Raw genomic sequence first — 56,003 nt, 5'->3', positions numbered from 1 at the left:
CCCGCAGTTCTGGGTGATCCTGGCCGCCTATTTCGCCCACCTGCTGGGCGGGGTCACCGCCGTCAGCCTGGCGCCCAGCCATCTGAGCGAGCTGGGCGTGGTCTCGGCCGTGGCGATCGCCGCCATCAGCTTCGAGTCGCTGATGCAGGTGGCGGCCCGGATGGGCGGCGGCCTGCTGGGCGACCGCGTCGACCCGCGCTGGCTGCTGGCCGGGGCGCAGGGGATGATGGCTATCGGCCTGCTGGCCCTGGCCTACGCCACCTCCTGGCCGCTGCTGGTGCTGTTCGCCGTGGGCGTCGGCGTCGGATTCGGCCTGACGGTGCTGGCGGTCAGCATCCTTCTGCTCAACTATTATGGCCGGAAGAACAACCTGGAGATTTTCTCCCTGGTCTGCCTGGTGGGCGCGGTCTCGGCCCTGGGCCCGGTGGTTGGCGGCGAGATGCGCGACCGCCTGGGCAGTTTCGTGCCCACCTTCCAGGTGTGCGCGGTCATCATCGGCCTGATCTTCGTCGCCGCCTGCTTCATGCGGCCGCCGCGCAAGGCCACCCAAATAGAGCCGGTCGCCGAGCCGGTCCCTGATATGCTTCAAGACGCCGCGTAAGGAGGAGCCGCCATGTTCCACAGCCCATCCAAGCACAAGGACTTCGGGGTCTTCCTCCCGGTCGCCAACGGCGGCTGGATCATCTCCAAGACGACCCCGGTCCTCGACGGCCTCTACCAGCAGAACAAGGCCGCGGCGGTGAAGGCCGACGAGGTCGGCATGGACTTCGTGATGTCCATGGGCAAGTTCCGCGGCTTCGGCGGCGAGACCGACCACTGGGGCACGGCCCTGGAGTCGGTGACGATGATGGCCGGCATCGCCGAGGCCACCAAGAACGTCCGCATCTGGGCCACCATCCACCCGCTGCTGCAGAACCCGGCCGTGGCGGCCAAGATGATCGCCACCCTGGATCACATCAGCGGCGGCCGGGCGGGCCTGAACATCGTGGCCGGCGCCTACAAGGGCGAGTTCGACCAGATGGGGGCCTGGKACGACAGCCTGTCGCACGACGACCGCTACGCCCTGACCGAGGAATGGACGACGATCGTCAAGCGCCTGTGGTCCGAGGACAGCGTCGACTTCGCCGGCAAGTTCTTCACGATGAAGGACTGCCAGTCCAAGCCCAAGCCGCTGGCCAAGCCGCGTCCCGAGATCGTCTGCGCCGGCATGTCGGACCGCGGCTTCCAGTTCTCGGTGCGCGAGGCCGACGTCTGCTTCATCGGCGGCCGCACGCCCGACGAGCGCCGCGACGCCTCGCTGCGCGCCAAGGCGGTGGCCGAGACCATGGGCAAGACCATCAAGACCTACGCCATGTGCACGGTCGTCCACGGCGACACCGACGCCGAGGCCGCCGCGATGGTCGAACACTACAAGGACGGCGCCGACATCGGCGCGATCCTGGCCATGCTGGCCAGCTGGGGCGTGCCGGCCGACAAGCTGGACTCCGTCGCCAAGCAGCAGGGCGCGTTCATGACCCACACCGTGGTCGGCTCGCCCAAGACCTGCGGCGAGCAGATCCAGGAGTATATCGACTACTGCCAGCTGGACGGGCTGATGCTGATCTTCCCGGACTATGTCGAAGGCCTGACCATGTTCGGCGCCGACATCCTGCCGGGCCTGCGGGCGGTCTATTCGTGAGCGAGACCTCGGACGGCCTGGCGACCTGGATCGCGCCGAAGCGCACGGCGGTGCTGGTGATCGACATGCAGGTCGACTTCGCCTCGCCCGACGGCGTGCTGGGCGCCTTCATCGACATGGGCGTGGTGAAGCCCGCCCTGGCGGCCGCCGAGGCGCTGGTGGCCGACGCCCGCGCCGCCGGCGTGCCGGTGGTGTTCGTGGGCCTGTGGACCACGCCCGAAACCGACTCCCCCGCCTGGAACGAGCGCATGCGCCGGCGCGGGGGCGATCCCGACGTCGACGCGGCCCTGTGCCGGGCCGGACAGGTCGGGTCCGAGTTCTACGGGCCGCTGCCGGCGCCCGGCGAGCTGGTCGTGCACAAGACCCGCTACAGCGGCTTCGTCGGCACGGATCTCGACATGCGGCTGACCCAGATGGGCGTCGACACCCTGGTGGTGGCCGGCGTGACCACCGAGTGCTGCGTCGACAGCACCGTCCGCGACGCCTTCGACCTGGACTACCACGTGTTCGTCGCCGCCGACGCCTGCGCCGCCTACGAGGCGGACATCCACGAGGCGTCGCTGAGGGTGATGGAGCTGAACAGCGCGATCCTGACCGACACGGCGGCGATCGCGAGCGCTTGGAAAGGGGCTGCCTGAGTATGGCCGACGGATTTCCGCAACTGGGCGCCGCCGCGCCGTACCAGGTCACCGACGAGGACCGCGCCGCGATCGCCGCCGCGATCGACGAGGCCGAGATCGTCGAGCTGGCCCTGACCCTGGGCAACATCCCGGCGCCGTCGGGCAAGGAGCTGGAGGTCGCCAACTACGTCTACGACTGGATGGCGCGCGAGGGCTTCTCGCCGCGCAAGGTCGGGGCGACGCCGGAACGTCCGAACATCATCGGCACGCACGGCGGCAGGGGCCCAAATACCATTGGGGGCAAGAACCTGCTGTTCACCGCCCACCTCGACACCGAGGCGCCGACCTGGAACCCGGACCTGGACGCGTACAAGTACAGCCCTGACACGCTGGCCAATCCCGAATGGGAGAAGTGCTGGCTGGAGGACGGCAAGCTGTACGGCTATCCGATCGCCAACGATCGCGGCCCGATGAGCTGCTTCCTGATCGCGGCCAAGGCGCTGAAGAAGGCCGGCTACGAGCTGGCGGGCAAGATGTACCTGACCGCCTGTCCCGGCGAGATCGGCCCCGAGCCGATCGAGGAGCATCGGGGCGTGGCCTACATGGGCAAGGACATCGGCGCCCACTACCTGTTCCACCACGGCGGCGTCGCGCCCGACTACGCCATCGCCGCCGAGGGCTGCGACTTCGGCCTGACCTGGGTGGGCTGCGGCTATGCGGTGTTCCGCTTCCAGGTGTGGGGCGAGGGGGTGTTCACCCCGCTGCTCGAGCATCCGGAGACAGCGTCCAAGCACCCCAATCCGATCTACAAGATCGGCAAGCTGACCGAGGCGATCCACGCCTGGAGCGGTGAGTACGAGAAGAAGAGCCGCTACGACAGTCCGGGCGGCGTGGCCCAGCCCAAGTCGCAGATCGCCTCGATCCGCGGCGGCATCCCCTACGCCTTCGGGGCGGGGACCGAGCTGGTGAACCTCTATCTGGAGGTGGGCCTGACGCCCAAGCAGCGCGTGGCCGAGGTCCAGCACTCGCTGGAGGCCATGGTGCGCGAGGCGGGCCTGGGCCGGATCGACATCGAGCCGGTGGTGGTGCGCCACGGCTTCGAGGCCGACGCCCGCGAGGTGGCCCCGCTGGTCGCCGCCGTCGACGAGGCCACCAAGCTCAGCCTCGGCCATCCCGTGGCCCTGGCCAATCCGGTCTATTCCAGCATGTGGCGCGACCACAACGTGTTCAACATGCAGCGCATTCCGGCCATCACCACCGGCTTCCGCCGCTGGCGGCCGACGCCGAAGGACCTTGTCGACAGCGCCCTGGTCTACGCCCTGACCGCCCTGGCGGTCTGCGGCCGGGCCAGCCCGGACGAGAGCGCCAAGCGCCCGGCCTCGGCGGTCTATCCCGACAACCCGTTCGGGAACGAGTGAGATGGGGGCCGCCGTCCAAGCGCTGGCCCCCGAGCCGCACGACTTCCGCAAGGCCATGGGCAGCTTCGCGGCGGGGGTGACCGTCGTCACCGTCTGTCACGAGGGTCGCCTGGTCGGCACCACCGTCAGCGCCTTCAGCTCGGTGTCGATGGACCCGCCGCTGGTCATGGTCTGCCTCAAGCGCGACAGCCGCACCCTGGCGGCGCTGGGCCAGGCCAAGTCGTTCTGCGTCAACATCCTGGCCAGCGACCAGGGCGACCTGGCCTATCGCTTCGCCAAGAGCGGGGCCGACGACCGCTTCGCCCTGACGGCCGTCGAGGCGGGCGTGTCGGGCCATCCGCTGCTCGCCGGCGCCGTCGCGGCGGTCGAATGCGACCTGCACGCCGCCCACGACGGCGGCGATCACGAAATCCTGGTCGGCCGCGTCCTGCGCGTGGCGGTCGACGACGCCAAGGCCCCGCTCGTCTATGTGCGCGGCGGCTTCCTGAACGCTTAGGGGAGCGGTTCCATGACCTACGACGTCCTCGACGTGAAGCCGATGACCCGCCGGATCGGCGCCGAGATCTTCGGTGTCGACCTGGGCAAGCCGCTGACGAACCGCCAGTTCGAAGAGGTCCACCAGGCCCTGACCCAGTACCAGGTGATCTTCTTCCGCGACCAGGAGATGGACCACGACGCCCACAAGGCGTTCGGCCGCAAGTTCGGCGACCTGGCCATCCATTCGGGCGTGCCGGGCCTGGCCGAGCACCCGGAGATCGTGGCCATCCACGCCGACGCCAATTCCAAGTTCGTGGCCGGCGAGAACTGGCACTCGGACCTGACCTGCGATCCCGAACCGCCCCTGGGCAGCATCCTCTACATGAAGGTCCTGCCCGACGACGGCGGCGACACCTGCTTCGCCAGCATGTACGCGGCCTACGAGACGCTGTCGGACCGGATGAAGGCCTATCTGGAAGGACTGTCGGCCGAGCACGACGCCAACCCGGTCTACAAGGCGATCTTCCCGGACATCGACCGCAAGTACAATTGCTCGGTCCACCCGATCGTCCGCACCCATCCGGTCAGCGGCAAGAAGAGCCTGTTCGTCAATCCGTCCTACACGACCCGGATCATGGGCGTGTCCAAGGCCGAGAGCACGGCGATCCTGAACTTCCTCTACCAGCATGCCAGCAACCCGGACTTCCAGGTGCGCTTCCGCTGGAAGAAGAACTCGGTGGCCTTCTGGGACAACCGCTGCACCTGGCACCAGGCGATCTGGGATTATTTCCCCGACACGCGCACGGGCTACCGCGTGACGGTGGCGGGCGACCGGCCGGTTTGATCCCAACCACCACCATTGTCATCCCGGAAAGCGCGTAGCGCTTGTCCGGGACCCAGGGGCGGCTGCACGGCCTTGGCCCAATCACCTGGGTCCCGGACAGCCTCTGCGAGGCCTCCGGGATGACAACCTTTGTTGAGCTGCGAGATGAACCCCGCTGACCGCCGTATCCTCCTCCTAGGCGCGGCCGGCGGTATCGGCTCGGCCATCCGCGAAGGTCTGGCCGGCCGCTACGGTCTGATGCGCCTGGCGGACATCGCGCCGATGACCCCGGCGGGGCAGGGCGAGGAGATCGCTCACGCCGATCTGCTCGACATCCCGTCCCTGGTCTCGGCGATGACCGGGATCGACTGCGTCGTCCACATGGCCGGCGTGCCGGTCGAGCCCGAGGACAACGCCTGGGACCAGGTGCTGCCGGCCAACATCGTCGGGGTCCACAACCTGTTCGAGGCGGCGCGGCTCGCGGGCGTGAAGCGCGTGCTGTTCGCCTCGTCGCACCACGCGGCCGGCTTCCATCGCCGCGAGACGCTGACGCCCGAGACCCTGGTCCCGCGGCCCGACAGCTACTACGGCGTCAGCAAGGTGTTCGGCGAGGCCATGGGCCGGATGTACGCCGACAAGTTCGGCCTGCAGGTGCTGTCCCTGCGGATCGGCGCCTATCGCGACCGGCCGTCCGACCCGCGCCAGCTGGCGGTCTGGATCAGCCCGCGCGACATGGTCGAGCTGGTGCGCTGCGGGATCGAGGCGCCGGATTTCGCCTACGCCACGGTCTACGGAGTCTCGGCCAACACGCGGAGTTTCTGGGACAATTCGGCCGCCGCCTTCCTCGGCTACGCGCCGCGCGACAACGCCGAGGACTGGGCGGCCGAGGTGCTGGCGGGACCGCCCGAGAGCCCGGTCGCCGCGCCGTTCCAGGGCGGCTGGTACTGCGCCAAGGACTTCGTCGGCGACCCGGCCCGCGTCGACTAGGCGCCCAGGCGGTCGACCAGATAGAGCCGCGCCATCGACCGGAACTCGGCGATCGCCTGGGCCGGGGCGGGCTCGGCCTCGAGCATGGCGACCATCTTCATGCTGCCCAGGAAGGCGATGGCGACGTCGCGCACGGCCTGGGCGGGCTTGTCCGGCGCGCGCCTGGCCAGGAGGGCGGCGATCCGGTCGCGCATCATGTCGCGCAGGGCGGCCGAGCGGGTGTTGCGGTCAGGCCGGCTGTCGACCAGGGCCAGGGCCGCGTCGCGCTCGTGGCGACGGCTGGGGAACAGGTCCAGCAGGGCGTCGGCCAGGGCGGCGGTCGACAGGCCGGGCAGGGCGGCCTCCAGCCCGTCCAGCGCCTCGCCCAGCTGGCCCGCGTAGCGGTCGATCAGGGCGTCGGCCAATACGTCCTTGTTCGGGAAGAACTGGTACAGCGACCCGATCGGCGCGCCGGCCCGGGCGGCGATCTGGGTCATGGTCGCCGCCTCGAAGCCCTTCTCCGCGAACACCGCCAGCGCCGCGTCCTGCAGGGCCGCCACGCGCAGCTCGCCCCGTTTACGCTGGGGCGCACGGGCGGCGGTTGACTTAGATGAGGGCATCCTCATATATCCATAGGTGAGCTCATCCTCATATAACGAGCCGACGCGTCGCGGGCTAGCGGCGTGCGCGCCGGCGCTTGCCCGAAAGGCGACTCTCATGATCAAGCTCGATCCCAAGACCACGGCCCTGGTGCTGATCGACCTGCAGAACGGCATACTGGCCATGCCCGTCGCGCCTCGCACGGGCCCGGAGGCCCTGGCGGCCGGCAAGTCCCTGGCCGAGCGCTTCCGCGCCGCGGGCGCGCCGGTGGTGCTGGTCAATGTGGCCTTCGCCGCCGACGACGGCGACCGGGTCAAGACGCCCGTCGACCAGCCCATGGCCCTGCCGCCCGGCGGCTTCCCGGCCGGCTGGGGCGACCTGGCCGACGGCCTGGCCCAGCCCGGCGACATCCGCGTGACCAAGCGCCAGTGGAACGCCTTCCACCAGACGGGTCTGGACCTGGAGCTGCGCCGGCGCGGGATCACCACGGTGGTCCTGGCCGGGGTGGCGACCAATCTGGGCGTCGAGTCGACGGCGCGGGCCGGCTACGAGCACGGCTACGCCATGGTGCTGGTCGAGGACGCGATGACCACCTTCTCACCCGAGATGCACGCCTTCGCGGTCGAGCGCATCTTCCCGCGCATCGGCCGGGTGACCACGGCGTCGGACCTGGCCCTGGAGGCCTGATGGGCTGCGCGCCGCGCTTGCGGGCGCGGCGCGTTCCCCGGCTATTCTCGAGTGAAGCTCGCCGGAATCTCCGGGTTCGCGCCCGCCTTGCCCCACAGGACGATCTCGTTGCCCCACGGGTCGCGGAAGGCGTGGTTGTAGCCGTTGAACTCGGCCCAGTAGTGGTCGCGCCACAGCAGGGTCGCGCCCAGTTCGGCGGCCTTGCCCAGGATGCGGTCGGCGCTGTCTTCGTCGCCGATCAGCACCCAGATCCGCGGCTTGCGGCCGTCGGTCGACAGGTGGCGCGGCTCGACGCMGGCCGGTTCCGGGTGGGGGCGGGCGTTGGCGGCCTTGAAGATGCCCAGGTGCAGGTTGCCGATCTCGCTGTCGGTCCCGTCGCTCTTCTTGAAGAAGCCGCCGGGCACCATCCGGTGGTACTCGCCCTCGGGCCGGGCGTCGTTCTGCCAGCCGAACACCTCGGCGTAGAACTTGCCGGCGGCGCTGGGGTCTTCGGAGGCCAGGTCGACGAAGATCAGGGTGTTGGTCACGGGCGGTCCTCAAAACCGATGGAAAGGGTCAGGTCCTTCCAGGCGTCGATGTCGGCCTGGAGGCCGGCGGCGGCGTAGCCGGCGTATTTCAGGGCGTCCTCGCCCAGCAGCAGGTGCAGGGGCGGGGCCTCCTCGTCGGCGATGCGCAGGACCGCCTGGGCGGCCTTGGCCGGATCGCCCGGCTCGTGGCCGGCGTGGTCGGCCATGATCCGTTCGGCGTCGCGGGCCAGGCCGTCATAGTCGGCGATCTTGTCGACCACGATGGTCTTGGAGCCGCCGGAGAAGTTGGTGCGCAGGCCGCCGGGGGCGACGTTGGTCACCTTGATCCCCAGCTCGGCCACCTCGGCGGCCAGGGTCTGGGTCAGGCCTTCCAGCGCCCACTTGCTGGCGCAGTAGACGCCGGTGCCGGCCCAGACGGCCAGGCCCGAGACCGAGGTGACGTTGATGATCCGCCCGGTCCGGCGGGCGCGCATGGCCGGCAGAACGGCCTTCAGCATCGCCAGCGGGCCGACGACGTTGGTCTCGAACTGGGCGCGGAGCTCGTCCAGCGAGGCCTCCTCGACCGCGCCCACCAGGCCGTAGCCGGCGTTGTTGACCAGCACGTCGATCTTGCCGGCGGCTTCCACCTCGGCGACGCCCTTGCGAACCGCCGCCTCGTCGGTGACGTCCAGCACCAGGGCGTGGCCGCCCAGCAGCTCGAAGGCGTCGGCGTCCTTGGCCTTGCGCACCGTGCCGAAGACGGTGTCGCCGCGGGCGATGGCCGCCAGGGCGATCTCGCGGCCCAGTCCGCCGGACACGCCGGTGATCAGCCAGGTCTTGGTCATGCTCTCTTCAACTCATCAAGGTTGTCATCCCGGAAGCGTTCAGCGCTGTCCGGGATGGCGACGGAAGGCGTGGGGAATTAGTACGGCTTGTCGCCCTTGACCCACAGCCGGTGCATGGTCCGGAAGTACTTGGTGTCGTCGTACAGGGTGCCGGTGTGCAGGGTGCAGCGATTGTCCCACATCAAGAGGTCGCCCTTGGACCACTTGTGGCGATAGACGAAGTCGTCGCCGGTCATGAAGTCCACCAGCTCGCCGATCAGGGCCAGGCCTTCCGGGCCCGGCTTGCCGATCACCTCGGTCACCGTGCCGGTCGAGGGCCACAGCGCCTTGCGGCCGTCGGCCGGGTGGGTGCGGATCAGCGGGTGCTCGACGTCGGGATTGGCCGCCTCCAGTTCGGGCGACAGGTTCTGCTGCTGGCCGAACTGGCGGGTGGCCATGAAGTGCTTGTAGCTGTGATGCAGGCTCAGCGGCAGCAGCTCGGCCTGCTTCTCGGGCGAGAGGGCGTTCCAGGCGGCGCAGCCGTCGGCCAGCAGGGTGTCGGAGCCCTCGTCGGGCACTTCCACCGCATAGAGCATGGTCAGCATCACCGGCTCGGGCTTGTAGCTGTAGTCGGTGTGCCAGCCGACGCCGTCGTTGTGGGCGCCGATCGGCTTGCCGTCCACGACCCGGTTGCTGAGGATGAAGATCTTCGGATAGCCGGGCAGGGTGAAGCGGGTCTGGGTGTGGTCCTCGGCCTCGCCGAAGCGGCCGATGAAACGCATCAGGTCGTCCGGCGTCATCGACTGGCCGGGCACCACCACCGCGCCGTGGCGATGGAAGGCGGCCACCACCTTGTCGATCTCGGCGTCGGGCGCGGTCGACAGGTCCAGGTCGTGGATGCGGGCGCCGAAGCCGGGCTTCAGTTCCGAGATCGTCAGGTCGTCGGCGAGCGTCATGTCCACGGGCGCGGTCCTCATCGAAGCGTTCTGGGAAGCGTTCTGGAACTCAACCTAGGCCCCGTCCAAGGCCACGTCTTGCCGGTACGCGCACGACGGCTTTGCGTGCGCGTCCGGCAAAGTCTTCCGGCGCCGCAAGCTTGCGCGCCTTTTGCTCATTTCCGCCCGAGAACCCGGCGACGACGCCCGTCGACCGGGCGACGGCCAACTTATCGTGCGCGCTGGTGCAAGACCGGTGGGCGCGCCCCGCCTAGCCTTCGTATCGATCTTGCGAAGGAGCGCAGCCGCCATGGGCCTCTCGCCCGCACCCCATCTCGATGACGCCTTCTTCGACGGCCTGTCGCGCTCGATGCGCGACGTCGACGCGGCCGAGACCCTGCCGCCCGCCTGCTACACCGACGCGGCCTTCTACGACTTCGAGAAGGAGGCGCTGTTCAACCACGAATGGCTGTGCGTGGGCCGCGTGGACTGGGTGAAGGAGCAGGGCGACTACTTCACCACCACGATCATCGGCGAGCCGATCATCGTCACCCGCAACCGCTCCAACGAGATCAAGGCGATGTCGGCGGTGTGCCAGCACCGGGCCATGCTGGTGGCCGAGGGCCGGGGCAACACCCGCGGCTTCGTCTGCCCCTACCACCACTGGGTCTATTCGCTGAACGGCGACCTGGTGAACGCCCCGGCCATGGAGCGGGCCTGCGACTTCGACAAGAAGGCGGTCAAGCTGCCGACCTTCAAGGTCGAGATCTGGCTGGGCTTCATCTTCATCAATTTCGACGCCGACGCGCCGCCCCTGGCCCCGCGCCTGAAGGCGGTCGAGGACGCCGTCGCCAACTATGACCTCGCCAACGCCGAGGGCCTGACGCCGCCGATGACCGGCCAGTTCGCCTGGAACTGGAAGGTGATGTTCGAGAACAACAACGACGGCTACCACGCCAACAAGCTGCATCGCGGCCCGCTGCACGACTTCATCCCCAGCGAGCTGTGCAGCTTCCCCGAGGCGGGCGCGGACGACGCCGGTTTCCTGCGGTTCAACGGCACCACCCATCCGGACGTCAGCTTCAACCCCACCCAGAAGGCCGTGCTGCCGGTCTTCCCGAAGCTGAGCGAGCAGGACCGCAACCGCGCCACCTTCGCCAACATCCCGCCGACCCTGTCGCTGGTGATGACCAGCGACATGGTCATCTACCTGATCCTGCGGCCCACGGGTCCCGAGACCATGGAGCAGGACACCGGTCTTCTGGTCGCGCCCGGGGCCACCGAGGTGAACGGCTTCGAGGAGCGGCTGGAGATGATCATGACCTCGGCGGGCAAGATCATCGCCCAGGACATGCACGTCGACGAACTGGTCCAGGTGGGGCTGCGCTCGCGGTTCGCGGTGCGCGGCCGCTATTCCTGGCAGGAGGGGGCGCAGGTGCAGTTCAACCGCTGGCTCACGCCCCGCTACCAGAAGGCCTGGGCGAAGATGAAAGAGGGGGCGGCGCTGAAGGGTTCGAAAGCGGAGGTCGCCGCATGAGCCGCCGGCCTGTCGCCTTCTTCGGTCACGGCAGCCCAATGATCGCCCTGGAGACCAACGACACCACCCAGACCTGGAAGGCGATGGGCGAGGCGTTCGGCAAGCCCAAGGCCATCCTGTGCGTCTCGGCCCACTGGCTGACCAAGGGCGTCGGCGTCACCGCCATGACCGCCCCGCGCACCATCCACGACTTCGGGGCCTCGTTCCCGCAGGCGCTGTTCGACGTCCAGTACCCCGCGCCCGGCTCGCCCGAACTGGCGGCGCGGGTGCGCGACCTGCTGGCGCCGCAGCCGGTGGTGCTGGACCAGCAGGCCTGGGGCCTGGACCACGGGACCTGGTCGGTGCTGTGCAAGGCCTATCCGGACGCCGACGTGCCGGTGGTCCAGCTCAGCATGGACGCGACCAAGCCGCCGGAATGGCACTTTGAGCTGGCCCAGCGCCTGGCCCCCCTGCGCGACGAGGGCGTGCTGATCGTCGGCACCGGCAACATCGTCCACAACCTGCCGGCCATGAACTGGGGCGAGCGCCATTGCGCGCCCTACGACTGGTCGCTGCGGTTCAACGACTACATCAAGCAGGCCATCGTCGACGACGCGCCCCAGCGGGTGGTCGACTTCGCCTCGCGCGGCGACGACGCCAGCCAGTCGGTCCCGACGCCCGACCATTTCTGGCCGCTGCTGTACGTGCTGGGCGCGCGCCTGCCCGGCGACGTCGTCCGCTTCGCCCCCGACCACATCGAGCACGGCTCGCTGAGCATGACGTCCGTCACGCTCGCGCCGGCGGCCTGAACCCGAGAGACCCTGAGATGCCCTTCATCTGCGAACCCGGCCAGACCCGCCCGGACGTCCTGCCCGGCGCCCTGCACACCCTGAAGGCCACGCCGGCCACCGTGCACTGGGGCTATTTCGATCCCTCGATCAAGCCGGCCCTCCGCATCAAGTCCGGCGACCTGGTCAGCGCCGAGGCGATCACCCACCACGCCGGCGACGCCCCCGACCTGATGATGGACGAGGCGGTCACCCGCATCTTCACCGAGATCCCCGAGGACGACCGCAATCCCGGCGTCCACATCATGACCGGACCGATCTTCGTCGAGGACGCCAAGCCGGGCGACGTGCTGGAGGTGCGCTATCTGCGCATKGTCCCGCGCAACAACTACGGCTCCAACCTCGCCGCCAACTGGGGCTATCTCTACAAGGAGTTCGGCGAGAAGGAGCGGGTGACGATCTACGAGCTGGATCAGAACACCAACACCGCCAGCGCCCTCTACGCCTACGACTTCGAAGGCAAGTACCTGATCCCCGGCACGATCACCAATTGCCCCGAGTGCGACCGCCAGCCGGCCCTGGGCGGGGTGCGGGTGGCGGCCCGTCCGCACCTGGGCACGGCGGGCGTGGCGCCGGCCGTCGACGGCCGGGTCAGCACCATTCCGCCCGGCGCCCACGGCGGCAATATCGACAACTGGCGGATCGGGGCGKGGGCGACGATGTACTACCCCGTCCAGGTCGAGGGCGGGCTGTTCTCGATCGGCGACCCGCACGTCAGCCAGGGCGACGGCGAGATCTCGGGCACGGCCATCGAGAGCTCGCTGAACGTCCTGATGCAGATCGTCCTGCGCAAGGACTTCGTCTCGCCGGGGCCGCTGCTGGAGACACCGAAATGGTGGATCGTCCACGGCTTCGACGAGAGCCTGGACGTGGCCATGAAGGACGCGTCGCTGAACATGCTGACCCTGCTCAGCGACCACGTCGGCCTGTCGAAGAACGACGCCTATTCGCTGATGAGCGTGGCTTCGGACTTCGGGGTCACCCAGGTGGTCGACGGCAAGCAGGGCTGCCACGTGCGCATCCCGCGCGACATCTTCCCCAGGATGAAAGGTTAGGAGCCCCCCGATGAAGGCCTGGTCGTTCAGCACCGACAGCCACCCCCGCGCCGAACGCGCGCAGGCCTGGCGCGAGGCGATGAGCCGGCTGGGCCTGCCGATCGAGGGACTGCCCGACGCCGAACCGGCCAGCGCCTCGGTGGTGTGCCTGACCTCGCCCCTGGGCATCGAGTTCGCCCTGGTCGAGGCCGGGGCCCAGGCGATCTCCGGGCGCCTCTCGGGCCAGCCCGCGGCCGTCTGGCTGGCGGTGCTGCTGAACGGCGAGGGGACCCTGGTCACCGACGACCTGGCCGAGGCGCTGGAGCCCGGCGACATCGCCTACGGCCCCACCGGCCAGGCCGCCGCCCTGCGGCTGGAGACCCGCTGCCGGCTGATGTTCGTCCGGGCGCCCCGCGTGGCCCTGGACCATCGGCTGATCACCCCCGTCAGCCTGCGGGTCGGGCGGCTGCAGGCGGCCACCGGCGTGGCCCACATCCTGTCCGGCCTGCTGCGGGCCACGGCCGACGGGCTGGAGGACCTGACGGTCGACCAACTTCGCCCTGTTGAATTGGCCCTTACCGAGTTCCTGGCCATCTGCCTGGCCGAGGGCGGGGCGGCGGCCGACGTGCTGGGCGTGGGGGCGGCCGCGCCCACCGCCCACCTCCAGCGCCTGTGCCAGACCATCGAGACCCTGCTGCCCGATCCGGACCTGTCGCTGCGCCGGGTGGCGGACGAGGAGGGGGTCTCGCCGCGCTACGTCCAGAAACTGTTCGCCAGCGCCGACGAGACCTTCAGCCACTATCTGCGCACGCGCCGGCTGGAGCGCTGCCGCACCGACCTGGCCAGTCCGCAGCACGCGCGGCTGTCGATTTCGGAGATCTGCTTCCGCTGGGGGTTCAACGGCTCGGCCCACTTCAGCCGGGCGTTCCGCGACCAGTACGGCGTCTCGCCGCGCGAGTTCCGCCAGCGCGCCGCGGCCTAGTCGAGCGGGCTCGCGGACGAGCCTGAGGCCGTCCCTTCAGCGATCCGAACAACAGAGTTTCCTTCCCCCGGGAGGGGAAATACTCTTCGCGTTCTTTAACTTGTAGGAGAAAGAATGGTGGGCGCAGTAGGATTCGAACCTACGACCCGCTGATTAAGAGTCAGTTCAGGGCGGCTGAAAAGCGCTTTGAATTCAACGCCGTTCAGCCGCCTTTACTGTTCGTGTGCCCTTGGTGTGCCAACGGGCTCGATTAGGTCTCTTCCTCCTCCTCGTCATCCTCCCTATCTTCATCGAAGGAGAGGCTGCGGGCGATCTGATCCATCGCTTCCCGGTGCGTTTCGGACGGGAACATGTGGCCGTAGCGATCCATCGTCACCGCCAGAGACGAATGGCCAGCAAACGTCTGAATCACCTTCGGCGCCAAGCCCGCGTCAATCCAGCTGGAGATTGCGTAGTGTCGAAGTGCGTGCCAGGTGAAGCTTGGCGGTGGGGTTCGGTTTCGGGGCTCTTTTACGCATCGGTCCTCGATGCTTTTGAAGCACCGTTTTAGGTGAATGGATAGGAACTGATAGTTTATGTATTTTCCTCGGAGCGTAAATATGAGGTCGTCTTCTCGATAGAACTTGGTGCGCTTGTGAAAGCTAACCAATTCGGAAATCATTTTCTTTCCGATCGGAATTGTTCGGTTTCCAGCCAACGATTTGGTGCCTTGGCCATCTTCGTTTCCCCATGCATCGACTCTAGTTTCGATCCGCACCTGACCTGCGACGAGATCGACATGCTTCCACCGCAGCGCCCGCATCTCGCCGACGCGGCAGCCCGTGACGATGGAGAACCGCAGCATGAGGCGAAGCATCCCCTCAGAGACGTCGATCGCCGCGTTCACGGATGCGGTCGATGGAGCGACCACTTTTCGTGAGCCTTCGTCTCTTCGGCCGATCACTCTGATACCGGTCACCGGATTGGTGCCGATTAGGTCTTGGCTTCGACCATACTCAAACATGGCGTGCAGCGTTCGGAAAATAGCGCGTGTCGTCGGCACGGACACGCCAAACTGACGCAGGCGATCACGTAGATCACCCATTTGGCGCGGAGAGAGGGCGGCTAGCTTGAGTTCGCTGATGCCTCCCGTGAAGCCCACATTTCCCGGGCCGACGATGTAGTTTCGCAGGTGGCTGATGTACCCGAGGAGTGTGGAATGGGTCATTCGTTCGCCAGCCGCATTTCKATCACGGCAGTTTTGCTCATAGGCTTCACAAAGTTGGCCCACGGTCTTTTTCGCCGCCTCACCGCGATAGGTGCCAGCCCGTAAACGAGCCTCGACTTCCACCCGATGGGCGTCAGCCGCCCTGCGCGTCGGAAACTTGTCGCGGTGTCTCGTTCCGGTTTGATCGGTCCAATCMACGCGCCATGCCGGCAGATCGTCGCCTGTCTGCCGATCTCTGCGGGTGCATTTTGTGATTTTCATTGAAATGCTCCCTCATGCGACGCTTGAGAGTTGTCGCCGTCAGACGCGAAGAGACGTTCGGTCTCTGATGCCGTCCGGCAGTTTTCGATCGCGCTGAAGACAGCTTCGGCCTCTCGGTAAGAGGCGAAGATCGCGCGCTCTTGGTCCTTGGTCGGAAGCCGCCAGGTCACCACCCAGGCAACCCAAGATTCCCCGCCGGGCAACGTCCACTCGCGTTGTTGGATTAGGCAATTCATTGTCCGCCTCCCTTGGCGGGGCGCGCGAGGGTTTGCCGATCAGTAGGTTTGTTACCCGCGAGCCAGGCCAAAAGCGTCGAACGGCGAGCGCTCAGCGAGGTGCCGACACGTGTTACTGGGATATAGCCTCGGTCCACCCAGTAGTAGATGCGCCGCCGTTGACCCTCGTCACCGAGTACGAAGCGAGCGATTGCCGATGCTCCAATCAACAAGTCTCCGCTGCCGGAATAATTCTGAAAATCTGGCGGCGTTGTTTGTGCCTTGTATGGTCTGTAATAGAAGTAAAAGGTCGGTGTCTGTCGCATAAATCTATCTCCTAACGCCGGAAACATTCCGACATGGGAGGGCGTTTGCGAGGTTTGGGCCAACTATACATGGAGAAATGATTGCCAGTATTCCTGGCGATCGTTCTGCTTCGTAGTTGGGCGACCAGGGAGTGCCAGTAATACTGGCGAAGGGAATTCCGAACCCGTGAGCGAAAATGGGACCTGCTCTAATTGTGGATCGCGTTTTCCCAAAATGGGACGTGATTTGGCGCCGATCTATCGGGGATGCTCACGATCTGAAGGCCAGGTATCGAGTCCACCTGGCCTTCGCGGCCGTCCACCATTGTCGTCTGTGCGACCCGGATGATCGCCTTTTGTTATCAGCCGTCCGTCGGCAGACCGTGGCGAAATGCCTGATCTAGGAAGTTTGCGATTTTGGTCCATTCTTCGCCCACGCGGCCTGGCAGGGACGCTTTGATCCAGACCTCCGCTAAAAGTGCCTCTCGATCAACGTAGGCAGCGGTTTTCGTATAGTCATCTCTGAGGCGGGCAGGCCCTGACCGGGAGAGCTCAGTCAGCTTTGCCAGGGAGTGCGCGCCCTTGATCCTATTAGCTCTATCGCTGACGACCCTGATATTCCCCGCAATGTATCCGCAGGCAGGTCGAATGCGATCGAGCGATGGGGAGTTTTGCGATCGGCGCCCTCCACTTATCAGCGGGATTCCAAGCACTGGGCAGCGCTTCGGAATCACGATTGCCTCACGCTTGAGCGCAAAGGGTACATCAAGGCGACGCGCTCGACGGCGTGCGCGCTCCCAAAGTTCCAAGCCTGGCGCGAATAGCCGGCGCTGGCGCAAGTATCCCCGCATATACGCCGCGTTACAGGTAGCGCAGCGCCGGCGGTTTTTCGGCTTTCCATGGATCGGACAGATTGGGGGACAGGAGGTACGGTAGGTCATCGCGAAGCTCCGTGCTCGTTAGCAGGAGCTTCATATGTTAATCATGGTGTTAAAGTTCAACTATGATAAATAAGACTATCAACGATGGGGCCGGCCTTGTTGTGACGGGCGCGCAGTTGCGAGCAGCCCGGGGCCTGTTGAATATGTCGGTTCTGGAGCTTTCCGAGCGAACCGGGCTCGCGCTCAACACCGTTCGCAAGGCGGAAGCAACCAACGGAATAGCACCTATCACGCTGGCCAATGCGAAGCTTTTGGTCTCGACGCTCGACGAGCTAGGAGTTGTATTTATCCCAGCCGATAGTTTGGGTGCTGGCGTGCGGCTACGCTCGGTGGATCAGGAACCGTTGCAGCGTAGACGGTCCAAACCCGCATCTTGATGATTTGGTTTTCTCGGATTGGAACGAGGAGATTACTAGGCGATCCAAAGCCCGACCGGTTGCTGTTCGAGCCCTGGGGAAGTTTGACTCGTTGCTGACCTTGGGAAGGTCGGCCTGCAGGCCTGACTAGCGACCGCGCCGACGGCCTGCGGAACTCCCCAGCGTGCTCAAAACTTTCGTTTCGGATCGGCGGTTCAGCGGCTGCAAGTAGGTTGCACTATTAACGCGAGCGATTCTGATCGATTAGGCGCTCGAGTATGTCGAACTCGTCGGCATCTGGCCTGAGTCCCACGTCCGCCAGCAGAATAGCGTCAACCTCGCGCATCACCAAAGGGTCACGCAGGCGCTTTTCGACATCCTTAAGATCGTCCAGTGTGGGCTTTGAGCTGGTTGAGCTAAGGCCGAGCAGTGTCATCAGTTCGGGGAAGGCGTCTGACTGTCGGGAGAACCGCAGTTGCGGTGGGCTTTTGTCGTGAGCGGGCGTTACTACGAAACTCAGGGTCAGGGGGAAGGCCTCGAAGGTCTGTCCGACTTGGAAGCGCGAGGACCAACTGGTCGAGCTTGGGAGAAGAGCGCGCGCCCAAACCGCAAACAGGCGTGAGAGCAACAGGGTCGGTACAGCTGCATCGCCATCGATCAGGAACAGGCGCTGGGCCGGCACTTCGTCGATCGACAGAGATGCGATCTCCACAGGCACCTGGCCATCCTCAAGGACCCAGCGCCGACCATCTCCGGACGGCCTCGACCAGGCGGCCGCCAGATCGCTGATCCGTTTTCCACCGCCGGCGCTGCGACTGTCGTGCCGACGCATATCTTCGGCAAGGTGCTGCGCTACGCGGTCACCGGCGTTCGCCGCGTCGATTACAGCCGGCGCGGGAAGCGCAACCACCGCGTTTGCGGCGACACGCAAGGTGGGCCGATAGCGCCGCACTTGGTTCTCCAAGACGGATCCGCCGGAGGTCGCCAGCAGGTCTTCCCAATGGGACGGCGACAGGCGGACAATGTCACGGGCGTCAACACCACGTGTCACAAGCCCGCGGTTCCGTGCTTGTCGACGCAGCGACGGCAGTCGGATTTCAGAGGGCAGACTAAAAGGAGCCTCGCCGTTGAAGAGGGCACGAAGTGCGTCTCGATCAGTATAGCGAACAACCTGAGTGCCGCTTTGTTGGCCAACGCGCAACGCCGTCAGATCGGGCGTCTCGGCGGTGACTACTAGACGATGGTCGCCTCTGGCAAAAAACGCCTCGGTGGGTCCCGCAATAACCTCTCGAACTGCATCGGGCACGCTGGTGTGCTGCACCGCTGCCAGCCCCGATCCGGACGCCGCCATCACCGCAGCCGCGGCCAGACGCTGGAAATCTGGTCTGGCGTCGCGCAGAACGACGATCGCCGTGTGGGCCTTATCGTCCATAAGATCGCGAACGCGGATGACGAAGCGAGCGTCCTCCTCACTCGATGACGCTCCGGCAAGTTCCGAGATCGTGGCGAGATCGCGATCGGTCGCGCGGTCAAAAAAAGTCGATAAAATCCTAGGTCCCGTCTCCGGCATGACCAGAAGCTGCCTGTGTAGGCCTGTTTCTCCTGCGGCCGCCGCGCTGGTGGTGGCGATGATATCGGCCATGCGCCGATCGACGGAGCGTCGCGAGGATCCCGACCAGTAGGGGGAGCGAGCCAGCGTCGTGTCGATAATCCCATGGCAGCGCGCAAGAAGCTTGTCCGCCGTCCCGTCGAATAGGTTTGAGGGCCCGTCCGCGGGTGGGATCGGCGCGAACAGAAAAGGCCGACCGCGGCCGATCTCTTCGGCAATCGACATCAATTGGTCGACAAAGCCGGCGTCGTTCAGCATCTCGTTGGTGACCAGGCAAACGACCACCTGGCTCGCCGCGAACATCTCTGTCGGCGACAGACGATCGGCCACATGGATACGCGGTTCGACGAGGGGCCTCAGATCAGCCTTACGGCCGAGCGCTGACCCGACCCCAGTAGACGCACTGTTGAGATAGCGGGCGATCTGTCCGGCCCGCCGGTCGGGCGCAATAACAGTGATGCTCGGGACATCGGCCTCGTCAGGACTTGGTCCGACGGCCAGGAAGGGCTCTGGTCCGGCGACTGTCGGGGTAAAGCTGATCGGCTCGGCCCGCCGCGTCTCGCCAGTTTCATAGCGGACGCGAACCGACACGCCGAGCCGTTCGGCAAAAATGGCGACAGCTGCATCGAGCCTGTCGGCGACGGCCTGACCACCCAGGGCTTGAGCGATCCCGGGCGGCATCGACACTTCGAAAAGCCCGGCTCCGACCTCACGCGCGGTGATGTTGGCGCAGAGTGCTGTGGCCTCGCCTGCGCCGCGGTTGCGGTTCTGAAGGCGCCGCACAACCACCAAGACGCCCGGTCGAAGCACAAGATTGCAGAAGGCTCGCGCATCCCGTCCGCTGGCCAAACGCTGCGTGAGGAATGCCCGCGCCCGTTCCGCGAGAGCGGCTGTATCCGGCGCGTCGGCGGCCAGCGACAGATCGAGCCATGAAAGCGGCGCCACGCGCTGAATATCGGCCGCATACGCTGCTAGCGCGGCCAGGATCTCACGCGGCGTCCCAGCGAAGGCTTCGCTGTTCCACAGAAATACGTCCTGCCAGGCCGATCCCAGCCCCGCAGACAGGGCAGGGCCGGCGAGTCGTGTGACCGGCTCGTCCTCAAGCACCGCAAAGCCGGCGATTGCGCCGCTGTGATCGCCTTCGACAGTCGGCACGGCACAGTACCAAGCGTTGGCACCCGGGCCTGCGCCCCAGGCCGGCAACGCAAAGCCGCTTTCGGCAAGCTTCACATAACCAGCGAGGTAGAGCGGGCCATCGATCATCTCAGTCATTGAGGAGACCCTTGCCGCGATACCACTCACGACAGATTGCGCGGATGTCTTTCTGGAATTCATCCGGGGCGCGATTGGGCTGCCAGTCATAGAGTTCGATCTCCGCGCCGATCTTCTCGATCGCCGCGACCAGTGGATCGTTGCCTTCCAAATATTGTTTGGGAAGGATGACCAGCTCCACATTGCCGACTAGGTCGACATTGTGTGCCGCCGCCAGTTCGATCGTCGAGGCGCGCGTGTCATGGTCGTTGCTGAGTTCGACACCCATGCGGGCGACGTCGACAAATCCGCTGGTCACGCTCTCGAAGGGCGGAATGTCGGTGTTGATGTCTTCCCGCAAACGCCCCTCAAAGTAGGCCTCCAGGGCGCCGAAGGCCCAGCCGATGTGACCGACCGCGGCCAGATGGTTCGGCTCTAACCCGTAGTCTTCCAGAGGCACATACTTGTCGGCTTTCGAGGTGAACGCGCCCTTGGCACCGCCACCGGTGTCGAAGGGATAGACATGGCGCGGCGCTGGAACCGCCTCGGGCCTGACGATGAAGGCGACGGGGAACCGCGATATCTGATGAGATTCCTCGCCTCCGAACCGGCTTCGGTAGGCCGGCCGAAGGACGAAAAAATAGAGCAGCTCGACGTCGAAAACGTCACACCGGCGCGTGACGAACTTCCCGGTCCGAACGACCTCGTTGGCCGACCAGGCCGCGGTCATATGCACCAGCGGCAGGCTCTCAGGCAGGCCATCGGGCCTGGTATGGCCGATCAGCTGGCGGTCGTAGTTGACCCCGTCACGCCGCGGCATGCCACCGGCCCAGGTGCGCGGTTTCTTCGGCCCGGCCATCAGACGGGCCTCGCTTCGCGATTGGCCGCGTCTAGAACGCCGCTCGCCCGCGCCGTTTGTAGAGCCTCAAGCCCGTATCTGGCCTGCTTGACCGATGGACGCTTTTCCCAGCCGCCGATGGCGTAACCAGCCAGGGTGCGCAGGATGCCGGCCATCCGCCAGTTCAGGACTCCGGCCTGCTGACCAAGCTCGGCGGCGCGCAGCCAGGTTTCGCTGTCGATCTCCATGACCTGGCGGATGCGGTCGAAATCCTCTCCCGCCAGCGCGCCGGCCTTGTCGCTTTTGCCCGGCGCGGTGGAGGCGCTGGCGTTGGCCAGTTCCGGGGGCAGGGGATCAAGCAGCGGCGGGAACTGCTCCCTGACCGCCACCCAGCACTCTTCGCGCTTGAACCATTCGCCGGGATTGCGCTGACCGGCGGTCGAGCGCAGCGCGGCGTCGACCGCACCGGCCCAGGCGCGCAGCAGATCCTCCAGCTCGGTGGACAAGGCCTGGCGGCGCCAGACGCCTTCGAAGTCGAACGCCCCGCCGGTGCGCTGCGACAGACCCGCCACAAGGTAGGCGACGATCTGCGAGCGGAAGGCCGGAAAGCCCGTCTGACGCACGATGCGTTCGGCTGTGCGATAGAGCAGGGCGGTGGCGACCAGGCGTCGGAACCAGGCCTCGTCGGGCGCCGCCTGCGGATGCTCCTTCAGGCGCTGCATGAAATGCTGGAAGTTCTTCTGGCCGCCCATGCAGACCCTGTAGGGCTGACCGTTCCAGGCGTTGAGGTAGCGCGCCAGATCGAGCTTGCTCAGGCGCCGCGACTTGGGGGTCTGGACCTTGAAGGCCTGGTCGTCCTTCGACCGGTAGGACGCCTTCTGCTCGGCGGCCAGATAGGAGCCGCGGGCGCGTTCGTAGAACCACCGTCCGCGGCCGTTCTCCAGCCAGCAGTTGTTGGCCAGGGTCTCGACCGCCTGATGGAAGGGATCGTTGGCCGAAAAATCGGCCTGCTGGACGGTGTTCTGGCGATTGGCCGCGCGCGAGACCGCGCCGACCATCTCGCTGAGGTCGCCACTGGTCACGCGAATGATCTTGACCGGAACCTCGACCCCGTCGAGCGGCAGCCGATCCTTGAAGCGAGCCCTGTGCAGCGACGCCGTCGTCTGCCCGCCGTTGACGATCTGCAGACCGCGCAGCCCGCTGATCAGCTGGCGGCCGGCCGCGTCGGTTTCAAAGTCGATCGCATCGACCGTGGCGACGATGCCGTTGTTATAGGCCAGGAAGCGCGAGGGCTCCTCGGCGATGGTGCGGCGAAGCTCGGCGTTGACGCTCTTGCGACCCTGGATGCCCAGGAAGGCGCGAACATTGAGCTCGAGCAGGCGAACGCCGTATGTCTGGTAAATCCGCGACAGCAGCTCGCCGGGCAGGACGGTCAGATAGGCCTCATAGCCGCCGGCGTCGGGTCGGACGGGCAGGCAGGCCAGCGACGCGCCCGACATCTGCTTCAGATCGACGGCGATGTCCGATCGCGTTTCGCCCTCGCCTAGGACACGGTGCAGGCGGGTCATGTCGAAGGCGTCGTGCTGGATCGCTCGGCCGTTCCATTCGCTGTCCGCAGGCAGCGAGGACCCCGTCAGCTGATCGGTTAGCAGCGTCAGCCGGATAATGCTGATCTGGTCGGCTTCCTTTTCGATCCGCCTGGCCAGGTCGCTGGCGTCGGTATTGGACGGCTCGAGCTTGTCAGCCAAGCCCTCCATGGAGGCGCGGGCGAAGCGCAGCGCGCGGTCGAAGGCGGTGCGGATGTCGGCCGTCGGCAGCCGGGTCGGCGGCGTCTGACCGGTATGGATGGTGGTGAAGAGCTCCAGCGCGCCACGCTCCTCATCGATGGCGTAGCCGTCGATGCGATAGGCGGCCCGGCCGGTATGGCCTTCCTGATAGAGATCGAAAGCCTGCTCCAGGCGTTCGGAGTCCTCCAGCCGCTCCAGCACCAGCTTGGTGAACATTTCTCCGGAAAACAGCGTCGGGGCGTCAGGGCTGGCGACGGCCTCCTCGACATCGGCGGCGAAAGCTTCCGCGTAGGCGTGCAAGGGATCGTCCACTCAAGTCCTCCGCGGGCGGAAGGCGGCCCGGATTTCCGGCCATAGCCGGCCGAGCGCTCGAAGATGAGCAAGGCCTGTCGCGTTGGTCATCGACGTTTGTGCTCCTTCTGGAGCACGGTGTTTTCGACATAGACACGGCGGCTGGCCGTGTTGCTGTCGGGGAAGCTGACGACGACGCCGATCACCGCTTCCTTGGTGCTGACGTTGGTCCTGACTGTGTCGGGCTTGCCGGGTTTATCGGGCTTGTTGGGATCGAGCGGGTAGATGATCAGCAACCCGTTCCGGCCGGGCCGGATGCGCCGAATGTCCGGCCCGGCCGGACGCACCGCGGGCTCCTGGCCCGTGGCAGCCCGAACGGCATTAGTCTCGGCCAGGGCCTGCAGATATTGCGCGTCGGTCAGGTCAACGGCTTCGTCCGGCGGGTTGAGGATCGAGCGGACGATATAGCGGTCGGCGGCTTGTCGTTCGGCCACAGGCTGGCGCACGGTGCTGCGAAGATCATGCCCGGCTAGCGTCACGTCGCGCCCTTCGCCGGTCGGTACGAACACCGTCCAAGTCGTCAGCTCCGCCGGGTTCTGGCGCAGCTGGTCCTCAATGTAACCGGCCAGGCGCGCGGCCTCGATCTCCCTGTTACCGGGCGGAAAATTCAGCGTCCGCAGATAAGCCGCCACGCGCTCGCCTGACACGTCGCGCCAGATCAGGCCCGTGGCCGTGCCCGTGCCCGCCGGCCGCGGACCGTCGCGCTGCGGCGGCGCCAGCGTCTCCAAGAAGACTTCCGTCGCCGCGGCGTTCTCTTCCAGCGGCTCGCGGTCGGTGTACATGACCGTCTGAATCTTGCCCTCGCCGCCAAACCCCGCCTGACGCTCGACGGCGTGGCGCTGCTTGTTGGCGGCGGTGACGTTCATAACGCTGTGGGCCTCGACACGCAGGCCATAGTCCTTGGGCGTGTCGCGCATCAGCCGCATGTGGACCAGCTCGGCGCGCAGCTCCTTGCTGGCCGTGGCCACGTGCCGGAACCAGTCTTCCATGTCCGGGGTGGTGTAGAGGCGACAGACGTCGGCGAAGCCGCGGCGATAGCCGAACCAGCGGCCCATCTGCAGCAGGCTGTCGTACTGCTTGGAAATGCGCAGGAAGTAGCTGACGGTCAGGCCTTCCAGGGTCAGGCCGCGGGAGAGTTTGTCGCCGCCGATGGCGATCACCGACAGACCGGTCTCGACGTAACGATCGTAGTCGAGCGTCGACTTGGAACGGCCGTTGGCGACGATGACTTGGATCTTGTCTCCGGCGGTCGACAGCGCCGCCCGGATGGCTGGCCAGTCGACATGGACGATCCCGCGATCGAAGACCGTGCCTGCGATGGCGTCCGTCGTCGGCACGAAATCATTGCGCCAGAGCGTTTCCAGCTCGGCCAGAACCTCACTGTCGCCGCCTGAGATGCGGGCCCGGACGTCATCCAGGTATCGCTCGACCTGGGCGTGGACCTGGTCGTGGACATCGATGAAGCGCGAGACGTGGATCAGCATCGAGCAGTGGGCCGAAGGTTTGCCGCGGGCGGCGCGGATCGCGCAGGACAGCAGGAAGGCCAGGACCGCTTCCTTCAGCGACGGCGGCGGCTCGCTGGCGCCGTGATAACGCGGGCGCAGGAAACGATCGTGGGTCTCTGGGATCCAGCCGTCCCCGGTCTGGTCGACATGGCGGATCAGCGGCAGCGCCGAGCTGTCGACGTCGTCGTTGGTCCCGAACACTGCCGTTGGTCCGAAATAGTCGTCCGGCGGGGTCAGGGCGAAGATGAAGGTGGAGGGGAAGAGGTCCGAGCCATACTTCTCCGCGGCGCGATCGTCGTGGATGAGGATGTTGGCGAACGGGGTGGCGGTGTAGGCGACATAGGCCGAGCGCTTGAAGGCGCGCAGCAGTTTGCGGATCTCCCCATTGATCTTGGTGGGATCGTAGTCCTCGTCGAAGCTGCCGTCCGGCAGGGTCGGCTGGTCCTTGGTGTCGATCGAAGCCTGATCAGCTTCGTCGTCGATCACCAGCAGCGGCGCCTTGCGAAAGTCCTCGGGCAGCTTGCCGATCCAGCCGTTGAGATTACGCAGCACCGTGGCGTTCTTCTTGACCACGAACAGGCATGGCTGATCGAGTGGCGCGAAGTTAGCCTGGCGCGCGAAGGCGATGTTGAAGTCACCCGTCGGTGAGGCCAGGGTCAGCGCCCCGGCGGGAAGCGCTGGCGGGATCAGGCCCACGCCGACGGGCTTCATGCGGCCTGCATCCTGCTGTTCGGGCCGGGTGTCGTAGCCGAGGAAATCCAGCTCCAGCCGGATCTGGGTCTGCAGGCGCAGCACATTATGCATGCCCGCCAGAACGATCACGACGCGATAACCGGCATCGACGGCACGATTGATCACCCCGGCATAGTGGGCTGTCTTGCCCGACTGCACGTCGCCGACGACCAGGCCTTTCCAGTTCCAGGGCCCTGGGCGCTGGGGATCATCGAGCAGCTCGACGACGCGGGCGGTGCTGTCGCGCAGTTCGTCGACCGAGCGGACAGGCCAGTCATTCTCCTGCAGCTTCTGGAGATAGCGGGCCATGAACGGCCCGGGCCGGCGTCGATCGCCGACATACCACTCGCCCGGCAGCGAGCGATCGACCACGGCGATCGCCTGACCCTGCTGGACGACATATGCCGTCTCCAGCACCCTGACGGCCTCAGCCAGTTGAGCCTCACTGAAAGCCTGACCCGTCCGCCGGGCGACGATAGGGCTCACCGAGTCGATGGCCTCGCTGATGGCCGTGCGATCGACGGGCTGATCGTCGGTCGACGTCAGCAGCTGCCTGGCCATATTGACCAGGGTGTGAACCGCGTCGGCGCTCATTCAGGCGCGCCGAGCTTTTCGAGCACGGCTTTTCGCAAGTCAGGCGCATCGAGCCGCATGGCGCGCAACAGTCCGTCGAGGACTTCGGCCGGGGGCAGCCCGGGCGCAGCCGACCGGACGGCGATAACCAAATCCTCGACTAGGTGATCATCGACCGCTTCGCGGCCGCCAGCGGCCTCGACGTTGTCGGACAGGTCCAGCCAGATGCGCTCGACGGGTACGGAGCGCTCGATCAGGCTGATGGCCGAGCGGGCCAGCTTGCGCACGGCGGTGTCGGCGGCGAGCAGCTCGGCGATAATCGGATGCTCGCGGTTGATGCGGTAGCGACGCTTGCCCGAGCGATGTTCCTCGTTCCAGACAAGCAGCACCGGCTGGGCAGGCCCCTTCTGGCGGATGGCCCCGCCGCGCCAGGCGAAAACCTCGCGCGCCCTGTCACGACATTGGCCGCCGATCGCCGACAGCCGATTCTTCAACGCCGCCGGCGGCCGGGCTCTGGCCTTGCGCACGTCGATGCGCCAGGCTGCATCCACGGTCTGGGGAAGGTCGATGGCGATGCGGGCCAGACGGCTGCTTTCGTCCTTGGTCCACTCGCGATGTCCGCCCAGGCCCAGCCAGCTGCCGGCGACCACCAGCCGCTTGGCGCGATAGATGTAGAAGCCCTGGCGTTCAGCCCAACCACCAGGCCCGCCTGCAGCAGTGAATTCGGCCTCATTGGCGAAGCGGTCACGATGCGGCAGGACGTAAGGCGCTGCGTCGACGGCTTGAGCGCCGGCCCCGACCTTGCCGCTGGCGAGCCGGCTGGTGGCCGGGTGGGTGCGCAGCATCGGATCCCAGCCGTCGACCGGGCGATCGTTGATGATAATCGCCACCCGCCGGGCGTCGCCATTGAGAAAACGGTGGAAGACCATGCCAAAATGAGCGCGAACATCTTGGATCTTGGCGAAGAACCCTTCTTTATCCAGACCGTAGAGACCGCCCACCTCATCCATGCGCTCCAGGGCCACCAGGGTGCCGTCGGCGTCGTCCGGCGCGGCGACGTGGTCGAACGCGGCCGGGGTGACGCCGATCTCGGCGCACCAACTGCGGGTCTGGCGCACCTTCGCGACGTCCCAGCACATGCTGCTGGTCACCCCCGCCTGGCGGGTCACCACGGTCAGCCGCTGACACTGAGACAGGGATGCGGTCTTCAGGCCAAGGCCAAACCGGCCCAGATCGTCAGGGTCGCGTTCGCGATCCTCGTCGCCGCCAAAGCGCATGCCATCGCGCAGCGCCTCGAACGACATCCCTCGGCCATCGTCGCGCACGGCGATGCGCGGATCGCCGTCGTTCCAGTCGATGCTCAGCCGGATCTCGTCGGCTCCGGCCGACAGGCTGTTGTCGATCAGGTCGGCCAGGGCGGTTTCCGGCGAATAGCCAAAGCCCCGTAGGGACTTGAGCAGAGCGCCGGCATGGGGCGCAATTTCCAGACTGTCCACGTCGCCGCCCCCGCCATTTCCCCAAGGCGGCGCGGGGCTCAGCCGCTCTTCTCAAAGCAAGATCTAAGCTCTGCCCAACCCGCTTTGCGTCGTGGTGCAGAGCCAGCGACGCGAGGGTATGATGCCTGCAATGCTACAGCACGTTTTCGCCTGAACTCAAGCTTAGAGAGAGGGCGCGCTGCTCATGACACGTATCAAGGGTGACGGCGCTCTTCTTACGACGCAGCGGGCCAGTCGCCCGACAATTGGCCTTCGACCGCGCCGGCGTCGAGCCACGCGATTACCGTCTGTGTGACCTCCGGCATGGCCCGACGGGTCCGACCGCGCAGAGCGCATTCCCACACCGTCAGAACTCGCCAGCCTGCAGCGATGAGCATGCGGTCAGCCGCCGCGTCGCGCTGACGGTTTCGGGTGATCTTTTCGACCCAGAAGGCGGTGTTGGTGGCAGGTGTCACGCTCTTGGGACAGCCGTGGCCATGCCAGAAGCAGCCGTGCACGAAGATTACCGCTTTGCGGCCGGCGAACACCAAGTCCGGGGTTCCAGCCAGCCGGCGGTCGTGGATCCGATAGCGAAGACCGGCCGCGTGCAGATGGCGGCGCAGCAACATCTCAGGCTGGGTGTCGCGCGCCCGGATCTGCGACATGTTGTGACGTCGCTGCTCGGGCGTCAGGGGATCCAGGCGTTGCGCCAGACGCGAGACTTCCTCCAGCTCAGTCATGGCTTCCTCCGTGCGCTCGCGGCGCAACGTCATCGCGCCGGATCAGGCTTTGAGCCGTCCTGCATTGCGCGCCGCTTCCCGACGGGCCAGCACATGGGCGACCCTGCCGGCGATCGCGTGGCTCAGCATAGGCGGAACGGCGTTGCCCACCATCCTGAAGGCGTCGGTCAGCGCTACGCCGCCAAAAGAGAACCAGTCGGGAAAGCTCTGGATCCGGGCGGCTTCACGCACCGAAATCGTCCGGGGCGCGTAAGGGTGGACGTAGGCGTAGGTGTCCTTGCCCATATGGCTGACCATGGTCTTGGCCGGACGCGAAGAGTCCATGCGCGTCAGCCAGTCACCGTGGTTGCCCTCGCGCTTTTCCATATATTTCCCGCCCAGCAGATGATGGGGGTCGCCGAGCTTTTCCCCGGTATGCTCCAGCAGCAGCCGCAACGGCAGCGCGCCGTCCACGCGGTCCCGCAACGCCTTCAGCGCCTGACGATCGGGGAGCACCAGACCCTTTCGACGCGTCGAAGCCAGAACGTTGTAGTCCGATGGGGACACCGCCAGCAGCGCATCGATCAGGTGATTCAGGGCCCGGATGGTGGGGGCTTCATCGGCGCGGTAGTCCATCCAGCGCTTGCCAGGACCCATCAGCGAGAAGAACGCCGCATCGTCAGCCCGTGCGGCGCGGCTGGCGTGGGCGTCGACCACAGTCGGTATCGTCGGTGATCCAGGACGGGGCCGGCGGATCCACTGGACGAACGGATGCTCGCCGAGAACCGAATCGTCGACCTCCGCCAGGGTCGACATCGCATCGCCGCCCTTGATTTCGCCACCGACCACGGCGGGCGCAGGCAAGCCCGCCAGGGCCAGAGACATCGGGGCTTCGCGGTCGCGGCGCAGCGTCAGGCAGCTAGTCGCCTCCTTGGCCGCAGAAGCTGCACCCGGGCGGGCCAGCACGCCGACCATGAAGTAGCGCAGGCGCGTCTGCGGAATGCCGAACCGCGAGGCGTCGAGGACATCCGAAGCGACCTCATAGTTGGCTTCGCCGTCTGAAACGTTGGCGATCGCTTCGGAGAGAATGTCAGTGGCCTGGAATTCCCCGTCATCGACCTTCACCACCGATTCAAAGTGCTGAACGTTCTCGAAAACAAAGGTGTCCGGCCGCAGCGCGCTTAGCACCATGACATACTGTTGGAAAAGCAGATTGCGCGAGTCGCCGGCCTCGGCATTGCCGTGGACGTGAACGCGCGCGTCGCGCAGACTGCGGATCTTGCCCCGGCCGATGCGACTGAAACCCTGGCACGGCGGCCCGCCGACCAGAACCGAGACCTGGGCGGTTTCAGTGTAGAGCGCACGCACCGCCTCGCCGAAGGCTTCATCGGCGAACAGCTCGCTGCGCAGCTGCAGCCGCTGCGCCCGCCAGGTCATCCAGGCCTTGCGCACATCGTTCATGCTGTGGGTGTTCAGGAAGCGGACAAAACCGCCGACCCGACGCGGCGCAGACTCAAGCTGGCCAGGGCCTTCGGCCTTCTGTTTGTCCGCCAGGACCCGAACCTCATCGACCCATTCAAGGCGCGCCTCGTCCAGCCACTCGCTCTCAGGTTTCCATTTCTTCTGCCGCGTTTCGCCCAGATCGCTCGACGAGGCGCTCCAGAGCATCCGCGGCAGACCGGCAAGCTTTCGGGACGGGCGGGGGAGCCCCAGTTTCTCGTGAAACCCGATCACCGAGGTCTGATCGAGCGCACGATTGTCGAGCGTGTCGAGGTCGTCACGCCAGGCCTGTGTCGACCGGATAGTCCTCAGCTCTTCGAGGAATAGGCGATCAACGCCGGCCACCGCATTGAGAAAGTCCGGAAAGCCGCCGTTCCTGATTCCATTGAGCGTMGTGTGGATCGCGCTGTTTTCCAGTGGTCCGCCGACATGCTGCAGATAGAAGGCCAGGAACTCGGTTTCATTCATGAACTGGGTGAGGTCCATGACCCGGCCAACCGAATGGTCGCCATGGCCGAGGATCTCAGCGTTGCGATTGAGCACCGAGATCGGCTTGGGCTGGATGTCCAACGCCAGGATCGTCCGAAAATGGGCGCCGTCGCCCAGCACGTCAAAACCTAGGCTCAGGCCGCCACAGCCGGAAAACACATCGACCACGAGTCGCGGCCGGGCCGGCGGCGGCGGCGGGGCTTCGGCCGCATCCTCAGGCAGGTCTTCGGGCGCAGGTTGAGCCAGCACGAAGATATTGGAGGTCTCGCGTTCGGCCAGCCAGTTCTCGTACTTGCGCACGGAATCGCTGCGCACGTGCTCGCCGGCGAGATGGAGCTGAAGGGTCGTCGAGCCGACGCCGATGGCCGCCGCCGCAGACTTGATGTCAAGATTGCGCGCGATCATCGCTTTGTTGACCCGGTCCATCAAGGAGCCGGGAGCAGGAGGGCGCGGATCATGATTCGTCAGCTTCGACATTTCGCTACGATAGCGAACGCATGCGTCTCCAGCCTTAATCTTGAACGTGTCCTTGCATAATAATTCATGCCCTGCGTGTCGATCAAACCTCGAACGGAGTCAGGTCGAGACCGTCGCCGGCAACTAGGACGCATGCATCTGCAACCAGCTTGGTGTTGATATGCCAATAGCTCTGCCCGTTGGAGCGGTGAGTCATTTTCATATTTTCGAGAAGGGGCTCAAGGGTTCCAACCGGTATTGCCCAGGAGCGGCCGGTGTCGAGGCCAACTAATACCAAGTAGGCGTCGGGTGCGCCCGCAAGGTAGTCCCGCTGACTTTCGTACAAGCCATACCAATAAGTCTGGTAAGCGCGAGGATAGCGACGAGAGGTCATCACGATCGCCCTGACCGCGCCGTCGATGGTTTCGAACAACGAGCCCTTCTTGGAGGTCAGATCCACGCCCAGTCTGTCGGCAAGTGCGGCGGCAGCGTATTTTTTGACCTGTGGAGACGACAAAGCTCCTCCGGACGGTGTTCGGTTCGGGCGCACCCGATCAGACCGTATGACCCCTTCGACGGCTTTGCGCGGCTCAGCACGGCCCACCGCCGCTTCAATCATTTTGTCCGGATCAGGACTCAGCGGACGGCTGCCGTGCCAGGCCCGCGCGAAGGCCTCATGTATTGTCGGAGTGAGAACCCTGGCCTGCTCCCAAAGCTCCAGAAACAGGGCGCGGACCTCTTCTACAGCCTGGAAGTCCTCGGGCCGATCAAGACAGATAACGGCTTCGCGGTTGGAGGCAAACCCGCCGTCAGTGAGGTTGGCTGAGCCCAAGATAGCACAGTCGTCAAAAAGATAGATTTTTGCATGGAAGCGATGAGTTAGAAAACGCACCTCCACGTTTGGTGTCTGAAGAGCGATGGCGATAGCATCTGGGTGGGTGGCGCTGTTAAGGCCAACAAGAATTTGTATCTTCTTACCGGCAGCAGCAGCGTTGACGATTGGACTAGAGGCTGTGAAGTAGGGGGCGGCCAGATGCAGCCGCGAAGCTCGGGCAGTCAGCCGCTCAAAGAGGCTATGGACGCGATCGAACTTTCCGCCATTGGAATACACTCGTTTCATGTGTCCACCCAATGCTTTATGTGGATTTTGCCGGCAATGACCTGACTATGACTAGCAGCGCTATGCACCTGAATAGTCCCGCGGCCAACGGAGGCCTCTTGCGAAGACGAGTTTTTGGAGGTGCGCTAATGTCCGCTCATGGCGCGTGCTTGCTCAATTAGATCTGGCCCCTACTGGCCGTAGATTCTGGCGAGCGCCCGTACGCGCTCTGCCAATTTGCCGACGCCGTCCAGACCCAAACGCACGATGCCCTGGCCCCGATCGAAGGTGTCGGCCTCAAGCTCGTTTAGCCGGAAGAAGTTGTAGGTGTACCAACCCTTCGCGCTTCCTGCCTTGATCCTGAATTTGATCATCACCGCTTGATTGGATTGTTTCATTTTCCGGTCGAGATGCTTGGTCCAGCGGTCGTAGTTCGGGTGAATGATCCTGTAGTTTGCGCTGGTCTGAAACGGCGCTGATGACGTGGTGTTGACGACAAACGTGTCGCCCTCTCGCTTGAGCTCAAGGTTACAACGCTTGCACGACACCGAGAGGTTCCAGATCTCATATGTGAAGGCCGTGTACTTGGCCTTTGGCAGCACATGCTCGCGATCAATCTTGAAGGGGCTGTGGCCGTGCAAGCTTTCCTTGCAGTAGCAGCAGGTATCGCTCTGCCGAGCGAGATGGAAGACGCGAATCTGCGCTTTGACAGCGGCTATGTCGGGGTTGTCCACTTCCCAAGGCTTTGCCGTCGCCAGCGCGGCCTTAACCGCCGCTTGCTGCGCCACTGTGAGCGTCCAAGTCGAGAGCCCGGGCTTATATGCGTCAGTCATCGTTGCCCTCAGCGCCCAGAGCAGCGGGCTCGGTGCCGGCCTCGCCGATCAGCGCGCGAACGGCGGTGAAAAAGGCCTTTTGCTTCTCGTCGAAACTGTGCTCGGAGAGCGAATTGACGAACGCAAGAACATCTTCGCGGGAGCGCTCGCCACGTTCGTACTGATTGATCGCCTCGACTATTTCCTCACTCACAAAGTGGTTGGCCGGGGTTACGATATCGAAGGCCCGCCAGAGCACCTCTTCGATGCCGAAGCCCGACGATCGATCGGATAGGTCAAGCCGTCTGGGAGCGCCATCCTCTAACGCGTACACCGATACTAGGTCACGATAGCGGGTGATGGCGCCGGTGACGATCAGCGGCGCATGGGTGGCGATGATCACCGAGAAGTTGCGATAGGTCAGCGCCGCGAAAACCTTGGCGACGTACTCGCGCTGCCAGCTCGGATGCAGGCTATTTTCCGGTTCATCTATGAGAACGATGGCGTTCTGTCCAACGATCGTGATCAGGAAGATGAACGAGGAGATCAGCGACAGCTCGCCTGAACTGGCCTGCTTGACCTCGAAAGCGGCACCGCCTTCCTTCTGCAAATAGACCCCGACCTCTTTGAGCAGACCGGCTTTGCGCAGAGCGCCTTCGGCGCGAAGCACCGCAGCAAAGTCCTGGCCTCGTGAAAATTCGAAAGCTGAGGCTGATGCGTCGATCCAAATGATCTCGCCAATGCGAGAGCCCTGTAAAAAATTCACGGCCTCCTCAAAGTCGCGCAGCTGCTCCTCAGTTCGAATGCCGAGTTCCTCTAGTTCTGGAGGCGGCCGGTCTTGTGGGGGCCAGTTGTTCAGGTTGAGAACCGGGTCGAACCCAAAGCGCGGCTCGAAGCCACATCCCTCCATGAGAGCGCTGATCTGGTAGAAGTCCGAACGCGCCATATCGAGCGCTTTTGACATCGCGTGCTTTATCAGTGCCTTGGCGGACTGATCGCTGCGCCCGGCTGAGATACGCTTGGCGCGCCGAAGACCCACGAACCGATCGTGGGCAGCGTTACAGACGATGTAGACGTCACGACCGTTCGCATATTTCAGCGCGATCTTTCGCAGGTAATTGCTTTTGCCTGATCCATTGGGGCCCACTAGGATGGCGACCGCATCATCATCAGCTGTGCCTTCGTTGAAACCGAGGCTTCTCAACAGCATATTCGTTTCTCAGGTTCGATCTTGGCCACACGTGAGCTGCGCGTCCTTGCAATCACGTAAACCAGCCGCCGACGCTAGAGCTTGAGCATAACTGTTCCCATTAATCGCGCATCGCCTCCATCGTAGCCCGCGGGATGCTCACAGGAATCTGAACGTCCAGTTCTTGGACGTGTGCCAGATGTCGACTTCTGGCGCATCAGCCGATCCCGAAGCCCAAACGTTGGCGATGTGCTGCAAACCGAGTGCAATCAATGCATTTCCATCAGCTTCTCACCATCGAGACAGACGGAACGATAGGCCTCCGCGAACCCAGGCTTGTCTGGCGTCCATACTATGCTGGTGGCCATGAAGGGCTGTTCGCCGACATAGGCGCCGTAGGCGTTCTTGGCGTTTACAACACCGCATGCAGCGGTCACCGGTGAGCCATCAAGCGTCCCATTGACGGCCCAGACGTCGCGGAAGATCGCGCTGTCTGGATCGCGGAGCGAGGCCTTCATCGTGCTGTAAGAAGCCGACGCGATTCCGTAATAGATATTCGCCTGCCACTCCTTTGCATCGGCCTTTGCCTTCTCATCGGCGACCATCTTTTCCGTCGCGGCCGCGCGAGCGCTCTCTGCCTCCCGCTCGGCATGCTGTGTGGCCTGTGTTGCGGCATATTGTTTGGGCGTGAACATCGCCTGGAAGCGATCCACCACGAATACTCCCGCCATGGCGACCAGGGCGAGAAAGATGATGCCGCCGGCGGCAGTGCTGACCCAATCTGATTCACCCGAACTCGACATTGCCGTCCTCCATTAGTGCCAATTGATCACTATAGTGACTGGCTCAAGGTTGAGGATTCGTTGCGCTTGCGCCTCATGGGCTTGGCGCAAATTTTCGGGGCGAACGTTCGTCGGCTACGCCAGGCGCGTGGGCAAAGCTTAGAGGCGCTGGCCGACGAGGTTGGGCTTGCCTATACCTATGTCGGACAGATCGAGCGTGGGACGCGCAATCCAACGTTGGCCGTGGTCGAGAAGTTTGCGAAGGTGTTGGGTGTCGATGCGCTCGCGCTTTTAGGGAGCGGGCTTCAGGTCTCCTAATCGCCTGAGCACCTGTCCGTCAAAGGCGAGCTTTCTTTCTTGGCAAACTACGTTTTGAGGGAGCTTTGGAGGCAGCTAGGCGGAATGCTCGCGTGCCATTCATGCGCCATGGAGCGAGCGCCACGGATTAGCACCAAACGGAGACCGCGAAGCGAACATGCTGAAATCATTGGGAATGCCTAGTTATGGATGGCAAATCCATACCGAGCATTCCCAGAAGCTACAAAAAATGTAAGCTACTGAAAATGCTTGGAAAATGGTGGGCGCAGTAGGATTCGAACCTACGACCCGCTGATTAAGAGTCAGCTGCTCTACCAACTGAGCTATGCGCCCGCTCGGCCCGAAGCAGTGGAGTGCCTCGGCGGCGAGGCGCGGAACATACTCAAAGAATCTTGGAACGCAAGGGACTATTTTTTGGCCAGACGAGATATCAGCGGAGCCGTCGATTTCGCTTACCTGGAAGGGTTCGCGATGGACGATTCCGCGGTCATTGACGAGGTGCTGGCGCTGTTCCGCGAACAGGCCGCGCTGTGGACGCCGATGCTCGATCCGGGCCATCCCGGCTGGCGCGACGCGGTCCATACGGTGAAGGGCGCGGCGCGCGGCGTGGGGGCGTTCCAGCTGGGCGACGTCTGCGCCGAGGCCGAGGCGGGGACCGCCAGCCTGGACCAGGTGCGCGACGCCCTGGACGTGGCCCTGATGGACATCGCCGCCTACGCCCACGAACGGGCGCTGCGGTCGCTGAAGGGGTAGGCGCTACGGCTTCCGCGTGAACTCGCCCTTGAACCCGTCCAGCGCCAGGGTCCCGTGGTCGGGATCGGTGAAGGTCAGGGTCAGGTTCGACGACACCAGGAAGAAGTTCCCCGCCGACTCGGCGACCAGCGGTTCGGTCGAGCCCTTCCAGATTTCGGCGATCAGGCCGTCGGGCCCGGGGTGGATCGTGAAGTCGCCGACGCTGGGGATCAGGAACGTGCCGGCGTAGGGCGCGCGCTGGTCGGCGGTCAGGGCCGTGGCCGTGCGGACCACCTGCCGCTGGTCGGGCCAGCCGTAGGCGGCGGCCACGGCGCGAACGATCCGATTGCCCAGCTCATAGCCCTGGTCGCCGTTGGTCAGCACCACCACGCCGTCGCCGGAGGCCAGGTAGCCCACCATTGTGGCCTTGTAGCCGGCGTTGGAGCCGTCATGGCTGAAATAGGCCTTGTCGCCCTCGCCATGCACGCCCACGCCCAGGCCGTACTCGGACTTGACCGGGGTCAGCATCAGCCGGGCCGTGGCCGGCGAAAGCGCGTGACCGGTCTCGCCGCGCGCCGCGCCGCGCAGGTCGATCACGAAGCGGGCCAGGTCGTCGGCGGTGGTCCACAGCCCCGCGGCGGCCATCTCGGGATAGACGTGCGGACCACCGGCTATGGGCGCGCCCACGGCGTTGTGCGGCCAGGCGACATKGGCCAGGCGCTGGGCGTCCAGCGGCTGGTCCTCGCTGCTGTCGGCCATGCCGACCGGCTTGAACACCGTGCGGCGCACGAGGGCCGGAAAGGTCTCGCCCGTGGCGTCGACCATCATCTGCTGGGCGATCGTGTAGCCGCCGCCGGAATAGCGATAGGCCTGGCCCACGGGCGCGTCGACGACGACGGGCTTGGAGTTGGCCGGCGTCGCGCCGTCCAGCACCTGAGGCGCGGTGGGAACGGGCTGGCCGGCCGCATAACCGGCGAAGCCGTGCACCGTGGTGCCCGCCGTGTGCGAGAGCAGGGCGCGCAGGGTGACCGGCGTCTGGGCCGTATAGGGGCTGGCGGGCAGCTTCCAGCTCTTCAGCACCGTGTTGACGTCGGCGTCGAGCGGCAGGCGGCCGTCCTGGACCAGTTTCAGGGCGGCCATGGCGGCGATCGGCTTGCTGACCGAGCCGGCCTGGAAGGGCGTGCGGTCCGTCACGGCCTCGCCGCCCTCGTGGGTGACGCCGAAGCCCCGCGCCCAGTCGATCTTCCCGCCCTTGATCACGGCGATGGCCACGCCGGGCACGTGCAGTTCGGCCATGTCGTGGACCAGGGTCGAGCGCTGGACCGGTCGGCCGGTCACCGCCACCGCCGGGCGCAGGCCTTCGGTCACCGCCTTGATCCGGGTCTCGACATCGTCCGCCTGGGCAGCGGTCGCGGTCAGCAGGAGGGCGACGAACGGGAGGGCGACGTGACGCATGCGGGAACTCCTTGTGTCGGGATTGCACCCAAGCTTCGCGGCGCGGTCAATTTAAGGATGCGTAATTGGCGTCACGCCGTTCGCCTGCCTAAGCTGCCGCCGAATCCAACGGAGCCTCAAACACCATGACGAACGGTCCCTGGTCGCATCATCGCAGCGCCGCCGTCGCCGACGACATCGATTTCGAGATCAAGGGCCAGGAGCTGCAGTTCCTGGAGATCGAGCTGGATCCGGGCGAGAGCGCCGTGGCCGAGGCCGGGGCCTTCGTCTGGAAGGACGCCAGCGTCCAGATGACCACGGTGTTCGGCGACGGCTCGGGCGACAACGGCGGGGGCTTCATGGGCAAGCTGCTGGGGGCGGGCAAGCGCCTGGTCACCGGCGAGAGCCTGTTCACCACCGTCTTCACCCACACCGGCTCGGGCAAGGCGCGGGTGGCCTTCGCCGCGCCGACGCCGGGCAACATCCTGCCGCTGAACCTGGGCCAGCTGGGCGGCTCGCTGATCTGCCAGAAGGACAGCTTCCTGGCCGCGGCGCGCGGCGTGTCGATCGGCATCCACTTCCAGAAGCGGGTGATGACCGGCCTGTTCGGCGGCGAGGGCTTCATCATGCAGCGCCTGGACGGCGACGGCTGGGTGTTCGTCCAGATGGGCGGCGCCCTGGTCGAGCGCGAGCTGAAGGCCGGCGAGGAGCTGCACGTCGATACGGGGTGCCTGGCCGCCTACACGCCGGGCGTCGACTTCGACCTGATCATGGCCGGCGGCGTGCGCAGCGTGCTGTTCGGCGGCGAGGGCCTGTTCTTCGCCCGCCTGCGCGGTCCGGGGAAGGTGTGGATCCAGTCCCTGCCGTTCTCGCGCCTGGCCGGCCGGATGCTGCAGGCGGCCCAGGGCGGCGGCGGCAACCGCGGCGAGGGCTCGATCCTGGGCCAGATCGGCAACCTGATCGACGGGAATTAAGCCACGACTTCTGACGGGGACATGCCCTTGTGGCGTGTCCCCAAGTCCTGGCTCCGTGGATGCTGCTGGGGACACGCCGCAAGGGCATGTCCCCGGCCGGCGCTCAGTCAGCCCTTCGTCTTATCCCAGCTGTCGTACTCATACGCGATGCAGCGGTCGATCAGCGTGCGCCAGACGGGCTCGGCGATGGCTTCCGACAGGCCCGACTCGCGGGCGGCGGCCTTCACCTTCTCCACCACGTCCTCGATCCGCGCGCGGTCGAACACCTTGGAGCGGTCGGCCTTGATGCGGGCGGCGGCGTCCATGTAGCCCTGACGCTCGGTCAGGAGCTGGACCAGAGCCCGGTCCAGGGCGTCCACGCCCTTGCGAACGTCGAGCATGGTCGAACAGTCGGCGGGGGCGAGGCGCTCGTCGACCGTGAGAGTCGTCTTGATCATGCGCCCCTTTAAGCCGGTTCCGGCGGCCGGGGCCACCCGAAACCTTGAGCTAGATGCCCGCGCCGTTGTCCATGGTCAGAAGGGCGGCTTCGTGGGCCGCCGCCTCGGCCTGCAGCCACGAGACGAAGGCCTTCACCTGCGGCAGGCGGCCCTTGGCCTTGGGGTGGACGACGTAATAGGCGAAGTCGACGGCGGTGGCGGCCTCGAACGGGATGACCAGGCGGCCGGCGTCGAGATCAGCTTGGGCCAGGGTCTGCTTGGCCAGGGCGATGCCCCGGCCGTTGGCGGCCGCCTCGATCACCAGGCTGGACTGGTTGAAGCGCGGGCCCCGCGCCCCGTCCACCGACTTGATGCCCCGCGCGGCCAGCCACATGGCCCARTCCGGGCAGCTGTCGTCGGCGTCGGGCGAGCCGTCGTGCAGCAGGATGTGGTGGGCCAGATCCTCGGGCGATTCCAAAGGGTTGGTGGCCAGGAGTTCAGGTGACGCGACAGGCACGACCGTCTCGTTCAGCAGGCGGATGACCTCCAGGCCCGGATAGCGGCCCGAGCCGTAGCGGATGGCCAGGTCGACCTCGCCGGCGGCGAAGTCGACGACCTCCATGCCGGCCGACAGCCAGACGTCGACCTGGGGCTGGGCCTGCTCGAACTTGCCGAGGCGCGGCACCAGCCACTTGGCGGCGAACGAGGGGGCGGCGGTCAGGGTCAGGCGGCGGCCGTCGACGGCGGCGGTCAGCAGGCTGGCGGCCTCGGCTAGGCGGTCGAAGGCCTCGCGCAGGGCGGGCAGGGCGGTCTGGGCGGCGTCGGTCAGCAGCAGGCCCTTGGGCGTGCGCTTGAACAGGGCCGCGCCGACATAGTCCTCGAGGTTCTGGATCTGCTGGCTCACGGCGCCGGGCGTCACCGACAGCTCGTCGGCGGCGCGGCTGAAGTTCAGGTGACGCGCAGCCGCCTCGAACGCACGCAGGGCGTTCAAGGGCGGGAGGCGGCGCCGTTCTGACTGTCTTTCCATGAGTTTTACTGAACGCCCCGGCAGAAGACCTTGTTTGCGAATTGGCCCGTCGCCGCCCAATTTGCAAGCGTTCGCTGACGGAGATGGCCCTTTTCGTCGGTGAACGCGGGCGGGGCGGACCCTAGGGTTCGCCCCGCAATGCTTTCGGCGTAACCGGTTTGGCGAAGTCGCCGGTCCGGGGCGTCGGCAGTGGCGTCTGGCTTATAGAGGACCTGAATCGCATGGCTCGGCCCACGGTCCGATCCGTCTCGCGGCCGAAAGCCGGTCTCGTCGCCCTCGGCGGCGGGACGAGCGTGCGCGTCCCCGGCCGAGTGACCCTGGTCGGCGCGGGGCCCGGCGATCCCGACCTGCTGACGATCAAGGCCTTGAAGGCCCTGCAGGCCGCCCAGGTGGTCGTCCACGACGGCCTGGTCTCCGACGAGATTCTCGACCTGGCGCCCGCGGCGGCGCGGCGGATCAACGTCGCCAAGCGCAAGTCGCGCCACACCCTGCCGCAGGACGACATCAACCAGCTGCTGGTGGCCTTGGCCCTGGAAGGGCTGGAGGTCGTGCGGCTGAAGGGCGGCGACCCGTTCCTGTTCGGCCGCGGCGGCGAGGAACTGGCCGCCTGCCGCGAAGCCGGCGTCGATTGCACCGTGGTTCCCGGCGTCACCGCCGCCCTGGCGGCCTCGGCCGGGGCCGGCGCGCCCCTGACCCATCGCGGCGCGGCCCAGGCCGTGACCTTCGTCACCGGCCACGCGGCCCACGGTGAACCGGACCTCGACTGGACCGCCCTGGCGCGCCCGAACCAGACCGTCGTCGTCTACATGGGCGTCTCGACCGCCGGCCTGATCGCCGAGCGCCTGACGGCCGCCGGCCGCGCGGGTTCGACCCCGGCCCTGATCGTCGAGAACGCCAGCCGCCCCGACGAGCGCCGCATCCTGACCACCCTGGCCGGCCTGGCCGTCGCCGCCGAGGGCCTGAACGGCCCGGCGTTGCTGATGGTGGGCGAGGCCATGGCCATGGCTGACGTCGGTTCGCCCGACCTGGCCGATCTCCAAGTTCTCCAGTCCGCGAGCCTGCGTTCATGAAAGCCATCACCGCCAATCGCCTGATCGACGGCGAAGTCGTGTTCTGGAAAGGCGGCGCCTGGATCGAGGGCTTCGGCGACGCCCAGCTGTTCGACGAGGCCCAGGACGCCGAGGTCGAGGCCGCCGTGGCGACGGGCAAGGCCCAGCCGACCGTGGTGATCGACGTCTATTCGATCGACCTGACCCCCTCGGCCGGCCATTGGGCGCCGGTCAGCTACCGCGAACGCATCCGGGCCCTGGGCCCCACCAACGAACCCACCCACGGCAAGCAGGCCGTCGGCGGCGAGGTGGTCGAGGCGCTGCGCCACGCCGACGGCGCGGCCCGCTCGACCGGCCGCGTCGACCTGATCCGCAGGAAGTAAGCCGCATGTACCTGTACGACGCCATCGACCGCGAGTTCCTGACGGACCGCTCCAACGAGTTCCGCCACCAGGTGGCCCGCCGCCTGGCCGGCGAGCTGACCGAGGACCAGTTCAAGCCGCTGCGGCTGATGAACGGTCTGTACCTGCAGCTGCACGCCTACATGCTGCGGATCGCCATCCCGTACGGCTCGCTGAACAGCAGGCAGGTCCGCCGCCTGGCCTGGATCGGCCGCACCTACGACAAGGGCTACGGCCACTTCACCACCCGCCAGAACCTGCAGTTCCACTGGATCAAGCTGAAGGACGTGCCCGACATCCTCGACGCCATGGCCGAGGTCGACCTGCACGCCATCCAGACCAGCGGCAACTGCATCCGCAACGTCACCGCCGACCCCTACGCCGGCGCCACGGCCGAGGAGATCGACGACCCGCGCGTGTGGTCCGAGGTCCTGCGCCAGTGGTCGACCCTGCACCCCGAGTTCAGCTTCCTGCCGCGCAAGTTCAAGATCGCCGTCACCGGCGCCCTGACCGACCGCGCGGCGGTCAAGACCCACGACATCGGCCTGTTCCTGCGCAAGGGGCGTGACGGCCAGGTCGGCTTCGAGGTGCTGGCCGGCGGCGGCCAGGGGCGCACGCCCTACATCGCCCAGACGGTCCGCTCGTACCTGCCGGCCGAGCACCTGCTCAGCTACATCGAGGCGATCCTGCGCGTCTACAACCGCCACGGCCGCCGCGACAACATCTACAAGGCCCGGATCAAGATCCTGGTCGCCGCCCTGGGCATCGAGGAATTCACCCGCCAGGTCGAAGAGGAGTGGGGCAAGATCAGCGCCGAGCGCGCCGACCTGCCGGTCGCCGAGCTGGACCGCATCCGCGCCGCCTTCGCCCAGCCCCGGTTCGAGACCCTGCCGGCCGTGTCGGAGGCCTTCGAGGCCGCGCGCGCCGCCAGCCCGGCCCTCCAGCGCTTCGTCCGCAACAACGTCAAGCCGCACAAGGTGCCGGGCTACGCCATCGTCGAGGTGTCGCTGAAGGCCATCGGCCAGACCCCGGGCGACGCCACCGCCGACCAGCTGGACGTCGTGGCCGACCTGGGCGAGCGCTACAGCCTGGACGACATCCGCGTCACCCACGCCCAGAACCTGGTCCTGCCGCACGTCAAGCTGGACGACCTGCCGGCCGTGTACGCGGCGCTGGAGGCCGCGGGCCTGGCCACCGCCAACATCGACCTGGCCAGCGACATCATCGCCTGCCCGGGCCTGGACTACTGCGCCCTGGCCAACGCCCGCGCCATCCCGATCGCCCAGGACATCGCCCGGAAGTTCGCCGACCCCGACCGGGCCGAGAAGGTGGGCGAGCTGAAGATCAAGATCAGCGGCTGCATCAACGCCTGCGGCCACCACCACGTGGCCCACATCGGCATCCTGGGCGTCGACAAGAAGGGCGAGGAATTCTACCAGCTGTCGCTGGGCGGCTCGGGCGCCGAGGACGCCAGCATCGGCAAGATCCTCGGCCCGGGCCTGTCGGCCGACAAGGTGGCCCCGGCCATCGACGCCCTGGTCGAAGCCTATCTGCACATCCGCACCGGCGAGGAGCGCTTCCTCGACACCTATCGCCGCGTCGGCCTCGAGCCGTTCAAGGAGGCTGTCTATGCCCAAGCTGATTAAGCTGACCGGCGATCCCAGCGGCAAGGATTTCGCCGCCGAATGGGCCGAGGACGGCTTCGTCCACGTGGGCGACGACGACGTCCTGCCCGAGGGCGACGTGATCCTGTCGCTGGCCCGCTTCCAGGCGGAAGGCGAGATCCTGCTGTCCAACAGCCGCCGCGTCGGCGTGCGGGTCGAGCCGGACCAGGAGGTCGAGGCCCTGGCCTACGACCTGCCGCGCCTGTCGGTGGTGGCCCTGGCCTTCCCGAAATACCGCGACGGCCGCGCCTACACCTCGGCCCGCCTGCTGCGCGAGCGCCTGGGTTTCACGGGCGAAATCCGGGCCGTCGGCGACGTGCTGCAGGAGCAGGCCGGCTTCATGGTCCGCTGCGGCTTTGACGCCTTCGAACCCGCCGACGGCGCGACGCCCGAGGCCTGGACCAAGGCGGCGCACCGCTTCCGCCACGTCTATCAGCGCGCCGCCGACCATCGTCGGGTCGCGTTCGAGGAAAGGGCTGTCTGATGGCCTACGACCAGTCCGCGATCGAGGTGAAGCCGGCTGTCGCGGCGCAGCCGACCCTGGCCGCGCGGCTGGACGCCGAACTGCGCGACGCCCACCCGCTGACCATCCTGCGCAAGGCCTACGAGACCTTCGGTGACAAGCTGGCCCTGGTCAGCTCGTTCGGCGCGGAATCGGCGGTGCTGCTGCACCTGGCCAGCCAGGTGTCCAAGGACATCCCCGTGCTGTTCCTCGACACCGGCATGCTGTTCGGCCAGACCCTGGACTACCGCAAGCAACTGGCCGCCAAGCTGGGCCTGACCGACGTGCGCGACCTGCGCCCGGCCTTCGCCGACCTGGCCGTCACCGACCCCAAGTCGGACCTCTGGCGCACCGATACCGACGCCTGCTGCCACATCCGCAAGGTGCTGCCGCTGGACCGCGCCCTGGGCGAGTTCGCCGCCTGGACCACCGGCCGCAAGCGCTTCCACGGCGGCGACCGCCTGCGCCTGGCCGTGGTCGAACAGGCCGAAGGCCAGATCAAGTTCAATCCCCTGGCCAACTGGGGCAAGGCCGAGCTGGAGGCCTATGTCGCCGAGCACGACCTGCCGACCCACCCGCTGGTCAGCCAGGGCTTCCCCTCGGTCGGCTGCTGGCCGTGCACCAAGCCGGTCGACGACCCCAACGCCGACGTCCGCGCCGGCCGCTGGGCGKGCCAGGACAAGACCGAGTGCGGCATCCACGTCGCCCGGGCCCCGGGCGCCGCGCCCACCGTGGGCGAGGGGATCTAGGGCGCCAGCCCTCCGCGTCCATCGACCTTTGTCCACGCGGGATGGGCGCCCGCACGCCACGGAGGAAAGTCCGCTCCATTCCGGCTAAACCGCAAGATCGGTCGAGCACGATCCGGCGGCGCGCGGCTATCTGACGCCACCACGGAAAAGGGTGACGATGAAGGCGGCGGTTCGAAACTACGAAGCCCGGATGCAGCGGGTGCTGGACCATGTGGACCAGCATCTGGACGGTGACCTGGACCTGGACACGATGAGCCGCGTCGCGGCCTTCTCCAAGTTCCACTTCCACCGGCAGTTCATGGCGACCTTCGGGTTGTCCGTGCACAGCTATGTCCAGCTGGCCCGCCTGAAGCGGGCGTCGCACCGGCTGGCCTCCAAGGGCGCCCAGAGCGTCACGGAAATCGCGATGGAGGCCGGGTACGACGCCCCCGACGCCTTCGCCCGCGCCTTCCGGCGGAGGTTCGGCCAATCGCCTTCGTCGTTCCGAAAATCGCCCGACTGGGCGCCGTGGCTTGCGGCCTTCGGGCCATTGGACAACGCCAGGAGCAAGCTCATGCCCATCACCTACACCCCGGACGACGTGATGATCCGCGAAACGCCCCCGACCCCGGTGGCGGTGCTGGAACATCGCGGCGACCGGGCGACGCTCGGCGACACCATCGAGCGGTTCATCGCCTGGCGCAAAGCCGCCGGCCTGTCGCCCGAGACCAGCTCGACCTACAACATCTTCCGGTCGGAACGGATTCCCGAGAACCCCGCCGACTACAGCATGGACCTGTGCATCGGCACCGACCGGCCCATCGCCGAAGACGACCCGGTGATGAAGGCGGGCGAGATCCCCGGCGGACGCTGCGCGGTGCTGCGCGTCGTCCACGACACCCACAACCTGGAGCCGGCCGCCCTCTATCTCTACCGCGACTGGCTGCCCGCCAGCGGCGAGGAGGCGCGCGACTTCCCGATCTACTGCCAGCGCCACTTCTCGTTCCCCCCGAACGCGTCGGTGCACGAGGTGGTGGTCGAGCTGTTCCTGCCGCTGAAGTAGGGGGCAGGGGCGGCGGGGGCCTGGGAAACCCTCTCTCATAGAGAGAGGGGAGGGGCCCGCCGCCGTCAGGCGGTGGGAGGGTGAGGGGTTACGCCGTCTCCGTGGCGTCGATCGAAGGTCTCTGACTCATCGAAGACCTTCGGAAGGTCCGCACTAAGACACTCTGCGTGACCCCCTAGCGAAGTCGAGCGGACGCAGCCGCAGCTGCCCTGCAAGAGGCACTCAGGCTGACCCTTTAGGCGCTAGCTGCAAACTATGCTGAGATCGATGCCAACGGTCTCCTTCAGATAGATGACCGCCGCCGCAAGGACGGCCGACTGTGCGTCCGTCCGCCCGGCCTTCGTCAGTCCCGGCTGCACGATGACGATGTCGGCGCGCACCGGATTGAAGCGGGCCATCTTCAAGAGGCGGTTGAGGTCGCTTGGCCCGCCTTTGAGGAAACGCGTCGTCCGCGTACCCACCTTCAGCGCCTCGTTGCGCACCTTCAGGTGATGCACAAGCTGCGAGAACTTGCCGAGCCATCGCGCGGAGCGCACGGCCTGCGAGGACACTTCGACGACATCCTTCACGCGTTCGCCCGGCGTCGCGCCGCCCGCAAACTTGCAGTGAACCAATGCGAGTTTGATGTGGTCGTCAACCGCCTTGATGCAGACGAGGTCGGCCGCTTCACCGGCGGCGTCATCATCGAACACGACGTCGTAATCGGCCGCGACGTACTCCTTCGCGACGTGCCATTGGATTGAGTCGTCACGACGCTCATCGCCCTTCCACATCGACTCCTTCTCAAGATTCACGCCCTTCCAGCTCCACGTCTCGAAGAGCGCGTCATCGAGCTTCAGCTCGTAGGGGTTCTGCGGAACAATGTGCAGGTTCGCGTCCAGCTCCGACAAATCCACAAAGCGGAAGAGGGGCGGGTACTCCGAGAAGTAGGCGGCCAGCTCGCTCGACAGCTTGCCGATGGTGAGCGTGACCATCGGGCCGGCGACCTGCGTGACCGTATAGGTCGCCCCTAGCGCGTAGCGGAACGTCCCCCAATTGCCGGTGAGCGCCTCGACCAACTCGAAGTCGATGGTGTTGGCCGCGCGGTCGATGCCGGTCACGACCAGATCGAACGTCGTCTGCGCCCCATCGCGCTTGCCGTCGGAAAACTCGATTCGCTCCTCGGCCTGGCGGAGCATCTCGACCGGCCACTCCACGCTGAGCAACTCCGCGCCCGGCAGCTTGTCGACCACGGTCGGCAACAGCACGTGGTCGATGAGCTTCGATGTGTCGATGGCAGGGTCGATGAGCTTGTCGCCGACACCCTCGCACCACTCGTTGAAGCGCGGCACCGAGCCTTGCTCCCGAGACCACACGCGGCCCTTGCCCGAGCAGCCGATGGTGACTTGCTGACCACCTTCCCAACCCATCCCGCTCAGCATGGCCTTCACCGAGCCGCTCTTCTCGATCGCGCTGAGCGCGGTCGTGACCTCGGCCCCGGTGTAGGAGACATAGGAGAGGTTCCGGCGACCGTGCTTCTTCGCGCCGAAGTTTTGGAAAATGAGGCGGTTGATGCGGCCCATGCTCCGGAACATCACGTCACCGGACATGAGCTTCGCGCCCGTGCTCACGGCTTTCGCCAAGTCGGCGAAGGTCGAGTCATGGTCGGTCGAGGAGAGATAGAGCAGCTTCCGCTTCGGGTCGTGGTGCAGGATGAAGAGGTTCCACTTCTTGTCCCGCACGGCCTTCGAACGGCTCCACTTCACCGTCGGCTCTGAGCGCGTCACGAAGTAGAGCGTACGAGACGGTTCGTGCAGCCACACCCGGTAGGGCACGAACGCCGAAGGCAGCCCCTCGTGAAACTTCCGCGGTGTGAACGAGTCCGCTTCGAAGAAGAGCGTGCTCAGCGTCGGCCGGAGCAGCTTCTGCGAGACCGCCGTGTCCTCATCGTCCCGCCCGCTATCATCCAGGCGCTTCGCCTCGTTCAGGAACTTGGTGAGGCGGGCGTGATCGTTCGMCGCTTCCGAACTCATCTCGCTCAGCAGCTCGTTCCAGTCGGCGTCCTCGCTGTAGAGGCGCTCAAGCGCTGCCGAGACGTTAGGTTCAGCGATGTTCGCAATGACCGTCGCGTCGCCGATGTTCTTCGCGGCCGTCCGCGTGAAGCGGCCGGTGAACTGCAGCAGAATGGCCAGGCTCTTATGCAGGTCATGGATGGCCGCGACCTTCAGCTCGGGCAGGTCGAAGCCTTCGCCCAGCATGTTGACGCAAACGACGATGCGGCTGCGGCCCTGCTGCAGGTCTTCAATCCGCGCCGCCGCGTCCGTCATGTCGGAGTGGACGAGGATGGGGTTCAGGTCTTTGGCAAGGCCCCTGTAGAGGTCGTGAACGACCTTCGCCCGGTCGATGCTCACGCACCGGGCCATCATGAGGTGGTTCAGACCCGCTTTCAGGTCGCCGCGTAGGCGCGCCACTGCGGCTTCCGCAATCGCCCGGTCGGCGTCGCTTGGCACCGCCTCGTAGACCGGCTCGAAGGTGATGGATTTGAAGTACCCATCCGCCTGCGCCATCCGCAGCGGGTAGCTGTAAATGACTTGGCCATCCACGACGTTGCCGTCGCGCCGGAACGGCGTCGCCGTGAACTGCAGTACCGGCTTACCGGCAAACGCCTCCCGAAATCCGGTCCAGCGACGCGCACCCACATGGTGCGCTTCATCAATGACGAGTACGCCGACACGCTTCACAATTTCCGGCCACAGCGGTTCAGCGTCTGCATCGGCCAACGAACTCATCGTGCCGATGATGACGTTGCACCGCTCGAAGATCTCCAGCGCCCCCACGGTCTTCGGCACCTTGGTGACTACGCCCACGATGGGGTTCGGCACGTCGGGATAGAGAACCTTTAACCAGCGAAGCAGGCCGAACGTGAGGAACTTCCTGGCGGTTTGCGAGCGCAACGCGTCGGACGGTACCGCGACCAGCATGGGCTTGCGCACATAGGCCGCGAGCGTCGCCAGCATGGTCTCGGTCTTGCCCGTGCCGGTCGGCATGACGACCGTGCCGGTCTGGGTCTGGAGACTCCAGTGGGAGCCGATGGCGTGAAGCGCGCCGAGCTGCGGAGGGCGGAGCCCGCGCTTGTCCTCGTCGACCGTGCCGTCTTCGTTCGGCCACTCCCGGCGGAACGACAGCTTGTTCTCCCATTGACCTGCGCGGTCTTCCACGACCGCCGGCCAACCCCGCTTCGAGGCATCCGCTTCGAGCGCGTCGATCTCGCGGTGATGGAGCCAGGTCAGGTCGCCGGCGGCATCCTTGACAAGTACTCCGTCAATGCTCGCCGGTCGCGCAGTCGCCTTGCGCGTCGTGATGACGACGGACTCGCCGTTCGGAAGTTCGTACGCCGGCTCCTTGATGCGCGGTGAGGTCTGCATGTCGCCGATGGGCTTCGCCGCGACGTCTTCCGCGCTCCTCAGGATGGCGCGCACCTGGCCGGCGTCGGTCTTGATGGGGCCGTACTGAAGCATAGGCAGCTTCACCAGGAGCGCCGGATCCTCCTCTTTGAACAGGTCGATCTGCGTCATCTGCCGCCCCTCGCGTGCAGTATGAGAGTTTGAAACCCATGATAGCCAAGCTCAGGCAAATTGCCATGCCAAAGCTTTGCCATGGGCGCTGCATTTTCCCAGAGATTCCGTCGCTTAGACCTGCAAGAGCATGCCATTCTCAACCTTCAATAGAACGCTGGTGCCGACGAGATGTGACCGAGCTCTAGGAAGGTCCCAACGGTGAAGGTCGCGGAGGCCTAGGAGCGTCCGCTTGCTGGCTGAATCCGAATGTCGCCTTCTGGCGCTGGCCGGTCGGTCGAGGGGAGATCGCGCCGTCTTCCTCGGCGCCTTGTCCTGAGAGATTGTAACCACTCACCCTCCCACCGCTTCGCGGCGGGCCCCTCCCTCTCTCAAAGAGAGAGGGATTCAAAAACTTATGCCCCTCTCTCCCGGCGTGTTTCCTGAACGAAAACAACGCTTCGAAATCACTTATCCTCCCCCTCTCACGCCGCCGCATAATCAGACCACCTCGAGGCGATGGGGAGGGCGCTAAGGCCTGCGACCTTCGCGGCCTTGGGGGGCGGTCGAGCGGGCGTGCTCGTCGGCGGCGGTCTCGTGAGGGGCCGCGACCCTCGTCATCTGGTGCTGGCCGAGCCCGGAACACGGATACGGCGTTGACGAAGGGGCCGGCGGGGGCGGCAGGCATGGGGTGACCCATGCGTTCCGGGACCGGGCGACGCGAGCCCGGCCCGCCCGTCGGGGGCTAAGATCGGCGAGGTCCGAACAGGGCCGACCGCCGGACGCTCCCGGATAACGATCGCGCGGAGCGTCGGTCCTGGTCGAAACGGTAATTCATTCAAAGCTTCCGGGCCTGGCCCGGCGCTCCGCAGCCCTCCCCGAACTTCAGCGGCTCGCCGCGTGAGGCGGCCGCGTCATGTCGAAAGGAGACGAACCATGCCGAGGTCCAAAGTCCGCGCCGCCCATCGCGCCGCCCGCCTGGCGGCGGAGGGACGGGTCGAAGGCCAGGGGGACGATGCGGGCCGCACGCCGGCGCGCGTCGACTATGTCCGTCGTGAGATCCGTCGGCGCCTGGGGATCACCCTCGCCAGGACGGCGCTGACGGACGGGACGCGACAGGTCGAGCCCTCGCCGTGCGAGGCCGAGGCGGGGATAGAGGGGGATATGGGGTGAGGCGCTCACCGCCCCGTCGCCGCCTATTCCGGCGGGCAGCCCTTGAACTCGCCGACCTTGGTCACCGAGAGGGTCGAGAGGTTCAGGGGCATCAGCGGCTTCATCGAGGCCGCGCCCTTGCCGCTGAACAGGTCCAGCTTGTTGCCCTTGATCGCGCCGCCGACGTCGGAGGCGTACCAGTAGCCGTCGTGGGTTTCGCCGTTGGGCATCGGCAGGCCGACGGTTTCCTTGATGAACACCACGGTGCGGCGCGGGATCACGTTGGTGTCGACGGCCAGGGTGCGCATGGCCACGACCTTGCAGCCCAGGCTGTCCAGGGCGCGGATGCCCTTGGCGCCGGCGTGGTACAGGGTGGCCTTCATCTTGTACTCGACCGAGCCCGGCAGGGTGCCCGTCAGGGCGCCCGTGATCAGGTCGCCCAGCGGGTCGCTGCGCATGGGCGCGGCGTCGGCGGCCAGGGCGGGGAGGGCGATGGACATGGCCGCGGCGGCCAGAAATCCCGCAAACGTGCGTCGCATCGAGGGGTTCCTCTTATCGGCGTATAGGTCTCGGTCGGCGGCCTGATTACTAAGATCACGGGGGCGTGACAACCCACTTGCGGGCGACCCGATGCCGCGCTGCATCCTTAACGGCGGCGTCCGGCGCCATCGTTCGAGGCGGGTTTTGGTTCCACGGCGCCCGCTATCGCTTGGTGGGCAAGGGTTTGCGTGCTGACGCTCGGTCGCTCGCGCGGCGCGCTCTGGCGGTCGTCGTCCGGGTGGCATAAACCGGAGTCGCCCACGGCTTTTGTGGCGGCGCACACGTCTCGAGCAGGTCCCGGGGACCGGCCGAGTCGCGGCGATCGCCGGAGCCGGCGCGGCCTCAGTTCGTTGGAGCGCTCATGAAGTCGTCTGCCCGCCCCCTTGGCCGCCCCCTTGGCCGTCCCCTCGGCCGCCTGCTGACCAGCGCCGCGCTGGTCGTCGCCCTGGCCGCCCCCGCGAGCTCGGCCCTGGCCTGGGGCGCCTGGGGCCACCGCATGGTCGGCGTCGTCGCCGCCGAGAGCTTCCCCAGCGACCTGCCGGCCTTCCTGCGCACCCCGGAGGCGGTGGCCGCGATCGGCGAATACGCCCGCGAGCCGGACCGCTGGAAGGGCTCGGGCAAGGTCCACGACACCGACCGCGACGCCGCCCACTTCCTCGACATCGACGACGAGGGGAAGATGTACGGCGGGCCGAAGTTCTCGGTGGAGACCCTGCCGCCCACCCGCGCCGACTACGAGAAGAGCCTGGCCCTGGTCGGCCACGACAGCTGGAACGCCGGCTACCTGCCGTACTCGATCATCGACGGCTACCAGCAGCTGGTGAAGGACTTCACCTACTGGCGTATCCTGAAGTCGGTGTCGGTGAGCGAGAAGGACAAGGTCCGCAAGGCCTACTACGTCGCCGACCTGAAGCGGCGCGAGGAGCTGCTGGTCCGCGACCTGGGCGTCTGGGCCCACTATGTCGGCGACGCCAGCCAGCCGCTGCACCTGTCGGTGCACTACAACGGCTGGGGCGACTATCCCAACCCCAACGGCTACACCCAGAGCAAGGCCACCCACGGCAGCTTCGAGGGCCCGCTGGTCAAGGCCGTGGCCGTCGACGCCGACGTCAAGAAGCTGGTGCCGGCCTACAAGGATTGCGGCTGCACGATCGAGCAGCGCACCGTCGGCTATCTCAGCGAGACGGTCACCTATGTGGAGCCGCTCTACAAGCTGGAGAAGGAGGGCGGGCTGGCCGCCACCGACCCGCGGGCCAAGGCCTTCGTCGACGCCCGCCTGGCGGCCGGCGCGACCCAGCTGCGCGACATGGTGGTCGACGCCTGGAAGGCCAGCGCCACGGGCAAGATCGGCTACCGTCCGGAGATCACCGTCGACGACGTGATCGCCGGCAAGGCCGATCCGTGGAACGACCTGTACGGCAAGGACTGATCCCTTGCTGGCCTTCGACGCGCCCGAGCGGGGCCTGGAGTACAAGCACCGCTGGGCGGCCTTCGGCATCGCCGAGGGCGCGAACGGGACGATCGCCCTGGTGCAGGTGCGCAAGCCGGGGCGCGATCCCTATTTCGACCTGCCGGGCGGGGCGGTGGACGGCGGCGAGGACGAAACCGCCGCCGTCGTCCGCGAGTTCGGCGAGGAGACCGGCCTGGTCGTCGAGGTGGGGCGGCGGGTGATCGAGGTCAGCCAGCCGTTCCTGAAGTCCGACGGCCAGCCGGTGTGCAACAACGGCGGCGTCTACGTCGTGACGGTGGTCGGCGAGAGGCCCGAGCTGAAGGTCGAGGACGACCACACGCTGGTGTGGCTGGACCCGCGCGACGCCGTGGTGGCCCTGCGCCACGACGCCCACGCCTGGGCCGTGGCGGCCTGGCTGAGGCGGGGCGCTTAGGCTAGGCTGGTCGACGCATCTCGGGGGAGGGCAACTTGGGAAATCTGATCTGGTTGTCTTGCGCGCTGCCGTCCTGGTTCGTCGGGGCGGCGATGAGGCCGTTCTCGGGCGGCGTGCTGACCTTGGTCCCCGCGATCGGCCTGCTGGCCCTGCTGATCGGCGCGGCGATGGGCGTGATCCGGCGCAAGCCTCGTCTGCTGCTGTTCCTGTGGCCTGTCGCCTTCAGCCAGCTGTTCGTGGCGGCTGCGGGCCTCTTTCGCGGCCAGCTGGTCCATGGGGTGGACCTGGTGGTCGGCGCCTTCATGGTCGCCCAGCTGTTGGCCGCGGGCTATCTGATCTGGCGGCTCAACGGCGCGAGGATCGAGGCCGCGATCCTCTCGGTCTTCGTGGCCTGCTACGGCCTCTTCGCCGGATTCATCGCGACCATGTCCTTCAGCGACAGCTGGCTCTAGCCGGATTTCGCGACCAGCGCCTTGGCCTTCTCCGGCGCGACCTGGTCGAAGATCATCCGCAGATGCTGGTCCTTGGCGTGGTCGTTGTGCAGGTCCCAGGCCAGGGACACCGGCAGCTTCAGCCGCCCGCCGTCGGCCAGCCTGGCCACCAGCACACGCCAGCTGAAGCCGTCGCCGGGATCGCCCAGCGGGTCCTTGAACTCCAGCGGCGCCGGGTCGCGCAGGCGGAAGGCGCGGCCCTCGTGGGCCTCGAACCAGGCGATGTCGGCCTGGGCGATCGGGTCGACTTGCGACTTGGCGGCCGGCGCGACCAGCTTGCCCTTGAGATTGCGGACCATGGCGGCCTCCTGAACGGGAGCGGGGTCTCTAGCGCCTTTGGGCCAGGCGAGCCAGCGGCGGGGTGCGTGACTAATATATCCGGGTAATATTGACTTCACAAAATACCCGGGTAAAAAGCCGCGCATGGAAACGATGAACGATCGACGCGCCCTGGTGCGCGACTACAAGGAGCGCGAGGTCCAGGCAGGAATCTACGCCGTCCGCTGCGCCACGACCGGCGAGGTCTGGATCGGCGGCACGCCTGATCTCTCGACCCGCCGCAACGGCGTCTGGTTCGCCCTGAGGACCGGCGGCCACACCAGCCCGACCCTGCAGCAGGCCTGGAACGCCCACGGCGAGGCGGCCTTCGGTTTCGAGGTGCTGGAGGTGCTGGACGACAAGGGGCTGGAGCGGCTGGGCCGGGCCTCGCTGCTGGTCGAGCGCCGCGAGCACTGGCGGTCGACCCTGCACGCCGAGGGGCTGCGGCGATGAGCGGTTATGTCGTGTTCGAGGGCGAGCGCCGGTTGGCGGCCGGCCCCAAACTGGAAGTGGCCGTGGCCGCCCAGGCCCGGCTGGCCCAGTCGCCCGAAGCCTCGCTGCTGATCTTCGATCCCGAAGGCCGCCAGGTGGACTTCGATCTGCGCGGCGGGCCCTGGGACATCGCCCTGCGGCTGGGCGAAGGCGACGCCGCCCCGCGCGGTCGCGGACGCCCCAAGCTGGGCGTGACGGCGCGCGAGGTGACCCTGCTGCCGCGTCACTGGGAATGGCTGGCCGCCCAGCCGGGCGGCGCGTCGGTCGCCCTGCGCAAGCTGGTGGAAGCCGCCCGTCGCGAGAGCGAGGGACCGGACCGCCGCCGCGCCGCTCGCGACGCGGCCTATCGCTTCGCCTCGGTCCTGGCCGGCGACCGTCCGGGCTTCGAAGACATGAGCCGCGCCCTGTTCGCCGGCGACGCCGAGGGCTTCGCCGCGCGGATCGCCGACTGGCCGGCCGACATCGCCGAGCACCTGCGGGGGCTGGCGGCGGAGGCGTTCGAGGACTAGCGCGCCCCGCCCTTGGCCAGCACTTCGACCAACACCGCCTTGTAGGCCGCGTCGAACGGGGCGCGGTCGCTGTCGGGCTTGTTGGGATAGACCGCGCGCAGGTCGGCGATGCGCTGGGCGGTCGCCTTCTGCCAGGCGGGGTCCATCTTCATCAGGCGGCCGATGATCGCCTTGTCGTCCCGGCCGGCGACGGGCTCGTAGCTCAGCAGGGCCTTCAACTGCCACAGGAACTGGCGCGCGGGATCGGGTGTGGCGTCGCCGTCGGTGCGACCGGCGGTCCAGAGCACGGCCTCGATGATCTGGGCGCCGAAGCGCGGATCGTCCCAGGTCGAGGGCGTGTGGCCCAGATTGGTGAAGAACAGCCGACCCTGGCCGATCTGGCGCGCCCAGGCGATCGGCACGGCGTAGGGCCGCTTCAGGGCCGTGCCGGCGAAGTCCAGGGTCTGCAGCACCCGCACTTTCGACGGGTCGAAGTCGCTGTGCTGGTAGATCTCCTCGGCGTAGTCGAAGCTGACCGACCACATGCTGGTCAGCCGCGCGTCGGGGTCCAGGGTCTCGATCCGGATGGGCGTGCCCTGGGTCCAGGGATGACCGGCGAAGTGTCCGTTGATGAACCGGGTGTAGGTCTCGCCCGGACCGTCATAGGGCCAGCCGGTGTCGGTGGCGCTGTGCAGGCCGACGAAGCCCAGCTTGCCGGTCGCCACCCGCTTCTGGATCTCGGCCCAGGCCTCCGGCGACAGGGGCAGGGCGCCGGTGGTGTAGAGCACCAGCACGTCCACCTTGGCCAGCCGCTCGGGCGTGATCTCGCGGGCGTCCTGGGTGACCTCGGCGGTGAAGACGCCACTCTCCTGGCCGATGGCGATCATCGCCGTCTCGGACGGGGCCAGGCCGCCGTCGGCGGGCCGGGCGACCGGGGCGTGTTTCCAGCCGACCGACTGGTCCAGATACAGCACCCGCAGCGGCGCGGGCCGGGCCGAGACGGGTAGGGCCAGGGCAGGCAGGGCGAACAAGGCCGCGCAGGCGACCAGCAGGAGGGCGAGGATCCGACGCATCGTTCAKGCCTTGGTCTTGGGCTGCAGCAGGTCCCAGCGGTTGCCGTAGAGGTCTTCGAACACGGCCACGCTGCCATAGGCCTCGTGCCGCGGTTCCTCGAGGAACCTCACCCCGGCGGCGCTCAGCCGGGCGTGGTCGGCCTCGAAGGCGTCGGTGTGCAGGAACAGCCAGACCCGGCCGCCGCCCTGGCCGCCGATCGCCGCCGCCTGCCGCTCATCGCCGGCCTTGGCCAGCAGGAACCGCGTGCCGACCGCGCCCGGCGCGACCACGACCCAGCGCTTGCCGCCGCCCAGGTCGCTGTCCTCGACCAAAGAGAAACCAAGCTTGCCGACATAGAAGGCCAGGGCCTCGTCATAGTCGCGGACGAGCAGGGACAGGAGGGCGAGGTGCTGGGCCATGGGGACTCACTGGGTTACGCCCCTGCTTAGCACGAGGACGCGGCGCGTCAGGGGGCGTCGGGTTCAAGCCTTCGCCGCAATCTGGGGCATACTGGGCGTCGCCGACCGCTTCCCTCGAAAGGACAGCCGCCATGCCCCCGCGTTCGACCTTCGCCCGGACCGTCGTCCTCGCCCTGGCCCTGGCGGCTCCCGCCGGGATCGCCGCCGCCTACGAGACCAAGGTCACCGCCGTCGCCCCCGCCGACCTGCCGCCGTCGGTGGTCAAGGTGGTGGCCGCCGCGGCGCCCGGACTGAAGATCACCGGGGCCGAGCTGAAGGAGCGCGAGGACCGCCGCTACTATGACGTCGAGGGCTTGCTGCCGGACGGCGCCGAGATCGAGTTCGACCTGCTGGAGACCGGCAAGGGCTGGAAGATCGTCGAGACCCAGCGCGACATCGCCTGGTCCGCCACGCCCCAGCCGGTTCGCGACGCGGCCGTGAAGGCGGTCCCGAAGATCGCGCCGGTGCGGGTGATCGAGAGCACGGAGGACGACGGCCAGGTGATCTACGAGCTGTTCGCCGAGGGGCGGCCGAAGGAACCGGCGCTGGAGGTCAGCTGGAAGAAGGGCGGACCGGCCAAGGTGCTCACCGAGGCCTGGCCGCACTAGCCCACCCTAGCCGCCGAACAGCTTCAAGAGGTAGCTGGGTCCGGAATTGGCGATGCTCAGCGACTTGATCGCCAGCTGCTGCTTGATCTGCAGGGCCTGGAGCTTGGTGGCCTCCTTGGCCATGTCGGCGTCGACCAGCCGGCCGACCGAAGCGTCCAGCGTGTCCTGCAGCTTGTCGATGAAGGTCATGTGGGTCTGCAGGGCATAGGAGCGCGTGCCCAGGGTCGACAGGGCGGAGGTGACGTTGTCGATCGCCCCGCCCATGGCCTTGATCTCGGCGGCGCTGATCGGTGCGCCCAGCAGGTCGGCGCGC

54 protein-coding genes and 1 tRNA gene (2 of these 55 cut by a window edge) are annotated in these 56,003 nt (G+C 66.6%); 29 read left to right on the top strand and 26 right to left on the bottom strand.

The features are described 5' to 3' along the window. From AC1U89_RS10055 to AC1U89_RS10025, 7 genes are all read left to right on the top strand, one after another. Nucleotides 1–601, top strand: the 3' end of a protein-coding gene (locus tag AC1U89_RS10055; RefSeq protein WP_479899565.1) for an MFS transporter. It extends 698 nt beyond the left edge of the window; 601 of the gene's 1,299 nt are visible here — the last part of the coding sequence; its start codon lies off the left edge, out of view; its stop codon occupies nt 599–601. 12 nt (nt 602–613) lie between these two features. Next, nucleotides 614–1,678 carry an LLM class flavin-dependent oxidoreductase gene (locus AC1U89_RS10050; protein WP_479899564.1) on the top strand — a complete coding sequence of 355 codons (1,065 nt, stop codon included), beginning with the start codon at nt 614–616 and terminating at the stop codon, nt 1,676–1,678. Next, nucleotides 1,675–2,316, top strand: a complete 642-nt coding sequence (locus AC1U89_RS10045; RefSeq protein WP_479899563.1) for a cysteine hydrolase family protein — start codon at nt 1,675–1,677, stop codon at nt 2,314–2,316. The genes AC1U89_RS10050 and AC1U89_RS10045 overlap by 4 nt, the downstream gene beginning before the upstream one ends. A 2-nt stretch (nt 2,317–2,318) precedes the next feature. Then, entirely contained in the window at nt 2,319–3,716 is a 1,398-nt protein-coding gene (locus AC1U89_RS10040; RefSeq protein ID WP_479899562.1) for a zinc-binding metallopeptidase family protein, read from the top strand. A gap of 1 nt (nt 3,717) precedes the next feature. Further along, nucleotides 3,718–4,212 (top strand): flavin reductase family protein, encoded by a 495-nt coding sequence (locus tag AC1U89_RS10035; RefSeq protein WP_479899561.1) that lies wholly within the window; start codon nt 3,718–3,720, stop codon nt 4,210–4,212. A gap of 12 nt (nt 4,213–4,224) precedes the next feature. Then, entirely contained in the window at nt 4,225–5,037 is an 813-nt protein-coding gene (locus AC1U89_RS10030) for a TauD/TfdA dioxygenase family protein (protein WP_479899560.1), read from the top strand. Between the two features lie 144 nt (nt 5,038–5,181). Further along, a complete protein-coding gene (locus AC1U89_RS10025; RefSeq protein WP_479899559.1) occupies nt 5,182–6,003 on the top strand; it encodes an NAD-dependent epimerase/dehydratase family protein in 822 nt (273 codons plus the stop codon). Here the strand turns inward: AC1U89_RS10025 and AC1U89_RS10020 are convergent. Continuing rightward, nucleotides 6,000–6,602 carry a TetR/AcrR family transcriptional regulator gene (locus AC1U89_RS10020; protein ID WP_479899558.1) on the bottom strand — a complete coding sequence of 201 codons (603 nt, stop codon included), beginning with the start codon at nt 6,600–6,602 and terminating at the stop codon, nt 6,000–6,002. The two genes, AC1U89_RS10025 and AC1U89_RS10020, sit on opposite strands and share 4 nt — an antisense overlap. A 97-nt stretch (nt 6,603–6,699) precedes the next feature. Here AC1U89_RS10020 and AC1U89_RS10015 point away from each other — a divergent pair, with 97 nt between their 5' ends. Next, nucleotides 6,700–7,269: a hydrolase gene (locus tag AC1U89_RS10015; protein ID WP_479899557.1), complete on the top strand. Its 570-nt coding sequence runs from the start codon at nt 6,700–6,702 to the stop codon at nt 7,267–7,269. Nucleotides 7,270–7,310: 41 nt separating this feature from the next. On the opposite strand, the gene AC1U89_RS10010 is transcribed toward AC1U89_RS10015, so the two are convergent. From AC1U89_RS10010 to AC1U89_RS10000, 3 genes are all read right to left on the bottom strand, one after another. After that, entirely contained in the window at nt 7,311–7,796 is a 486-nt protein-coding gene (locus tag AC1U89_RS10010; protein ID WP_479899556.1) for a VOC family protein, read from the bottom strand. Further along, nucleotides 7,793–8,620, bottom strand: coding sequence for an oxidoreductase (locus AC1U89_RS10005; protein ID WP_479899555.1), 828 nt, complete (start codon nt 8,618–8,620; stop codon nt 7,793–7,795). Before AC1U89_RS10005 ends, AC1U89_RS10010 begins: the two co-directional genes overlap by 4 nt. 77 nt (nt 8,621–8,697) lie before the next feature. Beyond that, nucleotides 8,698–9,555 (bottom strand): TauD/TfdA dioxygenase family protein, encoded by an 858-nt coding sequence (locus AC1U89_RS10000; protein ID WP_479899579.1) that lies wholly within the window; start codon nt 9,553–9,555, stop codon nt 8,698–8,700. Nucleotides 9,556–9,844: 289 nt separating this feature from the next. On the opposite strand from AC1U89_RS10000, the gene AC1U89_RS09995 reads away from it, so the two are divergent. Genes AC1U89_RS09995 through AC1U89_RS09980 form a run of 4 tightly spaced genes read left to right on the top strand, consistent with a single transcriptional unit; the run spans nt 9,845 to nt 13,914 of the window. Further along, nucleotides 9,845–11,071 carry an aromatic ring-hydroxylating oxygenase subunit alpha gene (locus tag AC1U89_RS09995; protein WP_479899554.1) on the top strand — a complete coding sequence of 409 codons (1,227 nt, stop codon included), beginning with the start codon at nt 9,845–9,847 and terminating at the stop codon, nt 11,069–11,071. Beyond that, complete coding sequence (gene ygiD, locus AC1U89_RS09990; protein ID WP_479899553.1) at nt 11,068–11,859, top strand: 4,5-DOPA-extradiol-dioxygenase; 792 nt, start codon at nt 11,068–11,070, stop codon at nt 11,857–11,859. Before AC1U89_RS09995 ends, ygiD begins: the two co-directional genes overlap by 4 nt. A gap of 17 nt (nt 11,860–11,876) precedes the next feature. Next, on the top strand, nt 11,877–12,953 hold the full coding sequence (locus AC1U89_RS09985) for an acetamidase/formamidase family protein (protein WP_479899552.1): 1,077 nt from the start codon (nt 11,877–11,879) through the stop codon (nt 12,951–12,953). Nucleotides 12,954–12,963: 10 nt separating this feature from the next. Then, nucleotides 12,964–13,914, top strand: a complete 951-nt coding sequence (locus AC1U89_RS09980) for a helix-turn-helix domain-containing protein (protein ID WP_029915806.1) — start codon at nt 12,964–12,966, stop codon at nt 13,912–13,914. A gap of 250 nt (nt 13,915–14,164) precedes the next feature. Here the strand turns inward: AC1U89_RS09980 and AC1U89_RS09975 are convergent, their stop codons facing one another. Continuing rightward, a complete protein-coding gene (locus tag AC1U89_RS09975) occupies nt 14,165–15,382 on the bottom strand; it encodes a tyrosine-type recombinase/integrase (protein WP_479899551.1) in 1,218 nt (405 codons plus the stop codon). 1,523 nt (nt 15,383–16,905) lie between these two features. Between AC1U89_RS09975 and AC1U89_RS09970 the strand changes: the two genes are divergently transcribed. Then, entirely contained in the window at nt 16,906–17,220 is a 315-nt protein-coding gene (locus AC1U89_RS09970) for a helix-turn-helix domain-containing protein (protein WP_479899550.1), read from the top strand. Nucleotides 17,221–17,440: 220 nt separating this feature from the next. On the opposite strand, the gene AC1U89_RS09965 is transcribed toward AC1U89_RS09970, so the two are convergent. The 11 genes from AC1U89_RS09965 to AC1U89_RS09915 form a co-directional block, all read right to left on the bottom strand. Continuing rightward, nucleotides 17,441–20,080, bottom strand: coding sequence for a hypothetical protein (locus tag AC1U89_RS09965; RefSeq protein WP_479899549.1), 2,640 nt, complete (start codon nt 20,078–20,080; stop codon nt 17,441–17,443). Next, entirely contained in the window at nt 20,073–20,918 is an 846-nt protein-coding gene (locus AC1U89_RS09960; RefSeq protein WP_479899548.1) for a hypothetical protein, read from the bottom strand. The genes AC1U89_RS09965 and AC1U89_RS09960 overlap by 8 nt, the downstream gene beginning before the upstream one ends. After that, on the bottom strand, nt 20,918–22,996 hold the full coding sequence (locus AC1U89_RS09955) for an AIPR family protein (RefSeq protein WP_479899547.1): 2,079 nt from the start codon (nt 22,994–22,996) through the stop codon (nt 20,918–20,920). The genes AC1U89_RS09960 and AC1U89_RS09955 overlap by 1 nt, the downstream gene beginning before the upstream one ends. An 86-nt stretch (nt 22,997–23,082) precedes the next feature. Further along, the gene (locus AC1U89_RS09950; RefSeq protein WP_479899546.1) at nt 23,083–25,866 is read right to left on the bottom strand and encodes a Z1 domain-containing protein; all 2,784 of its coding nucleotides are present in this window, start codon (nt 25,864–25,866) and stop codon (nt 23,083–23,085) included. Further along, nucleotides 25,863–27,341 carry an ATP-binding protein gene (locus tag AC1U89_RS09945; RefSeq protein WP_479899545.1) on the bottom strand — a complete coding sequence of 493 codons (1,479 nt, stop codon included), beginning with the start codon at nt 27,339–27,341 and terminating at the stop codon, nt 25,863–25,865. Before AC1U89_RS09945 ends, AC1U89_RS09950 begins: the two co-directional genes overlap by 4 nt. Nucleotides 27,342–27,556: 215 nt before the next feature. Then, nucleotides 27,557–28,060: a very short patch repair endonuclease gene (locus AC1U89_RS09940; RefSeq protein ID WP_479899544.1), complete on the bottom strand. Its 504-nt coding sequence runs from the start codon at nt 28,058–28,060 to the stop codon at nt 27,557–27,559. Nucleotides 28,061–28,102: 42 nt separating this feature from the next. After that, nucleotides 28,103–30,505: a DNA cytosine methyltransferase gene (locus tag AC1U89_RS09935; protein WP_479899543.1), complete on the bottom strand. Its 2,403-nt coding sequence runs from the start codon at nt 30,503–30,505 to the stop codon at nt 28,103–28,105. 82 nt (nt 30,506–30,587) lie between these two features. Then, the gene (locus AC1U89_RS09930; RefSeq protein WP_479899542.1) at nt 30,588–31,604 is read right to left on the bottom strand and encodes a phospholipase D-like domain-containing protein; all 1,017 of its coding nucleotides are present in this window, start codon (nt 31,602–31,604) and stop codon (nt 30,588–30,590) included. A gap of 170 nt (nt 31,605–31,774) precedes the next feature. Then, entirely contained in the window at nt 31,775–32,416 is a 642-nt protein-coding gene (locus AC1U89_RS09925; RefSeq protein WP_479899541.1) for an HNH endonuclease, read from the bottom strand. Then, a complete protein-coding gene (locus AC1U89_RS09920; protein WP_479899540.1) occupies nt 32,409–33,605 on the bottom strand; it encodes an AAA family ATPase in 1,197 nt (398 codons plus the stop codon). The genes AC1U89_RS09925 and AC1U89_RS09920 overlap by 8 nt, the downstream gene beginning before the upstream one ends. A gap of 248 nt (nt 33,606–33,853) precedes the next feature. Beyond that, entirely contained in the window at nt 33,854–34,387 is a 534-nt protein-coding gene (locus AC1U89_RS09915) for a hypothetical protein (protein WP_479899539.1), read from the bottom strand. A gap of 60 nt (nt 34,388–34,447) precedes the next feature. On the opposite strand from AC1U89_RS09915, the gene AC1U89_RS09910 reads away from it, so the two are divergent. Next, nucleotides 34,448–34,684, top strand: coding sequence for a helix-turn-helix domain-containing protein (locus tag AC1U89_RS09910; protein WP_479899538.1), 237 nt, complete (start codon nt 34,448–34,450; stop codon nt 34,682–34,684). Nucleotides 34,685–34,941: 257 nt separating this feature from the next. Here the strand turns inward: AC1U89_RS09910 and AC1U89_RS09905 are convergent. After that, nucleotides 34,942–35,017, bottom strand: a tRNA-Lys gene (locus AC1U89_RS09905). Between the two features lie 81 nt (nt 35,018–35,098). On the opposite strand from AC1U89_RS09905, the gene AC1U89_RS09900 reads away from it, so the two are divergent. Then, nucleotides 35,099–35,437 carry an Hpt domain-containing protein gene (locus AC1U89_RS09900; protein WP_479899537.1) on the top strand — a complete coding sequence of 113 codons (339 nt, stop codon included), beginning with the start codon at nt 35,099–35,101 and terminating at the stop codon, nt 35,435–35,437. Nucleotides 35,438–35,440: 3 nt separating this feature from the next. Here the strand turns inward: AC1U89_RS09900 and AC1U89_RS09895 are convergent, their stop codons facing one another. Further along, complete coding sequence (locus AC1U89_RS09895; protein WP_479899536.1) at nt 35,441–36,871, bottom strand: serine hydrolase domain-containing protein; 1,431 nt, start codon at nt 36,869–36,871, stop codon at nt 35,441–35,443. Nucleotides 36,872–36,996: 125 nt separating this feature from the next. Here AC1U89_RS09895 and AC1U89_RS09890 point away from each other — a divergent pair, with 125 nt between their 5' ends. Beyond that, nucleotides 36,997–37,824, top strand: coding sequence for a TIGR00266 family protein (locus AC1U89_RS09890; RefSeq protein WP_479899535.1), 828 nt, complete (start codon nt 36,997–36,999; stop codon nt 37,822–37,824). Nucleotides 37,825–37,931: 107 nt separating this feature from the next. Here the strand turns inward: AC1U89_RS09890 and AC1U89_RS09885 are convergent, their stop codons facing one another. Continuing rightward, on the bottom strand, nt 37,932–38,261 hold the full coding sequence (locus tag AC1U89_RS09885; protein WP_479899534.1) for a chorismate mutase: 330 nt from the start codon (nt 38,259–38,261) through the stop codon (nt 37,932–37,934). Nucleotides 38,262–38,310: 49 nt separating this feature from the next. Then, nucleotides 38,311–39,267 (bottom strand): transcriptional regulator GcvA, encoded by a 957-nt coding sequence (gene gcvA, locus AC1U89_RS09880; RefSeq protein WP_479899533.1) that lies wholly within the window; start codon nt 39,265–39,267, stop codon nt 38,311–38,313. A gap of 221 nt (nt 39,268–39,488) precedes the next feature. Between gcvA and cobA the strand changes: the two genes are divergently transcribed. From cobA to AC1U89_RS09850, 6 genes are all read left to right on the top strand, one after another. Further along, nucleotides 39,489–40,337: a uroporphyrinogen-III C-methyltransferase gene (gene cobA, locus AC1U89_RS09875; protein ID WP_479899532.1), complete on the top strand. Its 849-nt coding sequence runs from the start codon at nt 39,489–39,491 to the stop codon at nt 40,335–40,337. Then, nucleotides 40,334–40,699: a DUF2849 domain-containing protein gene (locus AC1U89_RS09870; protein ID WP_479899531.1), complete on the top strand. Its 366-nt coding sequence runs from the start codon at nt 40,334–40,336 to the stop codon at nt 40,697–40,699. Before cobA ends, AC1U89_RS09870 begins: the two co-directional genes overlap by 4 nt. Before the next feature lie 5 nt (nt 40,700–40,704). After that, nucleotides 40,705–42,363, top strand: a complete 1,659-nt coding sequence (locus tag AC1U89_RS09865) for a nitrite/sulfite reductase (RefSeq protein WP_479899530.1) — start codon at nt 40,705–40,707, stop codon at nt 42,361–42,363. After that, nucleotides 42,347–42,865 (top strand): DUF934 domain-containing protein, encoded by a 519-nt coding sequence (locus tag AC1U89_RS09860; RefSeq protein ID WP_479899529.1) that lies wholly within the window; start codon nt 42,347–42,349, stop codon nt 42,863–42,865. Before AC1U89_RS09865 ends, AC1U89_RS09860 begins: the two co-directional genes overlap by 17 nt. Next, on the top strand, nt 42,865–43,632 hold the full coding sequence (locus AC1U89_RS09855; RefSeq protein WP_479899528.1) for a phosphoadenylyl-sulfate reductase: 768 nt from the start codon (nt 42,865–42,867) through the stop codon (nt 43,630–43,632). The genes AC1U89_RS09860 and AC1U89_RS09855 overlap by 1 nt, the downstream gene beginning before the upstream one ends. A gap of 157 nt (nt 43,633–43,789) precedes the next feature. Then, nucleotides 43,790–44,674, top strand: coding sequence for an AraC family transcriptional regulator (locus AC1U89_RS09850; RefSeq protein WP_479899527.1), 885 nt, complete (start codon nt 43,790–43,792; stop codon nt 44,672–44,674). Nucleotides 44,675–44,916: 242 nt separating this feature from the next. Here the strand turns inward: AC1U89_RS09850 and AC1U89_RS09845 are convergent, their stop codons facing one another. Then, complete coding sequence (locus AC1U89_RS09845; protein ID WP_479899526.1) at nt 44,917–48,228, bottom strand: DEAD/DEAH box helicase; 3,312 nt, start codon at nt 48,226–48,228, stop codon at nt 44,917–44,919. 915 nt (nt 48,229–49,143) lie between these two features. On the opposite strand from AC1U89_RS09845, the gene AC1U89_RS09840 reads away from it, so the two are divergent. Beyond that, complete coding sequence (locus tag AC1U89_RS09840; protein WP_337687573.1) at nt 49,144–49,380, top strand: hypothetical protein; 237 nt, start codon at nt 49,144–49,146, stop codon at nt 49,378–49,380. 23 nt (nt 49,381–49,403) lie between these two features. Here AC1U89_RS09840 and AC1U89_RS09835 read toward each other — a convergent pair whose 3' ends face one another. Continuing rightward, entirely contained in the window at nt 49,404–49,898 is a 495-nt protein-coding gene (locus AC1U89_RS09835) for a 3D domain-containing protein (RefSeq protein ID WP_479899525.1), read from the bottom strand. Nucleotides 49,899–50,260: 362 nt separating this feature from the next. Between AC1U89_RS09835 and AC1U89_RS09830 the strand changes: the two genes are divergently transcribed. From AC1U89_RS09830 to AC1U89_RS09820, 3 genes are read left to right on the top strand one after another with little or no spacing between them, the layout of a single operon-like run. Then, a complete protein-coding gene (locus tag AC1U89_RS09830; RefSeq protein WP_479899524.1) occupies nt 50,261–51,328 on the top strand; it encodes a phospholipase C/P1 nuclease family protein in 1,068 nt (355 codons plus the stop codon). Nucleotides 51,329–51,332: 4 nt separating this feature from the next. Continuing rightward, entirely contained in the window at nt 51,333–51,782 is a 450-nt protein-coding gene (locus AC1U89_RS09825) for an NUDIX domain-containing protein (RefSeq protein WP_479899523.1), read from the top strand. A gap of 35 nt (nt 51,783–51,817) precedes the next feature. Next, nucleotides 51,818–52,234, top strand: a complete 417-nt coding sequence (locus AC1U89_RS09820; RefSeq protein WP_479899522.1) for a hypothetical protein — start codon at nt 51,818–51,820, stop codon at nt 52,232–52,234. On the opposite strand, the gene AC1U89_RS09815 is transcribed toward AC1U89_RS09820, so the two are convergent. Continuing rightward, on the bottom strand, nt 52,231–52,572 hold the full coding sequence (locus tag AC1U89_RS09815; protein WP_479899521.1) for a hypothetical protein: 342 nt from the start codon (nt 52,570–52,572) through the stop codon (nt 52,231–52,233). The genes AC1U89_RS09820 and AC1U89_RS09815 overlap by 4 nt on opposite strands. A 133-nt stretch (nt 52,573–52,705) precedes the next feature. Between AC1U89_RS09815 and AC1U89_RS09810 the strand changes: the two genes are divergently transcribed. Next, nucleotides 52,706–53,044, top strand: a complete 339-nt coding sequence (locus AC1U89_RS09810; RefSeq protein WP_479899520.1) for a GIY-YIG nuclease family protein — start codon at nt 52,706–52,708, stop codon at nt 53,042–53,044. Next, a complete protein-coding gene (locus tag AC1U89_RS09805; protein WP_479899519.1) occupies nt 53,041–53,592 on the top strand; it encodes a DUF2239 family protein in 552 nt (183 codons plus the stop codon). The genes AC1U89_RS09810 and AC1U89_RS09805 overlap by 4 nt, the downstream gene beginning before the upstream one ends. On the opposite strand, the gene AC1U89_RS09800 is transcribed toward AC1U89_RS09805, so the two are convergent. Together AC1U89_RS09800 and AC1U89_RS09795 are read right to left on the bottom strand one after the other, a co-directional pair. Beyond that, nucleotides 53,589–54,644: a ThuA domain-containing protein gene (locus AC1U89_RS09800; protein WP_479899518.1), complete on the bottom strand. Its 1,056-nt coding sequence runs from the start codon at nt 54,642–54,644 to the stop codon at nt 53,589–53,591. The two genes, AC1U89_RS09805 and AC1U89_RS09800, sit on opposite strands and share 4 nt — an antisense overlap. A gap of 3 nt (nt 54,645–54,647) precedes the next feature. After that, nucleotides 54,648–55,043 (bottom strand): VOC family protein, encoded by a 396-nt coding sequence (locus tag AC1U89_RS09795; protein WP_479899517.1) that lies wholly within the window; start codon nt 55,041–55,043, stop codon nt 54,648–54,650. A 131-nt stretch (nt 55,044–55,174) separates the two neighbouring features. On the opposite strand from AC1U89_RS09795, the gene AC1U89_RS09790 reads away from it, so the two are divergent. Beyond that, complete coding sequence (locus AC1U89_RS09790) at nt 55,175–55,690, top strand: hypothetical protein (protein ID WP_479899516.1); 516 nt, start codon at nt 55,175–55,177, stop codon at nt 55,688–55,690. 6 nt (nt 55,691–55,696) lie between these two features. On the opposite strand, the gene AC1U89_RS09785 is transcribed toward AC1U89_RS09790, so the two are convergent. Continuing rightward, a protein-coding gene (locus tag AC1U89_RS09785; protein ID WP_479899515.1) for a flagellin crosses the window boundary here: on the bottom strand, nt 55,697–56,003 show its 3' portion. 527 nt of this gene lie beyond the right edge of the window; 307 of the gene's 834 nt are visible here — the last part of the coding sequence; its start codon lies beyond the right edge, outside the window — the gene reads right to left on this strand; it ends in the stop codon at nt 55,697–55,699.

It is taken from the genome of Caulobacter sp. 05T431, assembly GCF_056665975.1.
Note: the sequence above shows the minus strand (reverse complement) of the source record. Positions and strands in the feature narration are given on the sequence as shown.

Excerpts from the sequence above, each read along its gene's own strand:
- AC1U89_RS10040 (WP_479899562.1), top strand. The coding sequence starts at position 2,319 with ATGGCCGACGGATTTCCGCAACTGGGCGCCGCCGCGCCGTACCAGGTC.
- AC1U89_RS10035 (WP_479899561.1), top strand. The coding sequence starts at position 3,718 with ATGGGGGCCGCCGTCCAAGCGCTGGCCCCCGAGCCGCACGACTTCCGC.
- AC1U89_RS10030 (WP_479899560.1), top strand. The coding sequence starts at position 4,225 with ATGACCTACGACGTCCTCGACGTGAAGCCGATGACCCGCCGGATCGGC.
- AC1U89_RS10025 (WP_479899559.1), top strand. The coding sequence starts at position 5,182 with ATGAACCCCGCTGACCGCCGTATCCTCCTCCTAGGCGCGGCCGGCGGT.
- AC1U89_RS10020 (WP_479899558.1), bottom strand. The coding sequence starts at position 6,602 with ATGCCCTCATCTAAGTCAACCGCCGCCCGTGCGCCCCAGCGTAAACGG.
- AC1U89_RS10015 (WP_479899557.1), top strand. The coding sequence starts at position 6,700 with ATGATCAAGCTCGATCCCAAGACCACGGCCCTGGTGCTGATCGACCTG.
- AC1U89_RS10005 (WP_479899555.1), bottom strand. The coding sequence starts at position 8,620 with ATGACCAAGACCTGGCTGATCACCGGCGTGTCCGGCGGACTGGGCCGC.
- AC1U89_RS10000 (WP_479899579.1), bottom strand. The coding sequence starts at position 9,555 with ATGACGCTCGCCGACGACCTGACGATCTCGGAACTGAAGCCCGGCTTC.
- AC1U89_RS09995 (WP_479899554.1), top strand. The coding sequence starts at position 9,845 with ATGGGCCTCTCGCCCGCACCCCATCTCGATGACGCCTTCTTCGACGGC.
- ygiD (WP_479899553.1), top strand. The coding sequence starts at position 11,068 with ATGAGCCGCCGGCCTGTCGCCTTCTTCGGTCACGGCAGCCCAATGATC.
- AC1U89_RS09980 (WP_029915806.1), top strand. The coding sequence starts at position 12,964 with ATGAAGGCCTGGTCGTTCAGCACCGACAGCCACCCCCGCGCCGAACGC.
- AC1U89_RS09970 (WP_479899550.1), top strand. The coding sequence starts at position 16,906 with ATGATAAATAAGACTATCAACGATGGGGCCGGCCTTGTTGTGACGGGC.
- AC1U89_RS09965 (WP_479899549.1), bottom strand. The coding sequence starts at position 20,080 with ATGACTGAGATGATCGATGGCCCGCTCTACCTCGCTGGTTATGTGAAG.
- AC1U89_RS09960 (WP_479899548.1), bottom strand. The coding sequence starts at position 20,918 with ATGGCCGGGCCGAAGAAACCGCGCACCTGGGCCGGTGGCATGCCGCGG.
- AC1U89_RS09950 (WP_479899546.1), bottom strand. The coding sequence starts at position 25,866 with ATGAGCGCCGACGCGGTTCACACCCTGGTCAATATGGCCAGGCAGCTG.
- AC1U89_RS09940 (WP_479899544.1), bottom strand. The coding sequence starts at position 28,060 with ATGACTGAGCTGGAGGAAGTCTCGCGTCTGGCGCAACGCCTGGATCCC.
- AC1U89_RS09930 (WP_479899542.1), bottom strand. The coding sequence starts at position 31,604 with ATGAAACGAGTGTATTCCAATGGCGGAAAGTTCGATCGCGTCCATAGC.
- AC1U89_RS09925 (WP_479899541.1), bottom strand. The coding sequence starts at position 32,416 with ATGACTGACGCATATAAGCCCGGGCTCTCGACTTGGACGCTCACAGTG.
- AC1U89_RS09920 (WP_479899540.1), bottom strand. The coding sequence starts at position 33,605 with ATGCTGTTGAGAAGCCTCGGTTTCAACGAAGGCACAGCTGATGATGAT.
- AC1U89_RS09915 (WP_479899539.1), bottom strand. The coding sequence starts at position 34,387 with ATGTCGAGTTCGGGTGAATCAGATTGGGTCAGCACTGCCGCCGGCGGC.
- AC1U89_RS09890 (WP_479899535.1), top strand. The coding sequence starts at position 36,997 with ATGACGAACGGTCCCTGGTCGCATCATCGCAGCGCCGCCGTCGCCGAC.
- AC1U89_RS09885 (WP_479899534.1), bottom strand. The coding sequence starts at position 38,261 with ATGATCAAGACGACTCTCACGGTCGACGAGCGCCTCGCCCCCGCCGAC.
- cobA (WP_479899532.1), top strand. The coding sequence starts at position 39,489 with ATGGCTCGGCCCACGGTCCGATCCGTCTCGCGGCCGAAAGCCGGTCTC.
- AC1U89_RS09870 (WP_479899531.1), top strand. The coding sequence starts at position 40,334 with ATGAAAGCCATCACCGCCAATCGCCTGATCGACGGCGAAGTCGTGTTC.
- AC1U89_RS09865 (WP_479899530.1), top strand. The coding sequence starts at position 40,705 with ATGTACCTGTACGACGCCATCGACCGCGAGTTCCTGACGGACCGCTCC.
- AC1U89_RS09860 (WP_479899529.1), top strand. The coding sequence starts at position 42,347 with ATGCCCAAGCTGATTAAGCTGACCGGCGATCCCAGCGGCAAGGATTTC.
- AC1U89_RS09850 (WP_479899527.1), top strand. The coding sequence starts at position 43,790 with ATGAAGGCGGCGGTTCGAAACTACGAAGCCCGGATGCAGCGGGTGCTG.
- AC1U89_RS09840 (WP_337687573.1), top strand. The coding sequence starts at position 49,144 with ATGCCGAGGTCCAAAGTCCGCGCCGCCCATCGCGCCGCCCGCCTGGCG.
- AC1U89_RS09835 (WP_479899525.1), bottom strand. The coding sequence starts at position 49,898 with ATGCGACGCACGTTTGCGGGATTTCTGGCCGCCGCGGCCATGTCCATC.
- AC1U89_RS09830 (WP_479899524.1), top strand. The coding sequence starts at position 50,261 with ATGAAGTCGTCTGCCCGCCCCCTTGGCCGCCCCCTTGGCCGTCCCCTC.
- AC1U89_RS09815 (WP_479899521.1), bottom strand. The coding sequence starts at position 52,572 with ATGGTCCGCAATCTCAAGGGCAAGCTGGTCGCGCCGGCCGCCAAGTCG.
- AC1U89_RS09810 (WP_479899520.1), top strand. The coding sequence starts at position 52,706 with ATGAACGATCGACGCGCCCTGGTGCGCGACTACAAGGAGCGCGAGGTC.
- AC1U89_RS09805 (WP_479899519.1), top strand. The coding sequence starts at position 53,041 with ATGAGCGGTTATGTCGTGTTCGAGGGCGAGCGCCGGTTGGCGGCCGGC.
- AC1U89_RS09800 (WP_479899518.1), bottom strand. The coding sequence starts at position 54,644 with ATGCGTCGGATCCTCGCCCTCCTGCTGGTCGCCTGCGCGGCCTTGTTC.
- AC1U89_RS09790 (WP_479899516.1), top strand. The coding sequence starts at position 55,175 with ATGCCCCCGCGTTCGACCTTCGCCCGGACCGTCGTCCTCGCCCTGGCC.